Here is a 48,788-nt window from a genome sequence, read left to right as displayed (position 1 = left end):
AGGACATCTCGATCAACGTCGGCACCTTCGTCGGCGGCATCTGGGCGTTCGACCTCGGCAACAACTTCGGCGTCAGCTTGCTCGGCGGCGCGTACCTGAACGACCTGAACGGCGACCGTGGCTCGTTCGTCAGCATCGGCGGTACGACTCCGGTCCTGCCGCAGCTCTCCTCGAACACCTACCGCTTCGGCGTGGCCGGCAGCTACACCGGCGACGGCTGGAACATCACCGGCAACCTGACCGCCAACGTCTACGACTCGCCCGGCCGTTTCGGCGGCCGTGTCGGCGCTGCCCTCGGCTCGTTCGTTCTGTCCGACTCCCTGAACTTCGACATCACCGCGACCAAAAAGTTCGGCAACTTCGAGATCGGCCCGATCGCCTACGGAACCTACAACTTCGACATCAGCCAGTTCAGCGCGGCCGCCAACAACCGCGGCCGGTTCGCCGTCGGCGGCCTAATCGGCTACGACTTCAAGGTCTTCACCGTGCAGGCCTACGTCGCCCGCGACGTCGTAACCAGCGCGCAGTACGTTACCCAGTTCGGCCGCACCCGCGACAACTACTCGACGGACGGCTGGCTTCGCCTCATCGTTCCGCTGTACTCGCCGGCTCCCGTCTCGCCGGTCCCGACCGCCCTGGTCCGCAAGTACTGATCTGAAGATCTCAGCATCGAAAGGGCGGCCCGCACTGGAGACAGTGAGGGCCGTTCTCCGTTTCACAGGTTAGATCTATCGCATGGAAAAAAACCGGAGAGATCGAATCGAACGAGCGGCACGGATCTCCTTCGTGATCCAAGAGATCCGGATGGCGGGCATTTCGGATCCCAAAGAAATCGCTGCCGCCTTAAATGCTCGTGGGATTCAAGATCTGCGCGGTGGCGAGTGGACATGGATCGAGGTGCTTCGGTTCGATAGGCGCCCGAAGGAACGCATAGAAGCACCAAAGCGGGCGGATTGGACTCAACGCTAGTGGCGCTCACAGCACCCAAACCAAGCCTCGACTGGTTGGGGTCCGGCAGCGTCCTCTTCGGCCGCAGTAGCATCAAGACAGCTAAGTTAGGTGTAGCTCTCAACCCGAGCGCCGCGGACCATCCGTTGTCCAAAATGGACATGCACGCCGCTTGTCCAAGGATGACATGCAAGGCCGACTTTGCCCGCGATACATCACCGTGATACAAATCGGTCGACGGCGGCCAACCAGATTCAGTAATCACAATGACTTAGCACATGGATTGGCGAGTCCTTTCCTGGGCACCATCAGCCGCCTAAAGCGCTGATCCGCACAACTCTCTCCCCAGACCATGACACGAGACCGGCCATCACAGCCGGTCGGCGCCGCTTCGGATCCCTGTCGATCGAAGCCGCATGTCGTCATCCGAACCCAGCTTCGCGCGACCGAGACCTGTCACGACGGGGCCGCGCGCCGTATCCCGGTGTCGCCCGATTCGCGCTGGCCGCATGGCCGGCAGGCCGGAAGGAGAATCACCGGATGACGAAGTTCTCCGCGACGCTCGCGGCGGCGTTGCTCATGGCCGCGTCGCCCGGCCAGGCCGCCGATGCCCAGCCGCAGGTCCATGCGGACGAGGGCGACCTCGCCGAGAAGATCGTGGGGACCTGGGAACTCGTCTCCTACCAGGTCGAGGACAAGGCGACCGGGTCGCTGATCGACGCGATGGGCAGCGCGCCGCGGGGCCGGGTGATCTTCACCCCGGATGGCTGGGTCGCGTTCAACCTCGAGGGCACCGACCGCAAGCCGGCCGAGACCGATGCCGACCGCGCCGCGCTGATGAAGACGCTGGTCGCCTATATCGGCCGCTACCGGATCGAGGGCGACCAATGGATCACGACGGTCCAGACCGCCTGGGCTCCGGAATGGGTCAACACCGAGCAGCGGCGGACGATCAAGATCCACGGCGACGAAGCGGACGTGACGACGCCCTGGCGGATCATGCCCAACTGGGACGCCGGCCGCCTCTCGCGCAGCATCATCCGGTTCCGGCGCAGCCGATAAAGGCGGCGTCCGCCATGACGCGCACGCACGCCCCGCATGTTCCGGACAGGACAGGCGGCGGCGTTTGTCCTACACCACAGATTGTCCTTTCAGACCTCATCCTCTAAGACGCGGGGAACACGCCGCCGCGCCAGATCGGCCGGCGTCTTTTCACCGTCGAGACTCGCCGATCACCGCGCGGTCTCCGGATCGGGTCTCGGCTCTATTCGGCGCAGCCACGTCGAACCCGGCCATCAACTCGGAAAAGACGCTTCGATCCGGCCCTGCACTTCTGGAAGCTGCTTTCGGAAGCAACAACGGCGCCCAAGACAATAAACGATCGCATACGATCGATCACGCGCTGCGTGCCGCATCATCCGCGGGGGAACGTTCTGGAAGGCTGGATGCGCGGGGCTCCCGTCGCGTCGATCCGACGCCTTCTGTGCCGGGACGTGCCAGCCGTGCATGTCCGGTCCGCAACCGATGAGATGTGGCGATGCGTGCCGACGACACCAACAAGCCCCGGTCCCCGCGCGACTCGCTCGCCTTCAGCCGGCGCCAACTCCTCGGGACGGCGGCCACCGGGCTCGCCGCGGCCTCGCTGCCGAGCGCCCTCGCGTTCGCCGACAGCGCCGACACCAAGGTCGACGTGCTGCTGATCGGCGGCGGCATCATGAGCGCGACGCTCGGCGTGTGGCTGAACCAGCTCGAGCCCACGTGGTCGATCCAGATGGTCGAGCGCCTGGATCAGGTCGCCCTGGAGAGTTCGAACGGCTGGAACAACGCCGGCACCGGCCACTCGGCGCTGGCGGAGCTGAACTACACTCCGGAGAAGAAGAACGGCCAGGTCGAGATCGCCAAGGCGGTGGAGATCAACGAGGCGTTCCAGGTCACGCGCCAGTTCATGGCCTCGCTGGTCAAGACCGGGGTGCTGAAGAACCCCCACACCTTCATCAACTACACCCCCCACATGAGCTTCGTCTGGGGCGACGACAACATCGCCTACCTGCGGAAGCGCTGGGAGGCCCTGAAGGCCAGCCCGCTGTTTGCCGGCATGGAATTCTCCACCGATCCGGAGCAGCTCAAGACATGGGTGCCCCTGATGATGGAGGGGCGCGACCCGAACCAGAAGGTGGCCGCCACCTGGTCGCCGCTCGGCACCGATGTCGAGTGGGGCGAGGTCACCCGCCAGTACGTCGCCCACCTGCAAGGCCAGCCGACCTTCAAGCTGAGCCTCTCCACCGAGGTGGAGGGCATCACCAAGAACGCCGACGGCTCCTGGCGGGTGACCTCCCGCAACATCAAGGACGGGTCGCGGCGCAGCGTCGACGCCAAGTTCGTGTTCATCGGCGCCGGCGGCGGCGCCCTGCACCTGCTGCAGAAGTCGGGCATCCCGGAGGGTGAGGATTACGCCGGCTTCCCCGTCGGCGGCTCGTTCCTGATCAACGAGAACCCGGACGTCGCGACGCTGCACCTCGCCAAGGCCTACGGCAAGGCGTCGGTCGGCTCGCCGCCGATGTCGGTGCCGCACCTGGACACGCGGGTGCTCGGCGGCAAGCGCGTGATCCTGTTCGGACCGTTCGCGACCTTCTCGACCAAGTTCCTGAAGGAGGGCTCGTATCTCGACCTCCTCAGCTCGACCACGACCAGCAACATCTGGCCGATGGTCCGGGTCGGCATCGACGAGTATCCCCTGGTCGAGTACCTGGCCGGCCAGCTCATGCTGTCGGACGACGACCGGATCGCGGCCCTGCGCGAGTACTTCCCGAAGGCCAAGAAGGGGGAGTGGCGCCTCTGGCAGGCGGGTCAGCGCGTGCAGATCATCAAGCGCGACCCGAACAAGGGCGGCGTGCTTAAGCTCGGCACCGAGATCGTCAACGCCAAGGACGGCAGCATCGCCGCCCTGCTGGGGGCCTCGCCGGGCGCCTCGACGGCGGCGCCGATCATGCTGCAGGTGCTGGAGAAGGTGTTCGCCAAGAACGTCGCCACGCCCGAGTGGCAGGCGAAGATCCGGCAGATCGTCCCGAGCTACGGCACGAAGCTCAACGACGACCCCGCCCGGGTCGCACAGGAATGGGCCTACACCAGCGAGCAGCTGCAGCTGCCGGCGGCGCCCCGGATCGACACGGCGGCGCTCAAGCCCGTGCCGGCGAGCAGCACCGTGCTGAACAGCAGCGACACGCCGGTCCCGGCGCCGGTCCACGATCTCGCACCCTGAGCGTGATCCCCCCCCCGGCCTCGTGCGGACGCACGGGGCCGGGGGCCGGCAGCGTCTCGCAGGCCCTCCCTGGATCGGGCTCGGACGGGTGGCTCTACCGGGCGGCGCCGTGGGCGATGTGCAGCCAGCCGAAATCCACCGGATAGCCGAGGCCGTGCAGCATCTTGACCCGCTTCCACGAGGCCGTGCGGGCCGAGCCGGCGTCCTGTCCTGCCTCGATCTCCGCGGATTCCATCTCCTGGAGCTCGCGGGTCAGCTCCTCGCGCAGCCCGGTCGCCTTCATGGCCCCGAGGGCCGCGGTGAAGGCCTGTTCGGTCACCCGCACCTGATCGCAGATTTGACGCACGCTCATCAGTCCTGAGCCCTTTCGCACTGCTTGAAGACCGCTGTTTCGCAGTCACCGGACCTTAGCATCCGCGGCAGCAACGTTAGATGTACGTCTTTGGTGCAGACAGGTTTAGTATCCAGCGTGGTAAAGCCGGCCTGCTGGAGCGCTCGCCGCCGAGGCGGTTCCCGGTTCGGCGTCAGCGGACGCGTCGAACGCAAGGCTGCGTGCCGTTCCGGGCGATGGCCGGCGGCTTTCGGGAAAAGGCGATGCGGCGCAGGCGTCTAGCGCAGCGGAAGCCAGCCGAGGGGGCGCGTCACCCGGGACGGGCGGCGCCAGCGCCGCTTGCGGCCGAAGGTCCGGCGCGGATCGAGGATGCCCGATCCGAGATCATCCTTCTGGATGATCCGGGGCTGCACCGCCGCGCCGATGGCCACCAGGGCGGCCGAACCCACCAGCGCCATGATCGCGGCACCCCAGAAAAGACTCTCGAACATCTGGTCCTTCCTGCCCGTGGCTCCTCTTATAGGTCTGAAGTCTGATCGAAATTGCGGCAGAAGCTAGACTGCGCAGATTATTTTGCACACTTATCAGTATCGCCGGGGATGGATTTGTGGGGGCAACCCTTGCGGCGGGCCGTTTCCGCCGCGGCGATCCCCGTGAGCATGGCCGAGGCCGGGGCGCTCGCGGCGGCAGCGGGGTGCGCCTGATCCGGCCCACCCGAACGCCACGCCCCGCACGCCCCGCACGCCCCGGCGGCCGAGGTTGCAAATTTTACGAAGCGTTCATCCTGCGGGTGTCCACTTTACGCCACCAAGGCCAGGCAAGCCTTCGGTGGACCATGCCACCCGCGACGGGCCGAGAACCGGCTCACAGGACAGATCACACAACAGGGATCCGAGACCGATGCCGCGCAAGACCGACACGACACCGCAAGAGCCGATCATGGAGCTGTGGCGGATCCTGGCGCTGGCGCTGATCGTCGCCGCCGGGATGCTGTTCGTCCATCTGGTCGTCCCCACGGAGGCCGAGGCCCTCGACCGGCCCGCGAGCGCCGTCGCGCTGGGCTGACGCGGGCATAGCGGCGGCCACCTCCATCGATCAGCGCGGCTGGGGCCACCGGCCGGCCGGGTCCAGGCACCCCGTATCGCCGACCAGGTCCGGCGGCGTCAGCCCGATCAGCAGGGCGATGCTCAGGACGACGACGGCGAGGATCAGGGCGAACTCGACGCGCTTCGGATCGATCCACGTCGATCGCAGCACGAGGCATCCGGCGGTGAACGTCGCGGCCTCCGCGAGGGGAAGGATCTGGGCCAAGGCCACGCGCGGCGGCCCGGGCCGGAACCTAATCCTGCCCCGCCGGCCTCGCACCGGCCGAATCCAGCGCGGCGGTGGCGGCCCGCATGTCCCGGCGGGCCTGCGCGATGGCCGCCGTCTTCGCGTCGCCCTGCGCGTTGAGCGCTTCCAGGAACGCGAGCCAGTCGGCGCGGGCCTGGGTCGGGATTTCCCCGTCGAGCTTCTGCCGGAGTTGGGCGACCCGTCCGTCCGGGGTCGCGGCGGCGGGCGCCGCGGCGTCGGTGTCGTAGACCCCCACCGCGCACATCTGGTCGCCGGCCTTGGTGTAGTAGGTGGTCTTGGGCTCCTCGATCGTGCTGCCCGGCTTCGGGAACAGGTAGTGGATCACCGCGACCTGCCCCGGCTTGGCCGTGTCCAGCATCGTCTGGATGAAGCGGTTGCCGGTCCTGTCGTGCAGGTCGCGCACGTCGTGCCCCTGCAGGATCGGGTTCGGGTGGGCGGTCATCACGCCGTCCGGTCCGACGCAGAACACGTAGGTGTCCGCGGTCCGGAAGCCGTTCGCCCCCGCGGTGAAGGCGGCCAGCGCCTTGTGCCGGTCGGCCTGCAGCGCCTGGCTGACGCGCCCGAGCATCCAGGAGGCGAAGCCGTTGGGGCTCGGATCGTCGCAGGCGGTCGGCGCTTCTCCGTCGCCGCAGGCGCGCGCACTCGTCGGCGCCTGCGCGACACAGATCAGTGTCGCCGCCAGCAAAGCTGCCCGCAGAGTCATACGACTCCCCTGAGATCAATATAATCGCTCAACCTCAGCGATAAAATACCGTCTCGACTGATTATGCAAGCAGGCATGATTGTTGTCGCGCGCCGAGAGCGCTGCGACGCGCGACCGGACGACCCCGGCCGACGCGGCGTCCGAGGCGAGGCCGGACGCGCGGCCTACTGCATCGGCAGCGGCATAGCCTCGACGGCGATCTCGCCGATCCCGCGGGCGGCGAGGGAAGCGCGCAACGGCGCGGTCAGGCAGGTGCCGGCCGTGAAGGCGCCGTGCACGGCCCCGTCCGGGTCCGCATTCCGCCGGGCCGGGCCGATCAGCTGGATCACGCGCCGGGCGATGGCGGGCGCCGGATCGATCCAGGTCACCGGCCAGGGCGCCAGCGCTTCGAGGCGCGGCAGCAGCAGCGGATAGTGGGTGCAGGCGAGGCAGACCACGTCGGTGCGCCGTCCGTCAGCCTCGGTGACGAAGCAGGGCGCGATCTCGGCGGCCAGGGCGGCATCGTCGATGGGTGCGCCGGCGAGTTCGGCCTCGGCGAAGCCCGCGAGGTTCGGCGAGCCGACCAGCGTCACCGAACAGGATCCGGCATAGGTCGCGATCAGATCGTGCGTGTAGGAGCGCGCCACCGTGCCGGGCGTGGCGAGCAGCGTGATCAGGCCCGAGCGCGTCGCGGCGGCGGCCGGCTTGATCGGCGGCACCACGCCGACGAACGGCGTCGCGAAGCGCTGGCGCAGGGCCGGGAGGACCAGGGTCGAGGCGGTGTTGCAGGCGATGACCACCAGGTCCGGCCGATGCGTCGCGACGAGCTGCTCCATCACCGCGAGCACCCGGGCCACGAGCGTCGCCTCGCCGAGCCGCCCGTACGGGAAGGCGGCATCGTCGCCGGCATAGACGTAGCGGCCGTCCGGCCGGGCGCGGCGCACCGCATCGAGGACCGTCAGGCCGCCCAGGCCGGAATCGAACACCAGGATGGTCGGCTCCGGGGACGCGCGAAACGCCGCGGGGGACAAGCTGGCCCCGGCCATCAGATCGATCCGCATGGAAATTCTGGACTCCGCACTCAGCGCCTCGAATCTCGGTGGCGAGGGTTAAGGCCTCCTCACTGCGGCGCAAGAAAGACCCGCGCTTTCACGTTCTCCCCGTTAACCCCCGCGCCTCCGGCGGCGAATGAGGCGAACGAACCGGGCGCAGGTGGAATCACCAGCGGAGGTTGTCTGACCACCGCGGGGACATATCTTCTGCGACCACGCTGGGCGTCGATAAGACGATCCCAGGAGAGACGTCATCAAGGGAAGATCCGCATGGCAGCCACGGCGGCACTCCGCTCCGGCGACACGCGCACGCAACCGGCAGCGGCTTTCCCGCCCCCGCCCGTGACGGCCCGGCCGATCGACCGCGCCGCCTGGATCGCCGCATTCCGCTTCGTGCGCAGCGAGACCGAGCGCCGCGCCGCGCCGCTCTCTGCGGAGGACCAGCAGGTCCAGTCGATGGCCGATGCCAGCCCGACCAAGTGGCACCGGGCGCACGTATCGTGGTTCTTCGAGCAGTTCCTGCTGCGCGAGCACCTGCCGGGCTACGCCATCTTCGACGAGCGCCTGCATTACCTGTTCAACTCGTACTACGTGGCGGCCGGCCCGCGGCAGCCGCGGATCCAGCGGGGCATGATCACCCGGCCGACCATGGACGAGGTGACGGCCTACCGGGCGCATATCGACCGGGCGGTGGAGTCGCTGCTCGGCCAGGCCTCCGAGAGCGCCCTGGAGGGCGTGCTGCCGATCCTGGAGATCGGGCTGTACCACGAGCAGCAGCACCAGGAGCTTCTGCTCACCGACATCCTGCACGCCTTCGCGCAGAATCCCCTCGGGCCGGTTTACGATGCCGGCTGGCGCTTCCCGGCGGCCTCCGGGCAGACCGGTCAGGCCCCGCTCGCCCGCGGCATCGCCTGGATCGGACATACCGGAGACGGGTTCTCGTTCGACAACGAGTCGCCCCGCCACGAGGCGCTGATCCTGCCCGGCCGGATCGACAAGGCGCTGGTCACCAACCGCGAATGGCTCGCCTTCATGGAGGCGGGGGGCTACGCCAAGCCGGAATTGTGGCTCTCGGACGGCTGGTACGCCGGCCAGGCCGAAGGCTGGGAGGCGCCGGGCTATTGGCGCCGGGACGGCGACGGCTGGGCGACCATGACGCTCGGCGGGGTGCGGCCGGTGGATCTCGAGGCGCCGGTCACCCATGTCAGCTACTACGAAGCCGACGCCTATGCCCGGTGGGCCGGCCGCAGCCTGCCGACCGAGTTCGAGTGGGAGGTGGCGGCGCGGGACGGCGCCCTGCCGGACGCGTTCGGCCTCGTCTGGCAATGGACCCGCAGCGCCTACACCGCCTATCCGGGCTACCGGCCGTTGCCGGGGGCCCTGGGCGAATACAACGGCAAGTTCATGGTCAGCCAGTTCGTCCTGCGCGGCTCGTCGGTGGCGACGCCCGAAGGCCACGCCCGGCTGCCCTACCGCAACTTCTTCTATCCGCATCAGCGCTGGCAGTTCACCGGCCTGCGCCTCGCCGACGCCGCCTAGAGCCGTTCCCGATCGCGTTGCAATCGGGAACGGCTCTCAGTCCTTGGTCCAACGCGCTCGCTTACGCCGAACCGGTATCCATTTCAGCGGCGAGCGCTCGAAGCGCCCCGGAGCCTCCCTTGACCGTCAAGCCCAGCTTCTCCGACGCGACCGCGGTCGCCCTGGACACACCGGAACTCGCCTTCCTGGCCGACGTGCGGGACGGCCTGTCCCGCCCGCAGAAGGCGCTCGCGCCGAAGTATTTCTACGACACGGCCGGCTCGGACCTGTTCGAGGCGATCACGCGCCTGCCGGAATACTACCCGACCCGCACGGAGGTCGGGATCCTCGACCGCAGCGGCCCCGAGATGGCCGCGCTGCTGCCGGCCAAGGCCGCCCTCGTCGAGTTCGGCAGCGGCTCGACCATCAAGCTGCGCCGCCTGCTGCGCCACCTCGACAAGCTCGCCGCCTACGTGCCGGTGGACGTCTCGGGCGAGTTCCTGCGGGCGCAGGCGGACGTGCTGAGCGGCGACTTCCCGCATCTGCGGGTCGAGCCGGTGGCCGCCGACTTCACCCGCGACTTCGACCTGCCCGCGAGCCTCGCCGGCATGCCCCGGGCCGGCTTCTTCCCGGGCTCGACCATCGGCAACTTCGAGCCCGCCGAGGCCGAGGACCTGCTGCGGCGGTTCGGGCGCATCCTGGGGGAGGGCGCCCACATGATCGTGGGCGTCGACCTCGTGAAGGATGCCGCGATCCTGGAGAACGCCTATGCGGATGCAGCAGGCGTGACGGCCGCGTTCAACCTCAACCTCCTCACCCGGATCAACCGGGAGCTCGCCGGCCGCTTCGATCTCGGCGCCTTCTCACACCGGGCGGTGTTCAACCCGGGGCCCTCGCGGATCGAGATGCACCTGGTCTCGCAGCGTGCGCAGGATGTCGGGATCGGCTCCGAGACCTTCGCGTTCGCGGCCGGCGAGACGATCCACACCGAGAGCAGCTACAAGTACACGGTCGAGACCTTCCGGGCCCTGGTGGAGCGGGCCGGCTGGACCTGGATCCAGGTCTGGACCGATCCGGAGGGGCTGTTCTCGGTTCACGCCCTCCGGCAGGATTGAACCCCGGCGCGTCGGGCCGGCACTTGGGGCCGGCACTTGGGGTGAAGGACGGCCGGATGCGTTTCAGCCCGCGCTGGTTCTACCTCGTGGCGCCGGGGCTCGGCGCCCTGGCCGGCCTGCTCTACGGATCGCTGTTCGCGGTCGGCCCGCTGCTGGGCTCGGCGATCCGGGGCGCGATCATCGGGACGCCGATCCTGCTATACGAGCGCGGGCTGCTGTGGCGGCAGATGCGGGAGCGGGTGCGTCAGCTGGCGACGCCGCTGTTCCTGCTCGCCACCGTGGCGCTCTACATCGCCCTGATCGTGGCCGGCAACGCGGTCGCCAGCACCGTGCTGAACCGCCTGTTCCGCTTCATGTACAGCGAGCGGAACGCGATGCTGATGACGGAATCCGGCCTGCTCTACGGGCTCGCGATCTCGGTCCTCGTGGTGTTCGTGTTCCGGGTGCGCGACCTGATCGGTCCCGGCGTCTTCGCCAACCTGCTGATCGGCCGCTACCATCGGCCGATCAGCGAGGAGCGGATCTTCCTGTTCCTCGACGTGACCGGCTCGACCCGCTTCGCCGACCGCCACGGCGACCGCGCGGCGCAGGCCTATCTCGGGCAGGTCTTCAACGCGCTGGCCCTGCCGGTCTCGCGCTTCCGGGGCTCGATCGACGACTATATCGGCGACATGGCCCTGGTCACCTGGACGATCGAGCGGGGCACGCGCGACGCGGCCTGCCTGCGCTGCGTCTTCGCGTTCGCCGAGCAGCTCGCCGACGAGGCCGACGCCTGGACGAAGCGGTTCGGGCAGGTCCCGGAATTCCGTGCCGCCCTGCATTGCGGCTCGGTGGTCACCGCCGAGATCGGGCTCGAGCGCCACAAGATCGCGTATTTCGGCGACGTCGTGAACACCACCGCCCGGCTGGAGAGCCTGTCCAAGAGCCTCGGCGTGCACGTGCTGGTCTCGGCCGACCTGCTCGACCGGATCGGCCCGCTGCCGCCCGACCTCGTGGCTGAAGATCTGGGATCCCACACCCTGCGCGGCCGGGAACAGCCGCTGGCCGTGGCGGCGATCCGAACCCGGATCTAGGCGCCCAGCACCTTCAGCACCTCCCGGGCGGCGCGCTCGCCGTCGAGGGTGGCGCCGCCGACCGTCATAGCGCCGCCGCCGGCGAGGGCTTCGCCGGCGAAGAACATCCGGCCGCCGACCGGTTCGCGCAGGCGCTCGCGGGCCTCGGCATGTCCGGGCCCGACGATGGAATACGAGCCGCGGGCATGCGGGTCGGTCCACCAGCCGGCGAGCCGGCCGGCCAGGACGGCGCCCTGCGCCTTCGCGCCCAGGATCGCGCCGAGCCGCTCGGTGGCCAGGGCGATCGCGGCCGGTTCGCCCGCGCGGCACAGGTCCCGGGCGAGGTCCCCGCCGAGATTGGCCACCGCGATGGCACGGCCGAACGGGCCCATCTCGAAATACACCGTCGGCCCGCCGGTGATCACCGACACGGCGTCGCCGAGCGCCGCCGGATCGACCTTGGCGGGGTCGAGCCGCAGGCCGACCTTGGTGTAGGCGCCCATGTGCAGGCCATCCAGGGCCGCCGCGGCGCCATCGGGCAGGCCCGGGGTGAACCGGAGCGCCCCGGATTTCAGCACGCCGACCGGCACCGTGACGATCGCCGCCGCAGCCGCGAGGGTGCCGCCGGCGGTCTCGATCCGGACGGTCTTGCCGGACCAGTCGATCGCCTGCACCAGACAGTTCAACCGGACCGGCAGGTCGGCGAAGCGGCGCGCCACGAGGTCGCCGTAGCCATCGACCCAGAGGTCGGTTCCGGACCACAGCCGGTCGTAATCCACCGCCGAGACCCGCTCGGGATCCTCGCCGAGCGAGAGCCGGCTCAAGCCCGCCGCCGCACCTTCGGCATTCGGGCCCCCGGCGCGGGCGGCCTCCGCCAGCGAGGTGTCGCCGCCCTTGGGGGCCAGCAGCGCGTCGAGCCCGGAGAAGCCGGCCCGGCGGCCCGCGTTCTCCGCATCGGTCGCCGGACGGCCGTCGATCATGAGCGTCCGGGCCCAGCCGCCCTCCTGCGCGAAACGCACGCCCGACGCCCGGGCCACGGGGGCCCAGGGATTGCGCTCGGCCCAGTGGATGTACTCGGCGCCGGCATCGAAGCGGCAATCCGGGCCGAGGGCCCGGTCGGTGAAGGCGCGGCCGCCGATGCGATCCCGGGCCTCGACCAGCACGACATCCTGCCCGGCTGCGCGCAGCGCCGACGCCGCCGCCAGGCCGGCCGCCCCGGCGCCGATGACCGCCACGGTGCCGCCCCGCGCCGCGGCGCGCACGGACGGGGCCGCCAGCACGGCGGCAGCCAGGATCGTTCGTCGGGTCGGACTCACGGCGTCACCGCTGGGGGGCCATTCTGAGCCGGCTCAGTCCGGCTTCATGCCGGATACCTGTAACGCCATCGCGGACCGGCAAGCGCGGCAGCTCTGCGGCATCTTCCCAAAGGACGCGAGCCTGCGGCCGGCGACGGCGATGCAGGCTCGGAGACCCCGGGCATCGTCCCGGACAGGGCGGCGCCGGCTTTCGGGAAACCGACGACGCGAAGCCGAGACCGCGCGTGGCGCCGTGACCCTGTTGCCCGGCAGGATGCGCTAATGCGCGGCCGGGCTGGCGGACCGCTTCTCCATCATGGTCTTGACCTGCATCAGCTGGTCCCAGACCTGACCGGGCGAGGTGCCGAAGAAGTCGAAGCCGGCATTCACGCCGAGATAGATCCCGACGCAGATCAGCGGCACCAGCACCCAGGCCAGCACCTCCTCGCCGCGGCGACGCCGCTGGCGGCGGCGGCGCCGTTCCTCGCGCCGGGTCAGCTTCGGGGCAGGCGCAGGATGCGTGACGGGGGATAGAGGCCCCTCGTGCAGATCTTCGGTCATCAAGCGCCTCCTCGCCGCGGCGCGTTCGCGTCGCGGCGGTCATAGACCGGCAGGCCGTGGTCCGGAAGCCTGCCGGCCGGCGTGAGGGCCCTTATGCGCGGACCAGTGGCACCTTCGGCACGGTCCGGACACCGCCGCCCGAACCGCCGCCGCCACCCCCACCCTTGTCGTCCTTCGGGGTCTTCTTGCGCGTGGCCGCACGGGGCTTGGCCCGCTTGTGCCGCTTGGCCGCGTTGGTGACGTCCGCCTCCGGCTTCGGCGTGACCGGGCCGGCCGGGAAGTCGAAGCCCAGGCTGTCCTTGGCGCCGGCCTTGGCCTCCTCGTCCTCCGGCTTGCGCACCACCACCCGGACGGCGCCGCCGTCCTTGAGCTTGCCGAACAGCACCTCGTCGGCCAGCGGCGTCTTGATGGTCGCCTGGATCAGGCGCGCCATCGGGCGGGCGCCCATGGCGTCGTCGTAGCCGTGCTCCACCAGCCACGCCCGCGCCTCGTCGGACAGCTCGATCGTCACGTTGCGGTCGGCGAGCTGGGCCTCGAGCTGGAGGACGAACTTGTCCACCACCTTGGCCACGACCTCCTTCGGCAGGTGGCCGAACGAGATGATCGCGTCGAGGCGGTTGCGGAATTCCGGGGCGAACAGCTTGTTGATCGCCTCGACGTCGTCGCCGGTGCGCTTCGTCTGGGTGAAACCGTAGGCCGACTTCGCCAAGTCCGAGGCACCCGCGTTGGTCGTCATGATGATGATGACGTTGCGGAAATCGACCTGCTTGCCGTTGTGGTCAGTCAGCTTGCCGTGGTCCATCACCTGCAACAGGATGTTGAACAGGTCCGGGTGGGCCTTCTCGATCTCGTCGAGCAGCAGCACGCAATGCGGGTGCTGGTCGATCCCATCGGTGAGCAGGCCCCCCTGGTCGAAGCCGACATAGCCGGGGGGTGCGCCGATCAGGCGGCTGACCGTGTGGCGCTCCATGTATTCCGACATGTCGAACCGCAGCATCTCGACGCCCAGCGAGGAGGCGAGCTGCTTGGCGGCCTCGGTCTTGCCGACGCCGGTCGGACCCGCGAACAGGTACGAGCCAATCGGCTTGTCCGGATCGCGCAGGCCGGCCCGGGCGAGCTTGATCGCCGAGGTCAGCGCCTCGATGGCGCTCGGCTGGCCGTAGACCACCCGCTTCAGGTTCTCGGTGAGGTGCTGCAGCACCACCGCGTCGTCCTTCGAGACGGTCTTGGGCGGGATGCGGGCCATCGTGGCGATGGTCGCCTCGATCTCCTTGATGCCGATGGTGCGCTTGCGGCGCGCCTCCGGCACCAGCATCTGCGACGCGCCGGTCTCGTCGATCACGTCGATCGCCTTGTCGGGCAGCTTGCGGTCGTTGATGTAGCGGGCCGACAGCTCCACCGCGGCCTTCACGGCCTCGGTGGTGTACTTGAGCTTGTGGAACTCCTCGAAGTACGGACGCAGGCCCTTCACGATCTCGATCGTATCCGGGATCGACGGCTCGTTGACGTCGATCTTCTGGAACCGGCGCACCAGGGCGCGGTCCTTCTCGAAGTACTGGCGGTACTCCTTGTAGGTGGTCGAGCCGATGCAGCGCAGCGTGCCCGAGGCCAGCGCCGGCTTGAGCAGGTTCGACGCGTCCATGGCGCCGCCCGAGGTCGCACCGGCACCGATCACCGTGTGGATCTCGTCGATGAACATGATCGCGTTCGGGTGCGCCTCGATCTCCTTCATCACCTGCTTGAGGCGCTCCTCGAAGTCGCCCCGGTAGCGGGTGCCGGCGAGCAGCGTGCCCATGTCGAGGGAGAACACCGTCGCGTCGGCCAGAACCTCCGGCACCTCGTGCTGGATGATCTTGCGGGCGAGCCCTTCCGCGATCGCGGTCTTGCCGACGCCGGGATCGCCCACCAGCAGCGGGTTGTTCTTCTGCCGGCGGCAGAGCACCTGGATCGTGCGCTCGACCTCGGAGTGGCGGCCGATCAGCGGGTCGATCTTGCCGTCCCGGGCCTTCTTGTTGAGGTTCACGCAGTAGGCGTCGAGCGCGTCGCCCTTCTTCTTCGCGCCGCCGCGGGGATCGCCCTCGTCGCTCGGGCGCTCGGCGGCGCCTTCCTCTTCCGCGCCCCGCACGGGCTTGGCCTCGGAGGCGCCGGGGCGCTTGGCGATGCCGTGGCTGATGTAGTTGACCGCGTCGTAGCGGGTCATGTCCTGCTCCTGCAGGAAGTAGGCGGCGTGGCTCTCGCGCTCAGCGAAGATCGCCACCAGCACGTTGGCCCCCGTCACCTCCTCGCGGCCCGAGGACTGGACGTGGATCACCGCCCGCTGGATCACCCGCTGGAACCCGGCGGTGGGCTTGGCGTCCTGGCGCCCGTCCCCGGTCAGGTTCGAGAGCTCGGTGTCCACGTAGTCGACCAGGCTGCGCTTGAGCGTGTCGATCTCGACGTTGCAGGCGCGCATGACCGCGGCCGCATCCTGGTCGTCCACGAGGGCGAGCAGGAGATGCTCCAGCGTCGCGTATTCGTGCCGTCGCTCGCCGGCGAGCGCGAGGGCTCGGTGGAGGGCTTGTTCTAGGCTGCGTGAGAAGCTTGGCAAAGCTGGCCTCTGTGTGGGTGCCTACCGCGAACGGCGCCTATTTCTTTTCCATAACGCACTGGAGAGGATGTTGGTGTTTGCGCGCGAAGTCCATGACCTGCGTCACCTTGGTCTCCGCCACCTCGTAGGTGAAGACCCCACACTCGCCGACCCCGTTCTGATGCACGTGCATCATGATGTGGTAGGCGTCCTCGTGGCTCTTGTTGAAGAAGCGTTCGACGACCAGCACGACGAATTCCATCGGCGTATAATCGTCGTTCAGAAGGAGTACCCGGTACAGGCTCGGCTTCTTGGTCTTCGGCTTGGTGCGGGTGATGATCGCGGTGTTGGACCGGTCGTCGCCGCCCGGGGCGCGCGAACCGGAGGCCGTGATCGCCAAACGCGCCGGCCCGTGAAGCGTCGTCGATATCGCGGTGCCCTGAAGGGGGACCTGTGTCATGTGCGTCGAACCGATCCCTCGATTGGAGCGGGCGTCGCCGGCCCCCAATACCGATCCCGTCATGACCCTGCCGGGAGCGGCGTCCGGGTCGGCGGACATTAATCTACAGACCGTGAGGCGACTTCGCCAGACGCCTGCGCGCACTTGTCCGCCCCGCAAAGCTTGCGCCCGGCGCATCACGTTCGACCCGTTCATGCCGAAGGGCTGACGCCAGCGCACGGAAGCCGCCCGGGGGGAGGGACCATGGTGGACGCGCGTCGCCCGGCTCGGACCGCGGAAGATCCGATACCCGACCGGCGAATTCCGTAAGACGCCGGGAGGGCGGGGGAGCGCTGCATGGCCGGCCTCCTTGGCGCCGCCGGGCCGACGCGTCGCGCGCCGACACCGGTGACGAAACCGGATCTTCTCCAGAGGTGTGGGCCGCATGCGCCATCGTCAAGGCATGGCCGGAACGACACGATTCGGAACGCGAGCGGTTCGCATTAACGGGCCTGTAACTGCACCCGCCTAATTCTCAACCGATGCAGCGGGGCCACGCGATCAGCGCCGGCCAGCACCAGAGATACGACCGGCGCATGCCGGTCTCGCGAGGCTATCAGGCGTGATGCGTAGCGTTGTAGGCCGCCCCCGGACGATCCCCGCGCTGCCGGCCGCCATTCCGGCCGCCTTGGCCGCCGCCGCGGTCCTGACCGCCCTGGCCGCCCCGGCCGAGGCCCGCCGCGGGCGGCACCATCATCACCACGCGTCGGGGGGCGGCTACAACCCGCCCTACGCCGCCATGGTGGTGGACGTGAAGAGCGGGAAGACGCTGCACGCGGTCAACGAGGACGCGCTGCGCCATCCGGCCTCGATCACCAAGGTCATGACGCTCTACATGCTGTTCGAGCAGATGGAGCGCGGCAAGTTCGCCCTCGATTCCGAGCTGACCATGTCGGCCCACGCCGCCGCCCAGGCGCCGTCGAAGCTCGGCCTGCGCCCCGGCCAGACCATCTCGGTCGAGGACGCGATCAAGGCGATCGTCACCAAGTCGGCCAACGACGTGGCCTGCGCGATCGGCGAGAACATCGCCGGCTCCGAGGAGCGCTTCGCCCAGATGATGACCGCCAAGGCGCACGCGCTCGGCATGAGCCGGACCCGCTACGCCAACGCCTCCGGCCTGCCGGACCCCGACCAGCTCACCACCGCCCGGGACCTCACCGTCCTGGCCCGCGCCATCCAGGACCGGTTCCCGCACTATTACCGCTACTTCCAGACCCGCTCCTTCGCGTTCCGCGGCCGGGTGATCGGCAACCACAACCACCTGCTCGGCAACGTCCAGGGCGTGGACGGCATCAAGACCGGCTACACTCGGGATTCGGGGTTCAACCTGATGACCGCGGCCAAGTCCGAGGGCCGCCAGATCGTGGCGATCGTGCTCGGCGGCAAGTCGGGCGGCAGCCGCGACCGGATCATGGCCGACCTCGTCCGCTCCAACCTCCCCCGGGCCTATGCTGGCGCCCGCCAGTCGGCGCCGGTCACCGAGGTGGCCGAGCGGGCCCGCCCGGCCGTCGTGGCGGACGCCGTCTCGCGCACCCGCACCCAGGTCGCCTCGGCCGACGACGAGGATGTCGAGACCACCGGCACCACCGGCGAGCCCCTGGACATCATGCCCTCGCGCTCGACCACGACGCCGGGCGGCACCTGGAAGCCCGGTCCGCAGGGCGTGTCGCAGGCGCTGCCGAAATCCGCGCAGGCCTATGCCGGCGCGAGCACCGCCCAGGCCCCGTTCCCCGGCGCGTCCAAGACCGCGGCCCGTCTGGCCTCCGCCGAACGCGACGAGCCGCCCAAGGCCGTCACCGGCACCCGCGTCGTCCCCACCGCCTGGGTGATCCAGCTCGGCGCCATGGACGACGAGTCCAAGGCCCGCACGATGCTCTCGGAGGCCCGCGCCAAGGCCGGGGGCAGCCTGTCCAAGGCGGCGCCCTACACGGTCAAGGTCGAGCATGGCGGGACCACGCTCTACCGCGCCCGCTTCTCCGGCTTCGCGGAGCAGGATTCCGCGCAGGATGCCTGCACGGCCCTGAAGCGCAGCGGCTTCAGCTGCTTCGCGACCCGCAGCTGAACCACTCGAGCATCATCCCGAAAGGTGGGTTCCGGCTTTCGGAACGCGATGATGCAGAAACAGAAGCCTCGAGCGTCGTCCCGGCTCTGATGTCCGGGCCGACGCCCTAGGCGATCGACGGCGCGCCGATCCGGCGCGCCGGCACGGCAGAGCCGCGGCTGTGTTTGCCCGCGGCTGCGAACCAGTCAGCATCTGACAACGCGCGTGGAGTTCAGCGATGTCGGTTCAAAAGCCTGTCCCGGGCCGCGTTGACCCGCGCCGCCCTGTCGGCACTTCCGCCCTGGTCGGGGTGGGTGAGCTTCATCAGAGACCTGTGGGCCGTCCGGACCTGCTCAGCGGTCGCCCCGCGCTGAAGCCCCAGGATCTGGTACGCCTCCTCCTGCGTCATCGACCCTGGATACGCCGGGCGTCCCGGCCGCGGGTCTCGATCGCGCTCAGCGTCTACACGCCAGCCGGGCGCCCGGCGGTCGAGATACGGCTCTAGGAGCGCTGCGCCCGCGGGATCGCGCGCGCGGCAGGCCTGCAGCAGCGCGACCAGGATCTCGGCGGGCAGGGCGTCGAGCCGCGCCCCGGCGCCGGGCCCGGCGGTCACCCGGCCGTCGCGGATGGAGCCGTCCGGACGCAGGCGGACATCGAGCAGGGCCGTGCGGTGCCGGAGCCCGGGGCCGAACCGCGACTTGACGAGGCGGGCGAGGCGCTCGGTCATGGCGGCCTGGCCCTCGATCATCCAGATGCCGCCGAGGCCGAGAAGGGCCGCCAGGACGAGGTTCCCGTGCAGCAGCAGGAACCCGGCCGCCGCGAGCGCGAAGGCGCCGCCGAGCTTCTGCGGCCGGACCGCGCCGGTCACCGCGCCGACGCCCTTGCCGAAGGCGCGCCCGAGCCGGCGGCCGACGCCGTCCCCGTTCTTCGAGAGCCACCAGAGCGTGGCGCAGGCCAGTAGGACCGCAAACAACACCATCGCGAACCGCCGCCGTTATCGCCGCGCGCCGAATTCGGCGCCGACGCGGCCACCGATCCGCACCGTGGTGCCGTCACCCAGATCGTAGAACCCGCGCGGGGCCGTCGCCGGCGTGTGGGCCGGAACGTCGCAGCCGGGCGGCGGCGGCAGGCGGACACCCTCCGGCAGGTCCTCCGGGCAGAGGCGGGACCGCACCCGCGTCTCGGCGGCCTGCACGGCGCCGGCGGAGACCAGGACGAGCAGCGTGAGGACGGGCAGCCGCCTCACCGCCGGTTCTCCGCGACATCCGCGGTGGTGATGCGGACCTGCCGGATCCGGCCGTCGCGCACGACCTTCAGGTTGATGGCTGCGCCGAGGCCCGCCTCCTCGATCGCCGCGGTCAGGTCGGCCAGCCGGTGGATCGGCCGGTCGTCGGCCGCCACGATCACGTCGCCGAGACCGCCGGATTGCGGATCGACGCCGCGCAGGCCGGCCTGGGACGCGGGCGACCCGGGCAGGACCCGAAGCACCACCACGCCGTCGATCCCCAGCCGGGCGGCGGCGGCCTCCTGGGCGGCGATGATGCCGATGCCGGGATTGCGCACCCGCCCCACCCGGATCAGCTCAGGGACCACGCGGTTGACGACGTCCACCGGGATCGCGAACCCGATGCCGGCGCTGGCCCCGGAGGGCGAGACGATGGCGGTGTTGACCCCGATCAGCCGGCCGGCGGAATCGAGCAGGGGGCCGCCGGAATTGCCGGGGTTGATCGCCGCGTCGGTCTGGATGACGCCTGACAACTCACGCCCGGCGCTGGTCGGCATCCGCCGGCGCACGGCGCTGATCACGCCGGTGGTCAGGGTGTGGTCGAGGCCGAACGGGTTGCCGATCGCGAAGGTCGACTGGCCGACCTTCAGGTCCGCCGAGGTCCCGATCGCCAGGGGCGGCGGCATCTTGGCCACGCGCCCGAGCCGCAGGACCGCCAGGTCGTAGGACGGGGCCAGCCCGACCAGGGTCGCGGAGACCACCTCGCCGTCGCTCATCCGGACCGAGACCGAGCCGCCGGATTGCGCCGCGTTCTGCACGACATGCGTGTTGGTGACGACGTGGCCGGCCCCGTCCCAGACGAAGCCGGTGCCGGTCTGCGTGCCGCCCTGCTCCCCGCCCTCGTCGTCCGCGTCGAGCAGGTCGCGCCCGGTCGCGGCGCTCTGCGCGAAGACGTGGACGACGGAGGGGCTCGCCCGCTCGAACAGCGCGATCGTGGAGGTCTCGGACTGGGCCAGATCGCCGCGTGCGGTCACCGCCCGCGGCGTCTCGGCCGCGTAGAGCAGCGCCTGCACGTAGGGTTGGGCGACGTAGAGCGCCAGCAGGACCAGGACCGCGGCGAGCACGATGCGCACGGTACGGTCCGGCAAGGGGGCGGTCTCCAGGCAGAGGCGGGGCAGGGGGCGGGCAGAGCCTTAAGTGCGCGTTCAGGATCGGGGCGTCAACACGGAGGAAGCGCGGTCTCCGCCGGGGCCCCGACGTGTTCTGGCGCACCTCGGAGACTGGCGCGCATTGGCTAACGGAATGGTCATCAATCGGTGGCCACAATTCTCGCAAGTTCACGGCGGATCAGACATGGCCGGTTTGGGCATGGAACAAGGCACCGCACCTAATCCTACGTAGTAGGACTAGATACTGGTACCTGTAATGCCCAAATTGATCGCAAAGCTGCCGCAGAGATGCTTGCATTGACGCTCAGCCTCACGGACCCCGCGGCACACCGGTTCGACCGGGCGGCGGGGATCTGAACGGTCCAAAACGGTTCGGAAGGACACGACATCATGGAAACCGAAGCTCTCGAACGCCCGGCCGATCTCACGATCTGGCGCACGGCCCCGGCGACCGCCCCGCTGGCCCAGCCCGAGCGGTACGGCACCCTGCGCGAGGCGATCGCCGCCGCCGCGGGCGCCCTGACCGATCCGGCCAAGCAGCCCTGGATCATCACCGAGGAGGGCGAGATCCTCTCCCCGAACTGGATCCGCACCTACCTGAACTGACACGACGATGCGGCTTTGCACCTTGAAGATCGCCGCGCGAACTTTCGGAGCGCGAAAGTCTTCAGGTGCAAAGCCCCGTCATGCCGCGGCAAGCGTGATCCATTTAAGCCGAGCGCGTCCGGCCCGGTCTGCCGTTGACAGGACATGCGCCCGGCAACATCCTCCGCGTATCGCAGCGCGCGGCGTACGATTCGAATGTCGTCCTGAGACAGGACCTTCGGCGTAAGCCGGCTCCTGAAAAGCGCGAGCCGCGTCCGTGACCGCCGTTGCGTTCGATACGCTGCGCTTCGTTCGCAGCCTCCGCGACAAAGCGACGATGTCTTCGGAGCAAGCCGAAGTGCTGGCCGACGCCGTCGCAGAGGCGATCCAGAGCAATCTCGCGACCAAGTCGGATATCGAAGCTCTGCGGCTCGCCAACAAAGCGGACATCGAGGCTCTGCGCCTCACCAACAGGGTCGACGTCGCCGAGACGAAGGTTGAGATCCTCAAGTGGGTGCTGCTGGGCGCGATCGGGCTCCAGACGCTCGTGATCGTCGGTGCGGTCATGGCCCTGACACCGGGCCTGCGCTGACCGCACGCGCAATCTGCCACGCGCGATCACGCAGGGACGGCGGCCATCGCTGAAGACCGGGGATATCGGGGATCGCAATCGGTGCCCCGCCGGCTCACTCGGCCGCGTTAGAGCGGCGGAATCCCTCGATCCCGACCTGCTCCGGGTTGATCGCGTGCAGCGCCCGGCGCGCCGCCTCCAACGGGTGCTCGGCCTCGATCCGCACCGACGTCAGGTCCGGGCTCTTGTAGACGGTGACGATGGTGTCCATCACCTCGGTCAGCGTCGTGCGCTTGTCCTCGGGGGCGGCGATCAGCAGCTGCAATCCCCAGGCGCGGTAGAGATCGACCAGCGCCTGGCTGTTGCGCACGTCGAGCTTGGAGAACGCCTCGTCGAGGAGGCAGAGCCCCAGGCCCGGATTCTCGTCGCCGGGCCGGTCGCCCGGATAGTAGGCGCTCGCCAGCGAGGCCGCGATCGCCACGTAGAACGGCGCCTGCGCCTCGCCCCCCGATCCGCGCAGGGCCCGCGCCGACATCGTCGTGCGGTTGCCGGCCGCGTCCTTCATGCCGATCTCGTAGACGAAGTAGTTGCGGTAATCGGCGAGCCGGGCCGCATCCTCCTGGCCGGCGATCAGCGCGGTGATCTCCTCCAGCGCCGCCGCCATCGGCCCCTCGGTCTCGCCGGCCAGCAGCGCCTGCGCGGCCTCGGGCGAGCGAGCGGTCTCGGTGGCGAGCGCGTGGACGGCGGCGTAGCGCCGGTCCACGGCCGCCTCGAACGCGTAGGTCTGGCCGGTGAAGCTGCGGGCCGAGAGCCGCTCGTTCAGGGCGGCGAGCCGGGCATGGACCCGCTCGAAGCGGTCGGCCAGGCGGGTCAGCAGGTCCTCGGTCATGAGCCGGCGCATCTCGACCTCGGCCCGCTCGGCCTGGGCGCGGTAGCGGCGCAGCTCGTGGCCCTCGACGGCCTCGTATTCCTTCCGGACCCAGGCGTAGCCGTCGATCGCCGGGGCGTCGCCGGCGTTCAGCGGGTTCTCGACCCGCCAGGCCGAACAGGCCTCGGTCAGCTCGCGCTCGGCGACGCGCCCGTGCGAGCGGGCCGCCTCGGCGGCCTCCCGGGCGAGTCCGCGCTCGGTGGCGGCCCGCGTGCCTGCGGCCTTGGCGTCGAGGCCCGCGAGCGCGCCCCGCGCCTGCGCGATCACGCCGACGTTAAAGGTCTCGGAGCGGGCGAGGCGCACCCGCGCCGCGTCGCCGCCCATCGCCTGCCGCAGGGCCGAGCGCCGGGCCGCCAGCGCCGCGCGGGCGGCCTCGCGCACGGTCCCGAGGCGCGCCCGCAGCGCCGCCTCGTCGGCGAGCAGGCGGTCGAGCTTCGGCTCCAGCTCTTCGGACAATTCCCGCAGGTAGCCCATCCGCTCGGTGGTCAGCGCGGCGATCTCGGCGGTGAGGCCGGCATTGTCGCGCTTCTCGATGCCCTCGCGCTCGGTCTGGAGCGTGCGCCGCCGCCCCTCCAGCCCGTCCAGTTCGCCCCGGAGGGAATCGACGTCGTCGAGGCCGCGCGCGATGCGGGCCCGGACCGCAGCCGCGGTGCGGGCGGCCTCGCGCAGGACCGCCGCCTCGCCGCGCAGCCGCCTTGCCTCCGCGACCGCGACCTCGTGCGCCCGGCGGCTGTCCACCGTGGGCCCGCGATGGCCGCGGGTCATCAGCAGGTCGACGCTGCGGGTCACCGAATAGGCCATGCCGGCCGTGGTCCGGCCGCTCGGCGCGACGGCGCGGGACAGGCGGGCGAGTTCGGCATCGTCCTTTGCCAGGTCGTAGCCCCCGAGCCGCACCCCCAGAAACGCCTCCGCGTGCGGGTCGCTGGTCTCGATCACGGTGAGCGGGCCGTCGTCGTAGCGGCGCGCCCGCTGCTTGGCGGTGTCGGTGGTCTTGACCAGGATGCAGCGGTGGAACCGGTCGCGGCCCGATTGCAGGACGCCCAGCGCCTCGCTCAGCCGGTCGGGCGCCACCACCAGGGCCTCGCGGGCGCGCCCGAGCAGGCCTTCCAGAGCGGGCCCCCAGGTCGGGTCGACGATCTCGGCCAGCTCGCAGATCGGCAGAGCGTCGATGTCGCGCCGCGCCAGCTCGCCCCGGAACGCCACCGTATCGGAGGACAGGCGCGCCGCCGGGCCGCCCCCGGTGCGCGGCGCGGTGCGCTCGGCCTCGCTCTCCTCCGCGCGGGCCTTGAGCGCAGCATCCTCGGCCGCCCGCTCCAGCGCCTCGTCGAACTCGGGCAGGCGTGCCAGCCCGTCGATCAGTTCCGCCAGGGGCCCGTCCGGGCGCAGGATCTCGTCGGGTGAGGATTCCCGGCGCAGGCCGGCCCGGGCGCAGGATTCCGCGAGGCGGGCCGCCGGCGGGCAGGCCTGGCGCAGGATCGGGGCGACCGGCTGGAGCTTGCCCATCTGGCCGACCAGGCCGACGAGGTCGGCGATCCGGGCGGAGAGATCCTTCCGGTCCCGCTCCAGCATCGACAGGCCCAGCGTCGAGGCGGCGAGCCGGCCTTCCGCGGCGCTGCCGGCGAGCAGGGCCTTCTTCTCGGCGATCTCGCCGTCGATCTCCCGGACGTGGCCGCGGCTCGCCGCGACCCGCTCCCGGGCGATCCGCACGGTGTCGGCGCCCTCGCGCAGGCGCAGCCGGACCGCGACGAGGTCGAGGCTGCGGCGGCGCAGCTCGGCGCAGGCCGCCCCGAACTCGTGCGTGGCGGCGGCCAGCACCGCCTCGCCCCAGGCCTCGTAGCGGTCGCGCAGGCGGCGCAGCCGGGCGAGCCGGCTCTCCAGCTCGCCGATCGTCTCCAGCAGGCGGCGCCAGTTGGCGATGGAGAGCCGCACCCGCTCGACGTCCAGGGGCTCCGGGTCGAGCACGAAGGCGCGCACGAAGGCGCTGGTGTCGAAGATCGGCTTGAACGCCACGGCGTTGGAGAAGCTGCGCAGGAAGTGCCGCGGCTCGGGGGAGGGCGCGCCCTCCCGCAGGGTCGCCAGGATGTCGGCGGTGAAGCGCTCGCCGGAGGTCCGGTATTCGGTGAAGCTCGCCGCCCGGGCGCGCAGATCCGCGGCGATCTCGCTCCACGGCGCCGTGAAGCTGCCGCCCGGGGCGGTGCGGGCATAGTCGGCGATCTCGAACCGGTGCCCGACCGCTATGAAGCGGGACAGCACCGTCTCGCGCGGCTCCACCGCCCGGGCGGCCAGCGCCAGCCCGACCGTGACGGTGCGGCCGGAGGCCGGATTCTCGAACACCAGGGCCAGCACGGTCTCGCAGGATTCCCGGGTGGGCCTGCCGCCCTCGGCCGGGTCGCTGATCCAGCCCAGGCAATAGTCGCGCACCGTGCGGGCGCTGCGCCCGGAGGCCGAGGCGTTCAGCGCCAGCCGGCTGGCGTTGTTGCCGGCCAGCACCGTGCCGACCGCGTCGAAGATCGTGGACTTGCCGGCCCCCGTCGGCCCGACCAGGGCGGCGGCGCCCCGGAGGCGGATCTGCTCGCGCCGGATCAGGTACCAGTTGGAGATGGCGATGTCGGTGAGGACGTACACGATGTCGGGAGGCCGGGCCGCTGTCGGAGGGTTGCGTGGTCCAGTTGGCCGGGTTCGGCCGCGCATGCAAGCTTCGGCGTGACCGGCGCCGGGCTGTCACCTCCGCCGGGATTCACAACTTGTCAGACAATTTATCGCTTGTATCGTCCCCCCGGGGGGATCGATCAGAACCATGCGTGCCAGCCTGAAGCTCACTTTGAGCGGCCTCTTCGCCCTGCTCCTCCTCGCCGCCGCGCTTCAGGGCGGATTCGCGATCCATCGGATGATCGCCCTCGACAGCCAGCTCGCGGCGCTGCTCGATCACGCGGTGCTGTCGATGAACGAGGCGCAGGCCATCGAGGCCCTGGTGATCCGGTCGCGCCTCGCGCAGGTCCGGTTCGTCACCGCGGCGGCGGAGACCGAGCGGCAACTCACCGTGAAGGAAGTGGACGGGCTGACCCGGGAGCGGAACGCCAAGGTCGAGGCCTACCGGGCGCTGATCGCCTCGCCCGACGAGAAGGCCCGGTTCGATGACCTCCTCGCCAAGCTCAAGGTCCAGCATTACGACTGGGAGCGGCTGCGCGGCTTCAGCCTCGAGCAGCGCGACGCGGCGATGTCGTATTTCCGCGGGACGATGAACGGCCATTACGTCGCCGCCGCCGGAGCCGCGCACGCGCTGGCCGAGATGAACATCCAGGCCGGCGACGCGGCCGGCCGCAGCGCGCGCCAGAGCCAGGCCGAGGCGGTCCGCTCGACCGTGATCATGTTGGGCGTCACGCTGCTGATCGCCCTGGGGGCGACGCTCTACAGCTTCGTCGGCGTCTCGCGCCCGATCACCCTCATGACCCGGGCCATGCGCCGGCTGGCGGACGGCGACGCCCGGGCGGAAATCCCCTACGCGGCCCGCCGGGACGAGATCGGCGCCATGTCGGCCGCCGTGGCGGTGTTCCGGCAGAACCTGCAGCATACCCGCACCCTGGAGGTCGAGGCGGCCCAGGCCCGCGCCGCGTCCGAGACCCAGCGCCGGGAGGCGACGCGGACGCTCGCCGACCGGTTCGAGGGCGCCGTCGGCGGCATCGTCGGCTCGGTGACCGCGGCGGCGACCCGGTTGCAGGCCACCGCCCAGGGCCTGAACGCGACGGCGGCGCAGACCGCCGGCCAGTCGACCGGCGCGGCGGCGGCGGCCGAACAGGCCTCCACCAACGTGACCACGGTGGCGGTGGCGGCCGAGCAGCTGGGCTCGACGGTGGACGAGATCGGGCGCCAGGTCGGCGCATCGGCCGATCTGGCCCAGGCCGCCGTCCGCGAGGCCGCCGCGACCGCCCAGCTGGTCCAGGCCCTGAGCACGGGCGCGCAGCGGGTCGGGGAGGTCGTGTCGCTGATCTCCTCGATCGCCGACCAGACCAACCTGCTGGCCCTGAACGCCACCATTGAGGCGGCGCGGGCCGGGGATGCGGGGCGCGGCTTCGCGGTCGTCGCCACCGAGGTGAAGGCGCTCGCGGCCCAGACCGCCCGGGCCACGGCGGAGATCGCGGCGCAGATCGGCCAGATCCAGGGCTCGACCGGCGAGGCGGTGCGGGCGATCGACGGCATCGCGGCCCGCATCCGCGACATCAGCGGGATGGCGACCGCGATCGCCGCCGCCGTGGAGGAGCAGGGCGCCGCGACCCAGGAGATCGTCCGCAACGTGACCCAGGCCGCCACCGGAACCGAGGCGGTGACCGCCAACGTCACCGGCGTGGCCGGCGCCGCCGCGGCGACCGGGCAAGCGGCCGGGCAGGTGCTCGATTCGGCCTCCGAGATGGCCCGCCATGCGGCGCAGCTCGGCGAGGAGGTCGAGCATTTCCTGGCGACGGTGCGGTCGGCTTGAGACGCCGGGTTACCGTTTGCGCCGAGCCCTTTTCCCGGGCGCAGGCAGCGTGAGCGGCCCGCGACCCAGCGGGACGCGACGCGACGCGTCCGCGCGCAGCGACATGGCGTCCCCTGACGGTCCAGGCGTCCGGGAACCGGGCGCGGCTCATCCGCCAGCGGTGCCGAGGGCCGCCCTCAGAGCTCCCCGGCATCCGACCACGCGCGCAGGCGCTCCAGCCAGGCGTCGGAGGCCAGCACCGCGAGGCCCGGCAGCAGCGACAGCGGCGTGACCCGCTCGACCCGGTCGCGCTCGCCCATCCGCAGGCCCCCGCGCCGGGCGTAGAGGCGTAGGATGTCGGCGAGGCGGCCCTCTTCCGGGGGCTCGTTGCGGGCGACGGCCCGGATCTTCTCCACGATCTCGTCGGTGGTGCAGGCGACGATCCCGTCGGTGCCGGCGCGGTTGTCGCGCAGGCCCTCCTCGTAGAGCAGCCGCAGCGCCAACAGCACCAGGGTCTCGTCCTTGCGCAGGCGCTCGGAGGCGATGTCGTGCCGGGGCGCGTCGGCGGCGGGGCTCAGCGACACCATCTGGTCGCGGTGCGAGACCGTGAGCGCGTAGCCCAGGCAGGCGAAGTAGTCGGTGAAGAACGGCGCGTAGTGCCGGGCCAGCTCGTAGGAGCGGCCGATCCCGGGCGTGTCCGCGTAGATCACCTGCCCCTTGAGCATCACCTGGAGGGCGCGGCACAGCTCCTCGGCGTCCGGGGCGCGGGCGCCGGGCGGCGGCGGCTCGTCGCCGTCGATGATCGCGCGAAATCCCTCAAGCACCGGCACGCCGCTCCAGCAGGAAATCGGGGCAGTCCAGCCAGCCGTTGGCCAGCCGCTCGGGCAGCCGGACTACCGCGTAGCGGTCGCGCAGCCGCGCATCGAACAGCACGTCGATCTCGCGCAGGCGCTGGAACACCACGAAGTCGTCGACCCCCTCGATCGTGATCTGCGAGCCGCGCAGCGACACGGCCTTGCCGAGCCGCGCCTCGACGAAGGCCGTCATGGTCTCCGGCGTCACGGTGGTGCGGCGGCGGAACTCGGCCTTGGCGGCCGCGAAGGCATCCACCGCGGGGTCGTCGTCGATATCCGGCAGCGGTTCGACCTCGATGGCGCTGCGGCGGGCGCGCGGCGTCTGCAGGTGGCCCTGGCCGATCGGCGGCCGCAGCAGCGACACCACCGGCGGCACCTCCGGCGCCACCTCGGCGGCGCCGACGGCGCGCAGCATCGCGGCGACCCGCTCGATCCCCGAAGGGTCCGGCCGGTCCATGGCGTGGAGCGCGGCGCCGATCCGCCGCTCCAGGCGGGCCACCACGGCATCGACTGCGTCGAGATGGTTGTCGAGCCCCTCGAACACCGAGAGGATCTGGGCGAGGTCGGCCCGGACCGCGCGCTGGGCGGTATCGAGGTCGGGGCTGCGGCCCTCGCGGATCTGACCCTCGGCCAGCGCCCGCACCGTGAGGGCGTCGCGCAGCGCCCGGCCGGCCTCGCGGACCACGCTGGCGCGGAACCGGAACGGGTTGAAGCGGGTGTGCAGCGTCCGGTAGTCGCTGATCAGGTGGCGTTCGACGAAATCCTCGAAGAACAGCCGGAAGGTCTTGGCCCGGTCGGGCTCGCGCAGGATCCGCTCCTCGACCTTGCGCATGCCGGCGGCGAGTCCGCGGACATGGGCCAGGAAGGCGGCGGACGCCCGGGCGGCGTTGGACAGGGCCTCGGAGCGGTTGGCCGGATCGGAGACGGCGCTCTCCAGGCCGCCCAGCACCTCCAGCACCGCGCCGCCGTAGGAGCGGGTCTCGCCCCGCTCCAGCCGGGACAGCTCCTCGAGCAGGAGGCGCGCCTCCGGGTCGAACTCGGCCACCGGGACGTAGCGCTCGCGGCGCTCGAGCAGCCAGCCGGTCTCCAGGAGGCGCCGGTAGAGGGCGTTGCGGCGTTCGGCCGGATCCGCGGAGATCGGCTCGTCGCCCAGGATCTCGGGGTCGCTCCAGCCGGCGGCGAAATCGCCGATCTCGGCGAGCAGCTCGGCCTTGCGCACCGGCTCCGCCCCGAGGACGCGCCGGTGCAGGTGCAGCAGCAGGGCCGCGTTGAAGCCCCGGCTCGGCGAGGCCAGCGGCTTGAACAGCTCGTCGGGCAGCTGCGCGAACAGCATTGTCTCGGGACTCTCGCCGTCGCGCAGCCGAACCCTTACTTCGCGCCGAGGAGTTCGACGTCGAAGATCAGCGTGGCGTTCGGCGGGATCACGCCGCCGGCGCCCCGGGCGCCGTAGCCGAGCTCCGGCGGGATGATCAGGGTGCGCTTGCCCCCGGTCTTCATCGTGGCGACGCCGAGATCCCAGCCCTTGATCACTTGGCCGGCGCCCAGCGGGAAGCTGAAGGGCTGGTTGCGGTCGCGGGAGGAATCGAACTTCTTGCCCTTCTGGCCGCCCTCGTCGAGCCAGCCCGTGTACTGCACGGTGACCTGCTGGCCGGCCTTCGGCTCGGGCCCGGTGCCCACCACCTCGTCCTGGTACTTCAGGCCCGAGGGCAGGGTGACGATCTCGGCATTCGCGGCTGCTGTCATGGCGATGAACGCGGCTCCGGCAATGAGGGACAGGCGAGGCATGGTATCTCCCTGGAGCCGGCGCCGTCCGCGCCGGCCGTCGGGGGGCCTTCTATCGACTCAGGTTCGTCCAGGCCAGGGAGGCGCAGGATCGCCGTCGGGGCGGCGGCTCAGGCGGCCCGGACCGTGTCGAGGAACCGCGCCACTTCGGCGGTCAGCGTCTCCGACTGGCGGGACAGTTCCGTCGCCGCGCCGAGCACCTGGCCGGCCGCCTTGCCGGTCTCGTCGGCGGCACTCGCGACGCCCGCGATGTTGCTGGTGACCTCGCCGGTCCCCGCCGCCGCCTGGCCGACGTTGCGCACGATCTCCTGCGTGGCCGCGCCCTGCTGCTCGACCGCCGCCGCGATCGAGGTCGCCACGCCGCTGATCTCCTGGATTCGCGCCGTGATCGAGCCGATCGCCGTCACCGCCCCGCCCGTGGAGGCCTGGATGCGGCCGATCTGGCCGGAGATCTCTTCGGTGGCCTTGGCGGTCTGCTCGGCGAGCGCCTTCACCTCGGAGGCCACGACCGCGAAGCCGCGCCCGGCCTCGCCGGCGCGCGCCGCCTCGATGGTCGCGTTCAAGGCCAGCAGGTTGGTCTGCCCGGCGATGCTCGAGATCAGCCCGACCACGTCGCCGATCCGCCCGACGGCGCTGCTCAATTCCTGCACCAGGTCGGCGGTCTGGCCGGCCTCGGCGGCCGCCCCCAGCGCCAGCTTGGCGGATCCGTCGACCTGCCGGCCGATCTCCTGCACGGAGGTGCCCAGCTCCTCGGCGGCGGCCGCCACGGTGTTGACGTTGCTGGCCGCCTCCTCGGCCGCGGCCGCGACCGTGGTGGATTGGCTGGCGGTCTGCGTGGCGGTGGCGGTCATGGTCTGTGCGGTGGCCTGCAATTCGGTGGCCGAGGACGAGACCTGGCCGATGATGCCGCCGACCGCCCGCTCGAAGCTCTCGGCCATCTGAAGCATGCCGGCCTTGCGGTGCTCCTCGGCGGCGGCGCGCGCCTGCGCGGTCTCCGCCTCCAGCGCCCGGGCGCGGATCAGGTTGTCCTTGAACACCTGGACCGTCCGCGCCATCGCGCCGACCTCGGTGTCGCGGTCGCGCAGAGGCACCGCGACCGACGCGTCGCCGTCGGCCAGGGCCTGCATGGTCCCGGTCATCGTCCGGATCGGCCGCAGCACGAAGCCGAAAAGGGCGACGAGGCCGAGGGCCACGAGCAGGCCGGAGACCACCAGCGCCGCCACGTTGCGAATCAGGACGCCGCGCGCCTCCTGGGCCAGGGTCTCGGCGCGCGCGATCATCTCGTCGAGGGCGGCGTAGGCGAGGTCCACCAGGGTGGCCTGTTCCGGGGTGTCGAGCTTGCGCGCCTGCTGGAGCGTGACCCCGGGCGGCTGATGCTGGGCCAGCGCGGTCGAGACGGCCATGCGCCGGTCGAGGGGCGCGCCCTCGAAATTGTTGGTGCGCGCCTTGTCGAAGGCCGTCCGGACCGGGCCCATGAGGTTCGCCGCCGTCTCCGCGGCGAGCTTCCACGTGGCGTCGAGCCGCCCCCGCTCCTCCGCGGCCGCGACGGTCTCGGCGGGCGACCAGGGCGTCCCGGCCGACAGGGACGTCTGGATCCGCAGCGCGATGGCGCCGAGCGCCATGCGGGTCGCCCAGGCCGCGCGCTTGAGGGAGAGATCGCGCTCCAGGACGGTGTCGGAGCGCGGGATCGCGGCATCGACCGCATCCGTCGTCGCCGTCAGGGTGTCGAGCATGGCGAGGAGGGCCGTCTGCGCCTCCGCGGTGACGGCGGCGTCACGCTGGGCCTTGGACACCTTCAGGGCGTCATCCACCCGGGGGCGGAGGCGCTCGACACGCTCGCGGGACGCCTGGAGCTGACCGAGCGTCGCCCGGACGGAGGGCAGATCCAGGTCGCCCACAAGAGCCGTCGCCGCGGCGATGCCGGCCACCGCCCGCTGCCGCTCCGTGTAGAGCCCGGACAGGGTCTCGGCATCCATCGGCTGGTCGGCGGCCAGGAACTGCAGGGTGGCGCCCCGCTCCAGCCGCGTCGCGTACAGGGTCTGGAGCAGCGCGCGGCTCGCCCGCACGAGCGAGATGCCCGCCTCGGCCTGGACGGCCTCCGTCCGCGCCCCGATGAGCGCGGTCGTCGCATAGGTGAAGATGATCAGACCCAATACGAAGAACACCACGCTCATCGTCGTGCGGATCGAAATATTTTGCAGGCGGATCATCGCACAACTCCAGAAACCCGACGGTCGCGCGGTCATGTCCGATACGGAACCATTTGTCGAATGTTACGGCCGTGAAACTTCTTGATCTCACTCTTAACTGTGTCGCTGGATGACAATCGGTGCTTGAACTATTCCGTGTCGAAACCGCATCGGTCGGAGAATTTTGTCGACTTCGTTTCAATTGAAAGCTGTTTAACTTTGTCTTTACGCTCGCATTCCGGCGGGTCACTGATCTTCGCGCCGGGGTGGGGCGTTCCATGATGCGCCACCGCCGTGCGGGTTACGATGGCCACGCAGGGTGCGCCGAGGGCTCTCTCCTCCCCTGGCGGGGGAAGTGGAGGTGGGGGTGGTTCGGATGGCGCGTCTCCGCGCGATCCTGCGGCCTCCACCCCCGGCCCCTCCCCACCGCGGGGGCGTTCAAGGCCTTCGTCGGCCCGGCCCGCCGTGCGACGGGAACCGGGCGGCGGGGCACTCAGAAGGTGATCAGCGAGGTCAGGCCGAACACCACGACGTCGGGCTTCTGCTCCGGCGTGGCCCGCCGGGTGATGTACTGGATGTTGGGTCGGACGACGACGTTGTCGGTCACCGCGATGCTGTAGAACGCCTCGACGAAGCGTTCCTGCCACGGCAGCCGCCGGCTGGTCCGGCCGACCAGGTTGCTCAGCGCGATGGCCTCGACCGCCCGGGGATTCGGGGTCGTCTGGCCGACGCCGAAGCCGATCCAGTCGTTGGGACGCTCCGCGCACCAGCCCTTGTAGACGAACCCGCCCGTCACCTGGGCCGAGTAGACCGAGGTGTCCCGGTCGCTGGCCACGGCCCGGACGAAGGCCGAGACGTTGCGGACGGTGTTGGCGGGATCCGGGCGGTAGACCTCCTGGACGCCGACGAAATACAGGCCGTCCCGGCCGTCGTGATGCAGCGGCTGTCCCCGGTACATGGGGAAGGGCAGGCGCCGGTCGTTCAGGTAGACGTCGTTGCCGCCGCTGGTCTCGTGCCAGCCGCCGACCTTGTAGCTGCCGGCGTAGCCCGCGCCGCCGACCTTCGGGAACCAGCCCGCCTCGGACAGGATCAGGGCGCCGGTGCCCTTGCTGAAGTTGAAGCTGAAGCCGTCGACGAGGTTGTCCGGATTGACCTGGTAGGCGCCGACCTGGACGTAGGCCGTGTCCGCCGTGCCGACCCGCAGGCGGGTCGCCCACTGGCTGACCGGATAGTTGTAGATGTAGTTGCCGGCGATCTTGCCGGTCGGGGCGCCGCACAGGGCGTTGAGCTGGAACTCGCAGGCGAAGCCGGCGAAGTCGTCGCTCGACGGCATCCGACCGATCTTCAGGTCCACCAACGGGCCGAACTTCTGATCGTACCAGAACTGGCTCAGTCGCCAGATGCGGCCGCGGCCGTAGATCTCCTCGACGCTGGTCTGGGTGCCGAGATGCGCGTCCTGGGTCAGGTCGCGGCCGTGCCTGTGGCTGAGCGTGACCACGCCCGACCCGCCTTCCAGGCCGAACATCTTCTCGAAGTCGAACAGGCCCTTGGCGACGAACTGGGCGGCACCGCGCGCCAGCGTGCGGTCCCCGCCGGCCGCGTTCGTGGCGCCCTCGTAGACGTAGCCCAGGTTGAGCAGGATCCCGTGTTCCCAGAGCCGGTCGCGGACGCCGCCGAGATTCCCGAGCAGGCCGAATTTCGGGCCGACGTTGCGCGGATCCACCGAGCCGACGGCGGGGCGGGTGTCCGGCGCGGGCGTCGACGGCCGATCCAGCGGGAGGCGCTGCGGCGCATTCGGATCCGGCAGGATCGTCGATTCTTCCGTATTTCGAGGCGCCGAAGGCTGTGCCTGCGCCGTTCCGACAAGAGGACCGGCCGCGATGACAAGCAGAGTGGCCGCCCATCCCGAAAGAAGTCTACGTTCCATGATCCATAACGCCCCCGAGCCGACAGTTTTCTGTTCGGCGCCATGGGGTTACAGCCTGGTAAAACCGCAGATTGCAAGCTTTTGAGGGCGACTTATCTTGGAACGTCAGAGACCTTGAATTCGCCAGCGAGACTTAGTTTGGATCATTTTGAAATGTCGAGCGGCGGATAATCGATTTTCAATACGCTTTCATCGATCGATACAGAGATCGAGGCGGCCGATAGAGCGACGGGCGGACAATCCCCGCCCAGCAAGGCCCACCGTGACCGCATTCGCATCGGTCTTCGTCCGCTGCGTCTTGCTCCGGCGCGGGCTTCGGGAAGCCCGCGCGGCGTCAAGACGGGCGAGGATTCGCCGCCACACCCGCGGCGAAATCGGCTTCGCGCGGCCGGTTCTGCGGGTCCGAGGCCGGCTCAGCGCGCCAGCAGGCCGGCCAGATGCGCGACGAGCCGGCGGGCGACCTCGTCCTTGCCGAGGCGCGGCCAGGTCTCCAGCGCGCCGTCGCGGTGGATCAGGTGGACCGTGTTGTCGGTCCCGCCCATGACGCCGCCCGCGGCCGAGACGTCGTTGGCGACGATCAGATCGCAGCCCTTCCGGACGATCTTGGCCCGGGCGTGGTCCAGCACCGTGTCGGTCTCGGCGGCGAAGCCGACCACCAGGGGGGGGCGCCCGGCCTCCAGACGCGCGACGGTGGCGAGGATATCGGGGTTCTCGACCAGCGGCATCGGCACCGGGCCGGCGCCGTCCTTCTTGATCTTCTTCGCGCCGGCCTCCGTCTCGGGGCGCCAGTCGGCCACCGCGGCCGCGAAGATCGCGATGTCGGCGGGCAGGGCGGCCTCGACCGCCGCGAGCATGTCCCGGGCGGTCTCGACCCGCACCACGGCGACGCCGGCGGGATCCGGGATCGAGACCGGCCCGGAGACCAGCGTCACGCGGGCGCCGGCCTGGGCGGCCGCGGCCGCGATCGCGTGGCCCTGGCGCCCGGAGGACCGGTTGGCGAGGTAGCGCACCGGATCGATCGGCTCGTGGGTCGGCCCGGAGGTCACCAGAACCCGCTTTCCGGCAAGGGGGCGGGCGGGCGCGCCCTGGCGGCCCGACAGGAAGCCGAGGCCCGGGGCCCCGGCGCCCGCCTCGCCCAGCATCCGCTCGACGGCGTCGGCGATCTCGTTGGGCTCGGCCATGCGGCCGGGGCCGGTCTCCGCCTCGGCCATCTTGCCGGCATTGGGCCCGACGAGGCGGATCCCGTCGCCCTCCAGGGTGGCGCGGTTGCGGCGGGTCGCCGGATGCGCCCACATCTGCACGTTCATGGCCGGCGCGATCAGGATCGGCAGGGTTGTGGCCAGCAGGATCGTGGTCGCGAGGTCGGCGGCGTGGCCGCCCGCCATCCGGGCCATCAGGTTGGCGGTGGCCGGCGCCACCACGACGGCATCCGCCTGTCGGGCCAGCTTGATGTGGCCGATATCGGCCTCCTCGGCCCGGTCGAACAGGTCGGTATGGGCCCGCTCGCCCGCGAGCGCCGCGGCGGCGAGCGGCGTCACGAATTCCTGCGCGCCCGCAGTCAGCACCGGGCAGACGCTGGCGCCCCGCTCGCGCAGGCGCCGGATCAGGTCGAGGGCCTTGTAGGCCGCGATGCCGCCGCCGATGACGAGGAGGACGCGGCGGTTGGCGAGCGTTTCAGTCGTGCGGGTCTCGGTCATGGCGAAAAGCCTCTGCCTGAGCCGGCGCGCCCGTCAAGCGGGCCGGGGGTCAGGCCGCCGCCGGAACCGCGGGCGCCTTCAGGCCGCCGAAGCGGCGATCCCGGCGGGCGAAGTCGGCGATCGCCGTGGCGAGGTCGTCGGGGCCGAAATCCGGCCACATCCGGTCGGTGAAGTGGAGTTCGGCATAGGCCGCCTCCCACAGCAGGAAATCCGACAGGCGCTGCTCGCCGCCGGTGCGGATCACGAGGTCCACGTCCACCGGCGAGCCGTGCATCTGCCCGGCCACCAGCGCGCCGAAACTCTCCCGGGAGGCGTCGCCGCCCTGGAGCGCCTGCGCCGCCGCGATGATCGCGTCCCGGGCGGAATAGTCGACGCAGATCCGCAGGTGCAGGCGGGTGCCGGCCGCCGTGGCCGCCTCGGCGGCCGCGATCGCCTCCGGGATGCCCCGGGGCAGGCGGTCGCGCCGGCCCACGACGCTGAGCCGGGTGCCGGTGCGGGCGAGCCGCTGGGTCTCGTTGCGCAGGTAGGAGCGCAGCAGCCGCATCAGGCCGCCGACCTCGTCGTCGGGGCGCTGCCAGTTGTCGGCCGAGAAGGCGTAGAGCGTGAGCGTGCCGATGCCGAGATCCGGGCAGGCCTCGGCGGTGCGCCGGATCGCCTCGACGCCGCGATGGTGGCCGGCCAGACGCGGCAGGCCGCGCTGCGTCGCCCAGCGCCCGTTGCCGTCCATGATGATCGCGGCGTGCAGCCCCCCCGGCCCCGCTTCGCTTTGCATCGTAAAGTCTCCCGGCATGGGCGTATCGCTGAGGTTTATTCGGTTTGCGTTGAGAGTCTCTGCGCGATCCGGCGTTCTCAGGCCGGTTTCGTGGCCGGATCGAGGCCGCGCACCCCGCCGTCCGGACTTCGCTCGGCCGCCGCCGCCGCGTCGCGCACCACCTGCTCGAGCACGCCGAGATAGAAGATGAAGCGCCGGCGCCCGGTCGGCGTCATCCGGCACACCGTCTGCGTCCGGTTGAGCGAAAACCCCTTTTCGAGGCTCACCAGGTCGGCCTCGCTGAGCACGGCCAGGTGGCGGCTCAGGTTGCCGTCGGTCAGCCCGCACAGGCGCTTGAGGTCGGGGAAGGGCAGGCCCTTGGGGTGGGCCACCAGGGAGGTGAGCACGCTGAGCCGCGCCCGCTCGTGGATGATCCGGTCCAGCCCCTCGTAGGAGAACCGTCCGTCGTCGCGGTCAGAGGTCATCATCGAAGGCCCGGGCGCCGCGATGGATGAGGCCGGCCAGCCAGATCTGGCCGACCACGAAGGGGAGCCCCATGGTCCAGGGCGACAGGGTGCGGGTCTCGGCCGCGATCGCCAGCGCGGCGAGGCCGGTGAGCAGGTACCAGGCGCCGACCCCCTGGACCGCCCGGGGCAGGATCCGCGCCGAGGCGAACAGGCCTAGCCCGACCAGCACCTGCCACAGGCCGGGCAGCATCCAGACCTCTTCCGGAGCGAAGCGGGCGATCACCAGGGCCAGGCACGCCCCGGTGCCGGCGGCCGGCATGAACACCTCGATGGCGTTCCACACCATCGCGTCGGCGAGGCCGGAATGGAGCCGGCGGCTGCGCCGGACCGCCTCGACCCCGATCAGGGCGAACGCCACCAGGGCGGCACCGATCCACAGGCCGAAGAACAGGGCCGGCCGGGCCGCGGGATCGCCGAGCCAGAGGGCTTGGCCCACCGCGCAGGCGAGCGACAGGCCGCCGGTCCCCGCCACGGTGGCCGCGCCCAGGCCGCGGAACGCGGTATCGCGGGCGATCTGCGACCGGATCGCGACGATGTCGGCCAGCGCCTTGTCCAGGTCCTGCATGAGCTTCAGCCCCCGCCCTGCATCATGCTTTGCACCGCAAAGTACCGGCGGGCTCCGGCCGCCGCAAGCCAATTCACCGGTCGATGGGACCGAATTTTCTCAGCATCGACCGTGCCGGTCCAGGCCAAAGCACGGTGAATTCTACCTAAGAGTTGTAATTATCCATTTTCGCGGCGAAGAGCGTCGAGATCGAGCGGGGCCGTGACCATCCGCAGGGCGCCGTCCGGATCGCGGGGCCACTCCGCCTCCGGCCGGTCCCGGTAGAGCTCGACGCCGTTGCCGTCCGGATCGCGCAGGTACAGGGCCTCGCTGACCCCGTGGTCGCTGGCGCCGTCGAGGGGGATGCCGGCCGCCTCGACCCGGCGCAGGGCATCCGCCAGGGCGGCCCGGGTCGGGTAGAGCAGGGCGAGGTGGTACAGGCCGGTGGTCCCCGGCGCGGGCGGCGGACCGCCGAGGCTCTCCCAGGTGTTGAGGCCGATATGGTGGTGGTAGCCCCCGGCCGCGACGAAGGCGGCGCGCTCGCCGTAGCGCTGGGTCAGGCCGAGGCCGAGGATTCCGCAATAGAAGCCCAGCGCCCGGTCGAGGTCGGCCACCTTGAGGTGGACGTGCCCGATGCGGGTCTCGGGATGGATCGGTGCGGTCATCGGCGGGCTCCCCCGTGAAAGCTTGAAAACTCCGCAGCCCCGAGGGTTTCTCGCGGCGCGTGCGGGGCCCATATTGGTGCCATGCCTGCTCCGAAGAACACGCCCGCTCCGAAGAAGCCGCGCGCCGTATCCGTCTCGGCCTCGTCGGCCAAGGCGTCGAAGCCCGAGCTGAAACCGCTCGACACCTACCTGGCGGAACTGCTCAACCCGGCGCTGAACCGCAACCGGCCGCCGCCGATCGCGCCGGAACCGGAGAAGCCGCGTCCGGGCAAGCCCAAGGGACGGCCCGCCAAGGAGCCGGTCGGCAAGGCGGCCAGCCGCAAGGTCGAGATCGCCCGAGACGGCTTCGCCGAGGCGCCGCAATCCGGCTACGCCCTCGGCGACGCGGCCGAGGTCGATCCGCGCCTCGCCCAGGCCCTCGGGCTGACCCCGCCCGAGGACGGGCCCGCGCCCGAGGGCGCCGACCTGGCGGATCCGGGCGGCGACGGCGGCGCCTCCGCGACCGTGACGGCGCTGGAGCGGCTGCTGATCGAGGGCAACCCGCTGTTCAAGGACGGCCAGACCTGGGTGCCGCACCGGCCGGACCGGCCGCAGAAATCCGAGGGCGGCCTCCGGTTCACGCTGAAATCCGAGTTCGAGCCGGCCGGCGACCAGCCCACCGCCATCGCCGAACTGGTCGGCGGGATCAGCGCGATGGAGCGCGACCAGGTCCTGCTCGGGGTCACCGGCTCGGGCAAGACCTTCACGATGGCCAAGATCATCGAGCAGACCCAGCGCCCGGCGCTGATCCTCGCCCCGAACAAGACCCTGGCGGCGCAGCTCTACGGCGAATTCAAGTCGTTCTTCCCGGACAACGCCGTCGAGTATTTCGTCTCCTATTACGACTACTACCAGCCCGAGGCCTACGTCCCGCGCTCAGACACGTTCATCGAGAAGGAATCGTCGATCAACGAGCAGATCGACCGGATGCGCCACTCGGCCACCCGCGCCCTGCTGGAGCGGGACGACGTGATCATCGTCGCCTCGGTGTCGTGCATCTACGGCATCGGCTCGGTCGAGACCTACACGGCGATGTCGTTCACGGTGACGCTCGGCGAGAAGATCGAGCAGCGCCAACTCGTGGCCGACCTCGTGGCCCTCCAGTACAAGCGGATCCAGGCGGATTTCGCCCGCGGCACCTTCCGGGTGCGGGGCGATTCCATCGAGCTGTGGCCGGCCCACCTTGAGGATCGCGGCTGGCGGATCGGCATGTTCGGCGACGTGATCGAGTCGATCGTCGAGTTCGACCCGCTCACGGGCAAGAAGATCGCCGAGCTGAAATTCGTGAAGGTCTACGCCAACTCCCACTACGTCACGCCGCGGCCGACGCTGCAGCAGGCGATCAAGGGCATCAAGAACGAGCTGAACGGCCGGATCGAGGAATTGACGAAGATGGGCCGGCTGATCGAGGCCCAGCGCATCGACCAGCGCTGCACCTTCGACATCGAGATGATCGAGGCCACCGGCGCCTGCAACGGCATCGAGAACTATTCCCGCTACCTCACCGGCCGCCGCCCCGGCGAGCCGCCGCCGACCCTTTTCGAGTACCTGCCCGACAACGCCCTGGTGTTCACGGACGAGAGCCACGTCACGGTGCCGCAGATCGGCGGCATGTACCGGGGCGACTTCCGCCGCAAGGCGACCCTGGCCGAGTACGGCTTCCGCCTGCCGTCCTGCCTGGACAACCGGCCGCTGCGCTTCGAGGAATGGGACGCGATGCGGCCCCAGACGGTCCACGTCTCGGCCACGCCCGGCAAATGGGAGATGGAGCGCACCGGCGGCGTCTTCGCCGAGCAGGTGATCCGCCCGACCGGCCTGGTCGACCCGGTGATCGAGATCCGCCCGGCGCGGGCTCAGGTCGACGACCTGCTGGGTGAGGTCAAGGCGGTCGCCTTGGCCGGCTACCGGACCCTCGTGACCACGCTGACCAAGCGCATGGCCGAGGACCTCACCGAGTACCTCCACGAGAACGGCGTGCGCGTGCGCTACATGCACTCCGACATCGACACCCTCGAGCGCATCGAGATCATCCGCGACCTGCGGCTCGGCGCCTTCGACGTGCTGATCGGCATCAACCTGCTGCGCGAGGGTCTCGACATCCCGGAATGCGCCCTGGTGGCGATCCTCGACGCCGACAAGGAGGGGTTCCTGCGCTCGGAGACCTCCCTGGTCCAGACCATCGGCCGGGCGGCCCGGAACGCCGACGCGCGCTGCATCCTGTACGCCGATTCCATCACCGGCTCGATGGAGCGGGCGATGGCCGAGACCGAGCGGCGTCGCACCAAGCAGCTCGCCTACAACGAGGAGCACGGCATCACGCCCCAGAGCGTGAAGCGCGGGATCAGCGACATCCTCAACAGCGTCTACGAGCGCGACCACGTCCAGGTCGATACCGGCCTGGCCAAGGACGCGATCACGGTGGGCCACAACCTCAAGGCGGTGCTGGCCGACCTGGAGAAGCGGATGCGGACGGCCGCCGCCGATCTTGACTTCGAGGAGGCCGCGCGCCTGCGCGACGAACTCAAGCGCCTCCAGGCCACGGAGCTGCTGGTCTCGGACGACCCGATGGCCCGGCAGGGCGACGTCGAGCGCGAGGCCGGCAAGTACGGCCGCAAGGCGCCGCGCGGCGCCGGGGCGACCCGGATCTCGAAGCCGGAACTCGACAACATGGGCCCGGGCACCGACCGCGAGATGCCGGCGAACGCGGTGGCCTGGCAGGAGCGGCCCAAGCCGCGCTCGACGCAGGGCCTCGGCGGCCAGAAGCCGAAATACAAGGGCGGGGGCGGCCGCAAGCGCGACTGACCGTGCGGACTTCAGGCGGCCCGGTCGTCCCAACCGGCATAGCGGCTCGCCACCGCCTCGCCCTCGTCCACCAGCGCCTCGGCGATCCGGAGCGCCAGGGCGTCGCAGGCCTCGTCGTAGGCATGGGGATCCGCCTGCACGGCCGCCCGCGTCACCGCACCGACCCGGTCGCGGACGATGTCGCGGGCGATGCGCAACGCATCGGCGAAGGGCTCATAGGGGCGCGGCATGCTCGCTCCGGCGACGGATCGGGCCATCACGGCCCGGGTGGCGGCTGCAACGAGCATCCGGGGGAAAACGTTCCCGTGGGGTGCCGGACGGAGATGGGTCCCATCCCAGATCCGCCGGTGAGTGAAGCAGGCGAGCGACGATGAATTCCGAGACGAACACGCCCCCGGCCCTCGACGACGCGACCCTGGCCTTCGCGGGCCGGGTCTTCCAGTTCGCCCGGATGGGCCATGCCGACGAGCTGGCGGAGCTGTTCGGGCAGGGGCTGCCGGCGAACCTGCGCAACGACAAGGGCGACAGCCTGCTGATGCTCGCGGCCTATAACGGCCAGGCGGACGCCACCCGGGTGATCCTGGAGGCCGGCGGCGACCCGGAACTCGCCAACGATCGCGGCCAGACGCCTCTGGCCGGCGCGGCGTTCAAGAACGACATCGCCATCGCCCGGCTGCTGCTCCAGCACGGCGCCGCCGTGGACGGCACCGGCACCGGCAGCCGGACCGCCCTGATGACCGCGGCGATGTTCGACCGCACCGAGATGGTGGCGCTGCTGCTGGAGCACGGCGCCGACCCGGACTTTCGCGATGCCGCCGGCCAGAGCGCCGCCGACATGGCCCGGGCCATGGGCGCCCAGGCGACCCCGGGCCAGCTCGACGCGGCGGCACGGAAGGCGGGGTGAGGGATCTTTCGACGAAGGGGGCTGGATACGGAGAGCAATGCCAATCTTTTGCCCTCGCGATCACGACATCCTCTGCTTCAGCAAAAGTTGGACGGCGAACGCAATGCGATCCTTGGAGGCGGTCGCTTCCAGTTTCGCGATACCGTCCTCGGCCTGCGCGATCGCCGTCAAGGCATCGGCACGGGTCACACGGTGTGTGGGATCGTAGTCGGCGCTATGCCGCTGCACCTGAAGACCCTGGAAGACATCGCCAACCCGGATCAGGTCATTGGGAAAACCAAAACTGCGCAATTGTTTGCATGCGCTTCTGGCATCTCCGTGATTCAACGCGCGATACGTATGGCGCCACGCTTTGTCTGGCCGGTCCCGCCCCGTTCCGGCCAGTCTGTCCGCACAATCCCGCGCGAGCGCATGGAAGAGCGCGTAATAGGCGGTACTGATCGCCCGCTTCAGATCCGATTGCCGCGGCCTGCCGACACTGGCCTTCGCGAGCCGTCGTGCCGTTCCGAGAAGCTCCCGGCTCATTAGCGGGGACGCGGGCTCGGGGTCGCTTCCGGAACCATGTGCCGTAAATAGGCGAATCGCGGTTCCCGCAACTCGAACAGCCTGTCGTTCAGCTTCGTAAGCGTCTCGGATGCGATTCGAGGGTCAGGCTCGGACGCGGAATCGTTATAGTGGACCCTGACCTGGATGATCGGATCTCCACCCGCATCCTCATCCGCGATCGCCTCGACATCACGCACTCCGAAGCGACCGAGCTGCGCGCGCACGATCGCATCGATGGCCTCATGTAAGGCAGGGGTGATCTCAACGCCCATCATGATCGCAGGATAGCATACGGGCCGATGGCGAACCATCGGAAGGCGGGCGACTTTGATCCGTGTCGCAGGGGAACCCTTCTTCGAAGATCTGCCTGGACACAGGCGTTCCGGCAATGATTGGTTCTTGCCTGCGCAGCCCGAGCCAGAAGATCATCAAAGCGGCCACGGCGCCTTCAAAATCAGAACAGACATCGATCGAAGGAAACGCCGTGCCGCCCATGACCGCACTTCGCCCCGCGCTGATCGCCGTCGCGATCCTCCTGCCCGCCGCCGCCCGCGCCGCCGAGACCCCCTGGCCGGCCTTCGGGCACGACCACAGCAACCGCAATTTCTCCGACCTCACCCAGATCGACCGCGCCAGCGTCGCGCGGCTGCGGCCGGCCTGGATCTTCCAGACCGGGGTGACCGGCTATTACCAGGCCCAGCCGGTGATGGTCGACGGCGCGCTCTACACGTCCACGACCCAGAACAACGTCGCGGCGCTCGATGCCCGCACCGGCCGGCCGCTCTGGACCTACACGCACAAGCCCCGCACGGAAAAGATCTTCGGGCCGCCCTCGAACCGCGGGGTCGCGGTCTCGGACGGCCTCGTGTTCGAGGCGACCATGGACGGGCGGCTGATCGCGCTCGACGCCAAGACCGGCCGGGTGGTGTGGGACAAGGAGGCGGTGCGCCCGGAGGAGGGCGAGAGCGAGACCGCCTCGGATCTCGCGGGCAAGCTCGGCGGCAAGCCGGTGCAGGGCTCGAGCCGGCTCGGGTTCAAGATGCCGCCGCTGGTGGCCGAGGGGCTGGTGATCGTGGGCGTCACGGGGGCGGGCTACGGCCTGCATCTGGAGGACGCGGCCGGCGGGCTCGACGGCGGCGCCGTGGTCGGGATCGAGGGCGGTTACGGACGGCGCGGCTGGCTCGCGGCCTACGACGCCAGGACCGGCGCCGAGCGCTGGCGCTGGTACGTCACCCCGTCCGAGGGCTGGGAGGGCGGCTTCGTCGGCCAGACGGTGGACGGCGTGCCGCTCCAACGCGACATCGCCGCCGAGAAGGCGGCGGCCCCGGCCAACCGCGAGGCCTGGCGGGTCGGCGGCGGCTCGCTCTGGATGACCCCGGCCTACGACCCGGATCTCGGCCTGATCTTCCTCGGCACCGGCAACCCGGCGCCGCAGAATTTCGGCGCGTCGCGGCCGGGGGACAACCTCTACACGATGTGCCTCGTGGCCCTCGACGTCCGCACCGGGCAGCTGCGCTGGTACTCGCAGCAGGTGCCGCACGACGAGTGGGGCTACGACGTCGCAGCGCCGCCGTTCCTGCTCGACGGGCCGAACGGCACCAAGGCCGTGGCCTCGGCCAGCAAGACCGGCTGGATCTACGTCCACGATCGCGCCACCGGAAAGCTGCTCGAACGCTCGGCCCCGCTGATCGAGCAAAAAAACCTGTTCGCGCCGCCGACCCCGCAGGGCACCGTGGTGGCGCCGGGGCCGCTCGGGGCCGTGTCGTGGCCGCCCACCGCCTATGACGGGCGCCGCGCCTACGTGCAGGTCCGCCACGGGGCCACGACCTACACGATCAAGACCGTGCCGGCCTCCGGCGACCGGCCGGAGATCCGCTACACCGAGACCAGCGAGGCGAAGGGCGAGCCGTCCTTCAGCACGCTGACCGCCGTGGACCTCGCAGACGGCGGCACGATCGCCTGGACCCTGCGGTCCGACAGCCGGCTCTCCGGGGGGACGCTCGCCACCGCGGGCGGCCTGGTCTTCTCCGGCGCGGAGGACGGACATCTCGAGGCCCACGATGCGCGCGACGGCACGCTGCTCTGGCGGTTCCAATGCGGCGCGGGCATCAGCGGCCCGGCCATGACCTACGCGCTGGACGGCAAGCAGTACCTCGCGGTGGCGGCCGGCGGCGCGTCCTTCACCAAGGCGGCCGGGTTCGGCACCGGCGACGCACTGCTGGTCTTCGCGCTCCCCGATTGACGCGCGCCGAGCTTGACTGGAGGAGTTCCAACCTTTGGCGGCGGGGATTCGTCCGGACGATGACGCAGGAGCAGGGCAGGGACGGCGCGGATGGCCAGCCGAGCCATCGCGGCGCGCCGGTGATCCGCACCATCGCGATGCCGGCCGACACCAACCCGGCGGGCGACATCTTCGGCGGCTGGCTGATGGCGCAGATGGATCTGGCGGCCGGCAGCGTCGCGGCCCGGCGCTCGCGCGGGCGCTGCGCCACCATCGCGGTCGACGCGATCACCTTCCACCACCCGGTCTTCGTCGGCGACGAGGTCAGCCTCTACGCCTGGCTGATCACGGTCGGGCGCTCGTCCCTGCGGATCCAGGTCGAGGTCTGGCGCCGGGAGCGGGCGAGCGAGACCACCATGAAGGTCACGGAGGCGACCTTCACCTTCGTGGCAATCGGCGACGACCGCCGCCCGCGCCCGGTGCCGGAGGCGTAGGCCGGGCCTGGCAACCCCGACGCCGGGCCCGGTGGGCGCGGCGCATGGACGGCACTGTCGCACCGGGCGGGTGACGCAACCCAGGTGATTTCGTCGCCGCCGCTCCTGCGCCAAATCGGGCGCGCCGGATCCTCTCCGGTCGGTCCCGTCGATCATGGTCTTCCGCCCCCTCGGTCCATGGTCAACGGGGCCGCCCTCCCGGAACGGAGCACGCTGGATGACGGATGGGTCTTCGAAGGATCCGGACTTCTGGGACGGCCTGGCCGTGCATGTCGCCACGAAGGTCGAACCCGTCCTGCGGCAGGGGCCGCGGGCGCGCGAGCCGGTGATCGCCTACCTGCGGGACCTGGAGGCGGTGGCCCGGCAGGAATGCGACAGCCGGGGCGTGATCCAGATCCTCGCCTCCGCGCGGCGCGTCCTCGGGGATCGGGACCAGATCGAACCGGCCAACGGCCCGTTCTCGCGGACCTGATCATGCGTTGCGGCGGGCGGCATCAGCGCACCCGTTCCAGCTGCCGCGTGATCCAGTCCTGCGCCTCGTCGAGGTCGGAGAACGTCGGCCGGTTCGCGGTGTCGACCCGGCCGAAGCCGGCCTCCAGGAACCACATCCCGGCCATGTCCTGGTGGAATCCCGAGAGCTTCACCAGCACCGCCGCGAGGAACCCATCGGCGAAGACCAGCTGACCCTCGGTGTCGTAGCTGCCCGTCGCGACTTGGATGGGTTGCAGGCGCAGAGTCATGCCGCCGCTTGGTCTCCAAGGTGCAGGTAATTCGGCCGGAACTCCGCCAGCGCCCGCAGGCGGGGCAAGTCGAGGATCGTGAGCCGTCTCGTCCTCAGTTCAATCAGCCCCTGTCGCCGGAGTTCCCCGAGCGTGCGGTTCACGTGGACGGGCGTGAGCCCGGCGGTGTCGGCGAGGTCCAGCTGGGTGAGCGGCAGTTCGTAGCTGTCGCCCGGCGCCAACCCGACCGCGCGCAGGCGCAGCAGCAACTCGCAGAGCAGGTGTGCCAGCCGCTCTAGGGCAGAACGGCGGCCGACGTTGACCAGCCACTCGCGCAGGGTCGCCTCGTCGACGAGCTGGGCCTTGCGCAGCCCGCGCGCGATCTGCGGATGGTTCGCCAGGAGGTCGGCCACCGTCTCGGGCGCCAGGCGCACGACCTCGCAGGCCGACAGGGCCGTGATGGTATGGTCCATCGCACTCAGCAGGGCGACGTCGAGGTCGCATAGGTCGCCCGGCACCAGGTACGCCATGATCTGCCGGGCGCCGCTCACCCGCAGCTTGTGCCGGGCCGCCACGCCGTTCATCACCAGGTACACGCCGTCGGGGCGGTCGCCCTCGCGCGCCAGGTCGGTGCCGGGGGCGACCCGGCGCGGCTCGGCACTGATCCGCGCCAGCGTGACCCGGTCCGCGTACGACAGGGACGTGAAGCCGCTCAGCTTGCGGATCAGCGGATTGTCCGCGGTGCCGGAGGGCCGGAGGCGCGGGACCGGGGCGGCTCTCGCGAGCACCGACGCCGACAGCAGCTCACGGAGCGCGGCCAAGACGTCGAAGGACAAGGCCGGCTTGAGGAGCCAGGGCACGCCCGCGAGGTCGGGCGTCAGATGCCGGTCCTGACCCGCCTCCAGGTGGACGAGGATCGGCACGTCGAGCCGGCGCAGGGTGTGCGAGAGCTCGATGAAGCTGCCGTCCTTCAGGGATCCGTCGACGAACGCCAGGTCGGGCTTCCGCTGCACCAGCAGGCTCAGCGCCTCGGCCGTGGTCCTGGCCGGCCCGAGCACGCGGTAGCCGGCCCTCTCCAGGGCGTCGCTCAGGTCCATGCCGATGACGGCGTCGCTCTCGGCGAGCAGGATGGCACGCTGTTGTCCCATCTGTGGCATGCAACGCTCCCGCCGGTCGAGCCGTCCGTTCATTCGGCTCACGCATGGATGGATAACGCAAGCTGTAAACCGACGATCCATCGTCGTGGAAGATGCATCCGGACGTCGGTATGGTATCCGACCATGCGGAATACTGCGTTTCCCGCTAACATAGGTTTGAGTTCGCGGGTTGATACCGCCGAGTCGACTGGATTATGAGAGTGTCGCCTGTCGGATGATCCGGGCGCAGGCGCTTGAGAGACGGCGTGTGCTCTTGCCGCGACGGGAGCGGAAGCGTGCCCCAGCCTGAGCAATCCAGTCTCCACAACCGTCTTTTGAAGGCGCTGGCACCGAACGACTTCGCTCTGCTTCAACCGCACCTGCAGCCCGTGACCACGGTCCTGCACCAGCCGCTCATCGAGGCCGACGCGCCGATCCGGCAGCTGTACTTCCCCGAGGTCGGCTTCGGCTCGATCGTCACCCACGGCGCGGGCAGGAAGGTCGAGGTCGGCATCGTCGGACGCGAGGGGCTGGGGGGCGCCTCGCCGATCCTGCTGGGCACCGATCGCACGCCGCACGAGCACTTCGTCCAGAACGCCGGCACGATGCTGGTCATCGACACGGAGGCGCTGTACGCGGCCGTCGCCGAGAGCCCGCGCCTGCACACGATGCTCCTGCGCTCGATCCAGGTACAGATCCTCCAGACCGCGCAGACCGCCTTCGCGAACGCGAGCTACACGGTCGACATCCGCCTCGCCCGCTGGCTGCTGATGTGCCACGACCGGCTCGACGGGGACGACCTCCTCCTCACGCACGAGTTCCTGTCGATGATGCTGGGCGTGCAGCGCTCCAGCACGACCCTGGCCATCCAGGCGCTGGAGGGGCATCGCCTGATCCGGGCCCGGCGCGGCCGCATCACGATCCTGGAGCGGGCGGCCCTGGAGGCGGTGGCCGACGACAGCTACGGCCTGCCCGAGCGTGAGTTCGCCCGGCTGATCGAGGGGGCGTGATGCCGCGCTACTTCTTCAACGTCCGTCATCGTCCCGGCCCCGCGGGCCTGGCCGTGGATCCGGAAGGCGAGGACTGCGCGGACCTGGGCGCGGCGCGCGAGAACGCCCTGTCTCAGGCGCGCGGGATGATCGCGCGGGAGCGCCACACCTTCATCCGCGACTGGATGGAATGCGCCTTCGAGATCGGTGACGAGGCGGGCGAATTGGTGCTCACGGTGCCGTTCCGCGACACCGTCCCCGACGAGGAGCCGGGCTGAGGGCGCTTGTGTCGGACGCCCGCCTCGGGCTGGGACGTCGATGGTGAGACAGCGGATCGCGCACCGCAGCTTCTTCCCGCCTGCCGTACGACCCCGGATGGGGCGGCGACTTCGGCCCGTCACCCTGATGCGAACGACCCTGTTCACCCCGCCGCCAAGGCGTAGCGCGTCCGCAGCCGCAGGCCGAACACCGCCATCATGAACATGCAGCAGGTGGCGTTGTTGCCGTTGTACAGCACGGTCTCGAACGAGGCCGAGACGAGGCCCAGGAACCACAGGCGCAGGAACAGCAGCGTCTCGGCATCGAGGCCGCGCCCCCCGGCGACGCGCTGCAGGTCGCGGACCGGCGCCAGCACGAACGCCACCACGGTGAGCGCCAGGAACGGGAATCCGCCGATCAGCGCCGTGTCGAGGTAGGCGTTGTGCGAGTGGTTGGCGGTGTTGACCCAGGTCAGCTCCTCGGAGCCGCCATACATGGTCCGCTCGGTCATCCAGAACGCGCCGATGCCCCAGCCCCGCCA

At 70.6% G+C, this 48,788-nt stretch carries 48 protein-coding genes (1 of these 48 only partly in view); 18 read left to right on the top strand and 30 right to left on the bottom strand.

Annotation, left to right across the window (positions count from 1 at the left end):
* From MFF40_RS09585 to mqo, 3 genes are all read left to right on the top strand, one after another.
* Positions 1–653 (top strand): transporter family protein (locus MFF40_RS09585; RefSeq protein WP_238260237.1); only part of this gene is annotated, 653 nt, incomplete at its 5' end.
* Between the two features lie 835 nt (positions 654–1,488).
* The gene (locus tag MFF40_RS09580) at positions 1,489–2,010 is read left to right on the top strand and encodes a lipocalin-like domain-containing protein (RefSeq protein WP_147855668.1); all 522 of its coding nucleotides are present in this window, start codon (positions 1,489–1,491) and stop codon (positions 2,008–2,010) included.
* A 475-nt stretch (positions 2,011–2,485) separates the two neighbouring features.
* On the top strand, positions 2,486–4,207 hold the full coding sequence (gene mqo, locus MFF40_RS09575; protein WP_147855667.1) for a malate dehydrogenase (quinone): 1,722 nt from the start codon (positions 2,486–2,488) through the stop codon (positions 4,205–4,207).
* A 94-nt stretch (positions 4,208–4,301) separates the two neighbouring features.
* On the opposite strand, the gene MFF40_RS09570 is transcribed toward mqo, so the two are convergent.
* Both MFF40_RS09570 and MFF40_RS09565 read right to left on the bottom strand, forming a co-directional pair.
* Positions 4,302–4,559: a hypothetical protein gene (locus MFF40_RS09570; protein ID WP_147855666.1), complete on the bottom strand. Its 258-nt coding sequence runs from the start codon at positions 4,557–4,559 to the stop codon at positions 4,302–4,304.
* Between the two features lie 257 nt (positions 4,560–4,816).
* Entirely contained in the window at positions 4,817–5,029 is a 213-nt protein-coding gene (locus MFF40_RS09565; protein ID WP_147855665.1) for a hypothetical protein, read from the bottom strand.
* A gap of 409 nt (positions 5,030–5,438) precedes the next feature.
* Here MFF40_RS09565 and MFF40_RS09560 point away from each other — a divergent pair, with 409 nt between their 5' ends.
* Positions 5,439–5,603, top strand: a complete 165-nt coding sequence (locus tag MFF40_RS09560; protein WP_187277967.1) for a hypothetical protein — start codon at positions 5,439–5,441, stop codon at positions 5,601–5,603.
* Between the two features lie 30 nt (positions 5,604–5,633).
* On the opposite strand, the gene MFF40_RS09555 is transcribed toward MFF40_RS09560, so the two are convergent.
* The 3 genes from MFF40_RS09555 to murI form a co-directional block, all read right to left on the bottom strand.
* On the bottom strand, positions 5,634–5,849 hold the full coding sequence (locus tag MFF40_RS09555) for a hypothetical protein (protein ID WP_147857651.1): 216 nt from the start codon (positions 5,847–5,849) through the stop codon (positions 5,634–5,636).
* A gap of 28 nt (positions 5,850–5,877) precedes the next feature.
* Positions 5,878–6,594, bottom strand: coding sequence for a cache domain-containing protein (locus MFF40_RS09550; RefSeq protein ID WP_147857650.1), 717 nt, complete (start codon positions 6,592–6,594; stop codon positions 5,878–5,880).
* A gap of 164 nt (positions 6,595–6,758) precedes the next feature.
* Positions 6,759–7,634, bottom strand: a complete 876-nt coding sequence (gene murI / locus MFF40_RS09545) for a glutamate racemase (protein ID WP_147898539.1) — start codon at positions 7,632–7,634, stop codon at positions 6,759–6,761.
* A gap of 261 nt (positions 7,635–7,895) precedes the next feature.
* On the opposite strand from murI, the gene egtB reads away from it, so the two are divergent.
* From egtB to MFF40_RS09530, 3 genes are all read left to right on the top strand, one after another.
* A complete protein-coding gene (gene egtB / locus MFF40_RS09540) occupies positions 7,896–9,164 on the top strand; it encodes an ergothioneine biosynthesis protein EgtB (RefSeq protein ID WP_147898540.1) in 1,269 nt (422 codons plus the stop codon).
* 119 nt (positions 9,165–9,283) lie between these two features.
* Positions 9,284–10,258, top strand: a complete 975-nt coding sequence (gene egtD, locus MFF40_RS09535; RefSeq protein WP_147898541.1) for an L-histidine N(alpha)-methyltransferase — start codon at positions 9,284–9,286, stop codon at positions 10,256–10,258.
* A 56-nt stretch (positions 10,259–10,314) separates the two neighbouring features.
* Positions 10,315–11,331: an adenylate/guanylate cyclase domain-containing protein gene (locus MFF40_RS09530; protein WP_147898542.1), complete on the top strand. Its 1,017-nt coding sequence runs from the start codon at positions 10,315–10,317 to the stop codon at positions 11,329–11,331.
* Here the strand turns inward: MFF40_RS09530 and MFF40_RS09525 are convergent.
* From MFF40_RS09525 to clpS, 4 genes are all read right to left on the bottom strand, one after another.
* Entirely contained in the window at positions 11,328–12,626 is a 1,299-nt protein-coding gene (locus tag MFF40_RS09525) for a flavin monoamine oxidase family protein (RefSeq protein WP_283206096.1), read from the bottom strand. The two genes, MFF40_RS09530 and MFF40_RS09525, sit on opposite strands and share 4 nt — an antisense overlap.
* A 258-nt stretch (positions 12,627–12,884) precedes the next feature.
* Positions 12,885–13,166 carry a hypothetical protein gene (locus MFF40_RS09520; RefSeq protein WP_147898544.1) on the bottom strand — a complete coding sequence of 94 codons (282 nt, stop codon included), beginning with the start codon at positions 13,164–13,166 and terminating at the stop codon, positions 12,885–12,887.
* A gap of 91 nt (positions 13,167–13,257) precedes the next feature.
* The gene (gene clpA, locus MFF40_RS09515) at positions 13,258–15,753 is read right to left on the bottom strand and encodes an ATP-dependent Clp protease ATP-binding subunit ClpA (protein ID WP_147898545.1); all 2,496 of its coding nucleotides are present in this window, start codon (positions 15,751–15,753) and stop codon (positions 13,258–13,260) included.
* A gap of 37 nt (positions 15,754–15,790) precedes the next feature.
* Positions 15,791–16,192: an ATP-dependent Clp protease adapter ClpS gene (gene clpS / locus MFF40_RS09510; RefSeq protein ID WP_187193701.1), complete on the bottom strand. Its 402-nt coding sequence runs from the start codon at positions 16,190–16,192 to the stop codon at positions 15,791–15,793.
* A gap of 604 nt (positions 16,193–16,796) precedes the next feature.
* Here clpS and MFF40_RS09505 point away from each other — a divergent pair.
* Complete coding sequence (locus MFF40_RS09505) at positions 16,797–18,293, top strand: D-alanyl-D-alanine carboxypeptidase (RefSeq protein ID WP_147898546.1); 1,497 nt, start codon at positions 16,797–16,799, stop codon at positions 18,291–18,293.
* A 211-nt stretch (positions 18,294–18,504) separates the two neighbouring features.
* On the opposite strand, the gene MFF40_RS09500 is transcribed toward MFF40_RS09505, so the two are convergent.
* From MFF40_RS09500 to MFF40_RS09490, 3 genes are read right to left on the bottom strand one after another with little or no spacing between them, the layout of a single operon-like run.
* Positions 18,505–19,251, bottom strand: a complete 747-nt coding sequence (locus tag MFF40_RS09500; protein WP_238260234.1) for a J domain-containing protein — start codon at positions 19,249–19,251, stop codon at positions 18,505–18,507.
* 15 nt (positions 19,252–19,266) lie between these two features.
* Positions 19,267–19,518, bottom strand: coding sequence for a hypothetical protein (locus MFF40_RS09495; protein ID WP_238260232.1), 252 nt, complete (start codon positions 19,516–19,518; stop codon positions 19,267–19,269).
* A complete protein-coding gene (locus tag MFF40_RS09490; RefSeq protein WP_238260231.1) occupies positions 19,515–20,645 on the bottom strand; it encodes a S1C family serine protease in 1,131 nt (376 codons plus the stop codon). Before MFF40_RS09490 ends, MFF40_RS09495 begins: the two co-directional genes overlap by 4 nt.
* A gap of 411 nt (positions 20,646–21,056) precedes the next feature.
* Here MFF40_RS09490 and MFF40_RS09485 point away from each other — a divergent pair, with 411 nt between their 5' ends.
* Positions 21,057–21,272, top strand: a complete 216-nt coding sequence (locus MFF40_RS09485) for a hypothetical protein (protein WP_147857535.1) — start codon at positions 21,057–21,059, stop codon at positions 21,270–21,272.
* Positions 21,273–21,528: 256 nt separating this feature from the next.
* Positions 21,529–21,843 carry a CCDC90 family protein gene (locus tag MFF40_RS09480; protein WP_238260229.1) on the top strand — a complete coding sequence of 105 codons (315 nt, stop codon included), beginning with the start codon at positions 21,529–21,531 and terminating at the stop codon, positions 21,841–21,843.
* A gap of 94 nt (positions 21,844–21,937) precedes the next feature.
* On the opposite strand, the gene MFF40_RS09475 is transcribed toward MFF40_RS09480, so the two are convergent.
* A complete protein-coding gene (locus tag MFF40_RS09475) occupies positions 21,938–25,375 on the bottom strand; it encodes an SbcC/MukB-like Walker B domain-containing protein (protein ID WP_238260227.1) in 3,438 nt (1,145 codons plus the stop codon).
* Positions 25,376–25,547: 172 nt separating this feature from the next.
* Here MFF40_RS09475 and MFF40_RS09470 point away from each other — a divergent pair, with 172 nt between their 5' ends.
* A complete protein-coding gene (locus MFF40_RS09470; RefSeq protein WP_147896391.1) occupies positions 25,548–27,224 on the top strand; it encodes a methyl-accepting chemotaxis protein in 1,677 nt (558 codons plus the stop codon).
* A gap of 176 nt (positions 27,225–27,400) precedes the next feature.
* Here MFF40_RS09470 and MFF40_RS09465 read toward each other — a convergent pair whose 3' ends face one another.
* From MFF40_RS09465 to MFF40_RS09420, 10 genes are all read right to left on the bottom strand, one after another.
* On the bottom strand, positions 27,401–28,027 hold the full coding sequence (locus MFF40_RS09465) for a DUF4194 domain-containing protein (protein WP_147896390.1): 627 nt from the start codon (positions 28,025–28,027) through the stop codon (positions 27,401–27,403).
* Positions 28,020–29,390, bottom strand: coding sequence for a Wadjet anti-phage system protein JetA family protein (locus MFF40_RS09460; protein WP_147896389.1), 1,371 nt, complete (start codon positions 29,388–29,390; stop codon positions 28,020–28,022). The genes MFF40_RS09465 and MFF40_RS09460 overlap by 8 nt, the downstream gene beginning before the upstream one ends.
* A gap of 35 nt (positions 29,391–29,425) precedes the next feature.
* Positions 29,426–29,842: an FKBP-type peptidyl-prolyl cis-trans isomerase gene (locus MFF40_RS09455; RefSeq protein ID WP_147855820.1), complete on the bottom strand. Its 417-nt coding sequence runs from the start codon at positions 29,840–29,842 to the stop codon at positions 29,426–29,428.
* A gap of 107 nt (positions 29,843–29,949) precedes the next feature.
* Positions 29,950–32,049 carry a methyl-accepting chemotaxis protein gene (locus tag MFF40_RS09450; RefSeq protein WP_238260225.1) on the bottom strand — a complete coding sequence of 700 codons (2,100 nt, stop codon included), beginning with the start codon at positions 32,047–32,049 and terminating at the stop codon, positions 29,950–29,952.
* Between the two features lie 472 nt (positions 32,050–32,521).
* The gene (locus MFF40_RS09445; protein WP_238260223.1) at positions 32,522–33,751 is read right to left on the bottom strand and encodes a carbohydrate porin; all 1,230 of its coding nucleotides are present in this window, start codon (positions 33,749–33,751) and stop codon (positions 32,522–32,524) included.
* Between the two features lie 617 nt (positions 33,752–34,368).
* Complete coding sequence (gene coaBC, locus MFF40_RS09440) at positions 34,369–35,652, bottom strand: bifunctional phosphopantothenoylcysteine decarboxylase/phosphopantothenate--cysteine ligase CoaBC (protein WP_147896386.1); 1,284 nt, start codon at positions 35,650–35,652, stop codon at positions 34,369–34,371.
* Positions 35,653–35,701: 49 nt separating this feature from the next.
* Positions 35,702–36,424 carry a di-trans,poly-cis-decaprenylcistransferase gene (locus MFF40_RS09435; protein ID WP_147896385.1) on the bottom strand — a complete coding sequence of 241 codons (723 nt, stop codon included), beginning with the start codon at positions 36,422–36,424 and terminating at the stop codon, positions 35,702–35,704.
* A gap of 77 nt (positions 36,425–36,501) precedes the next feature.
* Complete coding sequence (locus MFF40_RS09430) at positions 36,502–36,891, bottom strand: transcriptional regulator (protein WP_147857943.1); 390 nt, start codon at positions 36,889–36,891, stop codon at positions 36,502–36,504.
* Positions 36,878–37,495, bottom strand: a complete 618-nt coding sequence (locus tag MFF40_RS09425; protein ID WP_147896384.1) for a hypothetical protein — start codon at positions 37,493–37,495, stop codon at positions 36,878–36,880. The genes MFF40_RS09430 and MFF40_RS09425 overlap by 14 nt, the downstream gene beginning before the upstream one ends.
* 158 nt (positions 37,496–37,653) lie before the next feature.
* Positions 37,654–38,139, bottom strand: a complete 486-nt coding sequence (locus tag MFF40_RS09420) for a VOC family protein (protein WP_147896383.1) — start codon at positions 38,137–38,139, stop codon at positions 37,654–37,656.
* A gap of 81 nt (positions 38,140–38,220) precedes the next feature.
* On the opposite strand from MFF40_RS09420, the gene uvrB reads away from it, so the two are divergent.
* Positions 38,221–40,980: an excinuclease ABC subunit UvrB gene (gene uvrB / locus MFF40_RS09415; RefSeq protein ID WP_238260221.1), complete on the top strand. Its 2,760-nt coding sequence runs from the start codon at positions 38,221–38,223 to the stop codon at positions 40,978–40,980.
* 11 nt (positions 40,981–40,991) lie between these two features.
* On the opposite strand, the gene MFF40_RS09410 is transcribed toward uvrB, so the two are convergent.
* A complete protein-coding gene (locus tag MFF40_RS09410) occupies positions 40,992–41,210 on the bottom strand; it encodes a hypothetical protein (RefSeq protein ID WP_147855849.1) in 219 nt (72 codons plus the stop codon).
* Positions 41,211–41,350: 140 nt separating this feature from the next.
* On the opposite strand from MFF40_RS09410, the gene MFF40_RS09405 reads away from it, so the two are divergent.
* Complete coding sequence (locus MFF40_RS09405; protein ID WP_147855848.1) at positions 41,351–41,884, top strand: ankyrin repeat domain-containing protein; 534 nt, start codon at positions 41,351–41,353, stop codon at positions 41,882–41,884.
* A 60-nt stretch (positions 41,885–41,944) separates the two neighbouring features.
* Here the strand turns inward: MFF40_RS09405 and MFF40_RS09400 are convergent, their stop codons facing one another.
* From MFF40_RS09400 to MFF40_RS09390, 3 genes are read right to left on the bottom strand one after another with little or no spacing between them, the layout of a single operon-like run.
* Positions 41,945–42,409, bottom strand: a complete 465-nt coding sequence (locus MFF40_RS09400; RefSeq protein ID WP_147855847.1) for a hypothetical protein — start codon at positions 42,407–42,409, stop codon at positions 41,945–41,947.
* Positions 42,409–42,705, bottom strand: coding sequence for a hypothetical protein (locus MFF40_RS09395; RefSeq protein ID WP_238260220.1), 297 nt, complete (start codon positions 42,703–42,705; stop codon positions 42,409–42,411). Before MFF40_RS09395 ends, MFF40_RS09400 begins: the two co-directional genes overlap by 1 nt.
* A complete protein-coding gene (locus MFF40_RS09390; protein WP_147855846.1) occupies positions 42,692–42,925 on the bottom strand; it encodes a hypothetical protein in 234 nt (77 codons plus the stop codon). Before MFF40_RS09390 ends, MFF40_RS09395 begins: the two co-directional genes overlap by 14 nt.
* Between MFF40_RS09390 and MFF40_RS09385 the strand changes: the two genes are divergently transcribed.
* The 3 genes from MFF40_RS09385 (at position 42,924) to MFF40_RS09375 (ending at position 45,617) form a co-directional block, all read left to right on the top strand.
* A complete protein-coding gene (locus MFF40_RS09385; RefSeq protein ID WP_147896381.1) occupies positions 42,924–44,672 on the top strand; it encodes a pyrroloquinoline quinone-dependent dehydrogenase in 1,749 nt (582 codons plus the stop codon). The two genes, MFF40_RS09390 and MFF40_RS09385, sit on opposite strands and share 2 nt — an antisense overlap.
* Positions 44,673–44,731: 59 nt before the next feature.
* The gene (locus MFF40_RS09380) at positions 44,732–45,145 is read left to right on the top strand and encodes an acyl-CoA thioesterase (RefSeq protein WP_147896380.1); all 414 of its coding nucleotides are present in this window, start codon (positions 44,732–44,734) and stop codon (positions 45,143–45,145) included.
* Between the two features lie 217 nt (positions 45,146–45,362).
* Positions 45,363–45,617 carry a hypothetical protein gene (locus MFF40_RS09375; RefSeq protein WP_147855089.1) on the top strand — a complete coding sequence of 85 codons (255 nt, stop codon included), beginning with the start codon at positions 45,363–45,365 and terminating at the stop codon, positions 45,615–45,617.
* Positions 45,618–45,639: 22 nt separating this feature from the next.
* On the opposite strand, the gene MFF40_RS09370 is transcribed toward MFF40_RS09375, so the two are convergent.
* Entirely contained in the window at positions 45,640–45,885 is a 246-nt protein-coding gene (locus tag MFF40_RS09370) for a hypothetical protein (protein WP_147855090.1), read from the bottom strand.
* Entirely contained in the window at positions 45,882–47,021 is a 1,140-nt protein-coding gene (locus tag MFF40_RS28915; RefSeq protein WP_308447702.1) for a helix-turn-helix domain-containing protein, read from the bottom strand. The genes MFF40_RS09370 and MFF40_RS28915 overlap by 4 nt, the downstream gene beginning before the upstream one ends.
* A 275-nt stretch (positions 47,022–47,296) precedes the next feature.
* Between MFF40_RS28915 and MFF40_RS09360 the strand changes: the two genes are divergently transcribed.
* Together MFF40_RS09360 and MFF40_RS09355 are read left to right on the top strand one after the other, a co-directional pair.
* A complete protein-coding gene (locus MFF40_RS09360; RefSeq protein ID WP_238260219.1) occupies positions 47,297–48,010 on the top strand; it encodes a Crp/Fnr family transcriptional regulator in 714 nt (237 codons plus the stop codon).
* Positions 48,010–48,267, top strand: a complete 258-nt coding sequence (locus MFF40_RS09355; RefSeq protein ID WP_238260218.1) for a DUF6894 family protein — start codon at positions 48,010–48,012, stop codon at positions 48,265–48,267. The genes MFF40_RS09360 and MFF40_RS09355 overlap by 1 nt, the downstream gene beginning before the upstream one ends.
* A gap of 143 nt (positions 48,268–48,410) precedes the next feature.
* Here the strand turns inward: MFF40_RS09355 and MFF40_RS09350 are convergent, their stop codons facing one another.
* A protein-coding gene (locus tag MFF40_RS09350; RefSeq protein ID WP_238260217.1) for an O-antigen ligase family protein crosses the window boundary here: on the bottom strand, positions 48,411–48,788 show its end. 948 nt of this gene lie beyond the right edge of the window; 378 of the gene's 1,326 nt are visible here — the last part of the coding sequence; the start codon falls outside the window, past its right edge — the gene reads right to left on this strand; its stop codon occupies positions 48,411–48,413.

The organism is Methylobacterium mesophilicum (assembly GCF_022179445.1).
Lineage (GTDB): Bacteria > Pseudomonadota > Alphaproteobacteria > Rhizobiales > Beijerinckiaceae > Methylobacterium > Methylobacterium mesophilicum.
This window is presented reverse-complemented; position numbering and strand designations above follow the sequence as displayed.

Bases quoted from the DNA above. Each gene is read 5' to 3' on its own strand.
- MFF40_RS09455 (WP_147855820.1), bottom strand. From the start codon at position 29,842: ATGCCTCGCCTGTCCCTCATTGCCGGAGCCGCGTTCATCGCCATGACA.
- MFF40_RS09410 (WP_147855849.1), bottom strand. From the start codon at position 41,210: ATGCCGCGCCCCTATGAGCCCTTCGCCGATGCGTTGCGCATCGCCCGC.
- MFF40_RS09450 (WP_238260225.1), bottom strand. From the start codon at position 32,049: ATGATCCGCCTGCAAAATATTTCGATCCGCACGACGATGAGCGTGGTG.
- MFF40_RS09390 (WP_147855846.1), bottom strand. From the start codon at position 42,925: ATGGGCGGCACGGCGTTTCCTTCGATCGATGTCTGTTCTGATTTTGAA.
- MFF40_RS09375 (WP_147855089.1), top strand. From the start codon at position 45,363: ATGACGGATGGGTCTTCGAAGGATCCGGACTTCTGGGACGGCCTGGCC.
- MFF40_RS09435 (WP_147896385.1), bottom strand. From the start codon at position 36,424: ATGCAAAGCGAAGCGGGGCCGGGGGGGCTGCACGCCGCGATCATCATG.
- MFF40_RS09425 (WP_147896384.1), bottom strand. From the start codon at position 37,495: ATGCAGGACCTGGACAAGGCGCTGGCCGACATCGTCGCGATCCGGTCG.
- MFF40_RS09520 (WP_147898544.1), bottom strand. From the start codon at position 13,166: ATGACCGAAGATCTGCACGAGGGGCCTCTATCCCCCGTCACGCATCCT.
- MFF40_RS09470 (WP_147896391.1), top strand. From the start codon at position 25,548: ATGCGTGCCAGCCTGAAGCTCACTTTGAGCGGCCTCTTCGCCCTGCTC.
- mqo (WP_147855667.1), top strand. From the start codon at position 2,486: ATGCGTGCCGACGACACCAACAAGCCCCGGTCCCCGCGCGACTCGCTC.
- MFF40_RS09380 (WP_147896380.1), top strand. From the start codon at position 44,732: ATGACGCAGGAGCAGGGCAGGGACGGCGCGGATGGCCAGCCGAGCCAT.
- MFF40_RS09370 (WP_147855090.1), bottom strand. From the start codon at position 45,885: ATGACTCTGCGCCTGCAACCCATCCAAGTCGCGACGGGCAGCTACGAC.
- MFF40_RS09485 (WP_147857535.1), top strand. From the start codon at position 21,057: ATGGAAACCGAAGCTCTCGAACGCCCGGCCGATCTCACGATCTGGCGC.
- MFF40_RS09505 (WP_147898546.1), top strand. From the start codon at position 16,797: ATGCGTAGCGTTGTAGGCCGCCCCCGGACGATCCCCGCGCTGCCGGCC.
- clpS (WP_187193701.1), bottom strand. From the start codon at position 16,192: ATGACACAGGTCCCCCTTCAGGGCACCGCGATATCGACGACGCTTCAC.
- MFF40_RS09385 (WP_147896381.1), top strand. From the start codon at position 42,924: ATGACCGCACTTCGCCCCGCGCTGATCGCCGTCGCGATCCTCCTGCCC.
- MFF40_RS09420 (WP_147896383.1), bottom strand. From the start codon at position 38,139: ATGACCGCACCGATCCATCCCGAGACCCGCATCGGGCACGTCCACCTC.
- MFF40_RS09395 (WP_238260220.1), bottom strand. From the start codon at position 42,705: ATGATGGGCGTTGAGATCACCCCTGCCTTACATGAGGCCATCGATGCG.
- MFF40_RS09460 (WP_147896389.1), bottom strand. From the start codon at position 29,390: ATGCTGTTCGCGCAGCTGCCCGACGAGCTGTTCAAGCCGCTGGCCTCG.
- murI (WP_147898539.1), bottom strand. From the start codon at position 7,634: ATGCGGATCGATCTGATGGCCGGGGCCAGCTTGTCCCCCGCGGCGTTT.
- MFF40_RS09580 (WP_147855668.1), top strand. From the start codon at position 1,489: ATGACGAAGTTCTCCGCGACGCTCGCGGCGGCGTTGCTCATGGCCGCG.
- MFF40_RS09530 (WP_147898542.1), top strand. From the start codon at position 10,315: ATGCGTTTCAGCCCGCGCTGGTTCTACCTCGTGGCGCCGGGGCTCGGC.
- coaBC (WP_147896386.1), bottom strand. From the start codon at position 35,652: ATGACCGAGACCCGCACGACTGAAACGCTCGCCAACCGCCGCGTCCTC.
- MFF40_RS28915 (WP_308447702.1), bottom strand. From the start codon at position 47,021: ATGCCACAGATGGGACAACAGCGTGCCATCCTGCTCGCCGAGAGCGAC.
- uvrB (WP_238260221.1), top strand. From the start codon at position 38,221: ATGCCTGCTCCGAAGAACACGCCCGCTCCGAAGAAGCCGCGCGCCGTA.
- MFF40_RS09405 (WP_147855848.1), top strand. From the start codon at position 41,351: ATGAATTCCGAGACGAACACGCCCCCGGCCCTCGACGACGCGACCCTG.
- MFF40_RS09355 (WP_238260218.1), top strand. From the start codon at position 48,010: ATGCCGCGCTACTTCTTCAACGTCCGTCATCGTCCCGGCCCCGCGGGC.
- MFF40_RS09560 (WP_187277967.1), top strand. From the start codon at position 5,439: ATGCCGCGCAAGACCGACACGACACCGCAAGAGCCGATCATGGAGCTG.
- MFF40_RS09565 (WP_147855665.1), bottom strand. From the start codon at position 5,029: ATGTTCGAGAGTCTTTTCTGGGGTGCCGCGATCATGGCGCTGGTGGGT.
- MFF40_RS09400 (WP_147855847.1), bottom strand. From the start codon at position 42,409: ATGAGCCGGGAGCTTCTCGGAACGGCACGACGGCTCGCGAAGGCCAGT.
- MFF40_RS09570 (WP_147855666.1), bottom strand. From the start codon at position 4,559: ATGAGCGTGCGTCAAATCTGCGATCAGGTGCGGGTGACCGAACAGGCC.
- MFF40_RS09430 (WP_147857943.1), bottom strand. From the start codon at position 36,891: ATGATGACCTCTGACCGCGACGACGGACGGTTCTCCTACGAGGGGCTG.
- MFF40_RS09500 (WP_238260234.1), bottom strand. From the start codon at position 19,251: ATGGTGTTGTTTGCGGTCCTACTGGCCTGCGCCACGCTCTGGTGGCTC.
- MFF40_RS09550 (WP_147857650.1), bottom strand. From the start codon at position 6,594: ATGACTCTGCGGGCAGCTTTGCTGGCGGCGACACTGATCTGTGTCGCG.
- egtB (WP_147898540.1), top strand. From the start codon at position 7,896: ATGGCAGCCACGGCGGCACTCCGCTCCGGCGACACGCGCACGCAACCG.